This is a genomic window from Vallicoccus soli (genome assembly GCF_003594885.1).
GTDB classification, from domain to species: Bacteria; Actinomycetota; Actinomycetes; order Motilibacterales; family Motilibacteraceae; genus Vallicoccus; species Vallicoccus soli.
Window position 1 is genome coordinate 112,626 of the sequence record NZ_QZEZ01000005.1, and the last position, 57,671, is coordinate 170,296.

The window sequence follows — 57,671 nt, forward strand, 5'->3', positions numbered from 1 at the left end:
CCCGCCGACGCCGGGGCCTGGGCGGAACGCCTGGAAGCCGAAGGGCTTGGTGCTCGCGCACCGGATGACGTCCCAGAGGTCGATGCCCAGCTCGTCGCAGAAGCGCGCCATCTCGTTGACGAGCGCGATGTTGACGTGCCGGTACGTGTTCTCCAGCAGCTTGGACATCTCGGCCTCGCGCAGGCCCTTGGCGACGACGACCTGCTCGACGAGCCGGCCGTAGAAGGCGGCGGCGCGCTCGGTGCACGCCGGCGTCGCCCCGCCCACGACCTTCGGGGTGTTGTGGAAGCCCCACGTCGGGTTGCCGGGGTCGATGCGCTCGGGGGAGAAGGCGAGGTGCACGTCGACGCCGACCCGCAGGCCCGCGGCCTCCAGGCGCGGGCGCAGCACCTCGTCCGTCGTGCCGGGGTAGGTCGTCGACTCGAGCACGACGAGCGTGCCGGGGCGCACGGCCGCGGCGACCGCGTCGGCCGCGGCGACCACCGCCCCGAGGTCGGGCCCGCCGTCGTCGGACAGCGGGGTCGGCACGCAGACCACGACCGTCGAGGCCTCCGCGGCGACGGCGTGGTCGGTCCCCACGGCGAAGCCGGCGTCGAGCATGGCGCGCACGTCGTCGTCGGACAGGTCGTCGACGTGGGAGCGGCCCGCCGCCAGGCCCTCGACCACCGCCGGCGACACGTCGACGCCGGCCACGGCCAGGCCCTCGCGCACCGCCTGGCGGGCCAGCGGCAGGCCCACGTAGCCGAGCCCGACGACCAGCACGTCGTAGGGCACGTGCACCTCCAGGGCGGGTCGGGCGCCGTTCGGCGTGCGGGCAGGTCGGGCTGCCACGAGCCGCCGTGCGGCGCCCCGCGGGACGCCCATCCTCGCACGCGGGCCGCCGCGACCCGTCGCACCGCGCGCCCCGGCGGGCCGCCCGGCGGGCCGGGCGCGGCCTCCTAGACTGCCCGGCGAGCGGCGCCCGAGGGGCCCGCGCGGAGCGCTGAGGGGGTTCGCCGTGGTGGGCGTCGCGAGGGTGCCCGCGCGCCGTTCGGCGTGCGGGCAGGTCGGGCTGCCACGGGCCGCCGTGCGGCGCCCCGCGGGACGCCCATCCTCGCACGCGGGCCGCCGCGACCCGTCGCACCGCGCGCCCCGGCGGGCCGCCCGGCGGGCCGGGCGCGGCCTCCTAGACTGCCCGGCGAGCGGCGCCCGAGGGGCCCGCGCGGAGCGCTGAGGGGGTTCGCCGTGGTGGGCGTCGCGAGGGTGCCCGCGCGCCGTTCGGCGTGCGGGCAGGTCGGGCTGCCACGGGCCGCCGTGCGGCGCCCCGCGGGACGCCCATCCTCGCACGCGGGCCGCCGCGACCCGTCGCACCGCGCGCCCCGGCGGGCCGCCCCGCGGGCCGGGCCCGGCCTCCTAGACTGCCCGGCGAGCGGCGCCCGAGGGGCCCGCGCGGAGCGCTGAGGGGGTTCGCCGTGGTGGGCGTCGCGAGGGTGCCCGCCGCCGCCCGGCTCGTGGCGCGCACGTCCCTCGCGGTGCCCGAGGTCGTCGGCAGCCTCCTCTTCGACGAGGGGTGGTACGCCGCGCAGTCCGGCCTGCGCCTGCCCACCCGCGCCGCCGCCGCCGCGCACTGGCTGGCCCGCGGCCGCCACGCGGGGCACGCGCCGCACCCGCTGCTCGAGCCGCAGTGGTGGGACCCGCGGCCCGGCGCGTCGCGGCGGCGCGACCCCGTGACCGCGTACCGCAGGGCCCGGACCCTGCGCTCGCCGCACCCGTTCTTCGACACGGTCCGGTGGGTGCAGGAGCACCCGTCGGCGACCGCGCACCCCGACGGCCCGCTGGGGCACTGGCTCGCGGCGGCCGGCCCCGGCACCCCGCTCCCGACCCCCGCCCTCGGCGGCGAGCGCGCCGAGATCACCTGGGCGGCGGCGCGCGAGCGCCTCGCCGCCCTGCTCGCCGAGCACCGGGCGCTCGAGGCGGTGCGGCGGGCGCCGCGGGTGTCCGCCGCGTACGACCACGCGGCCGAGCGCCGCGCCCTGGCCGCCCTCGCCGCGGCCCCGCTGCCCCCCGCCGAGCCCGGCCGTCCCCTGGTCAGCGTGGTCATGCCGGTCCGCGACCGCGCCGGGACGGTCGGGGCGGCCGTCGCGTCGGTGCTCGCCCAGACCCTGCGCGACTGGGAGCTGGTCGTCGTCGACGACGGGTCGACCGACGGCTCGGCGCACGCGGCCGGGCGGGCGGCCGCCGGCGACGGGCGGGTCCGCGTCGTGCGCCGCGCCGCCGGCGGGGTCGGGGCCGCCCGGAACGCCGGGCTGGCGCTGTGCCGCGGCACCTGGGTCGCCTGGCTCGACTCGGACAACGCCTGGCGCCCCGAGCACCTGCGGGCCTGCCTCGCCGCGCTGGTGGCGACGGGCGCGCGGGCGGCGTACGACGACCTGGCCCAGCACGACGGCGGGCGCACCACGTACCGCGCCCTCGACGCGGGGCTGGACCACCTCCTCGCCCAGAACCACGTCGACCTCAACGTGCTCGTCGCCGAGCGCGCCCTCGTCGAGGAGGTCGGCGGCTTCGACACGTCGCTGCGCCGCGCCGTGGACTACGACCTGGTGCTCCACCTGGCCCGGCGCGCCCGCATCGTCCACGTGCCGGTCGTCGGGGCGGACTACGAGGCGGGGGAGGGGCAGGGCGCGGCCCGCCTGACCCGCACCGAGCTGCCCACGTGGTCCGCCGTGGTCCGCCGCCGGCACCTCGTGGACGCCGACGCCCTGCGCGCCGGGCTCGCGGGGCGCGACCCCGGCGTGCTCAGCGCGGTCGTCCCCGCCCGCGACGAGCCGCGGGCCGTGCACGCGAGCGTCGAGGCGGCCCTCGACGCCGCCGCCCGCCCCGGCGAGGTCGAGGTCGTGGTGGTCGACGCCGGCTCGCGCCGCGGCCCGGCGATGGCGACCCGGGCGCTCGCGGCCCTCTCGCCGCGGGTGCGGGTGCTGCCCTGGTCGGTGCCGATGACGCCCGGCCTCGCCGTGGCGCACGCGCTCGCGGGCACCGCGGGGGCGACGGTCGCGCTGCTCGCACCGGGCGACCGCCCCCACCACGGCTGGGCGACCGCGCTGCGCGAGCGCCTCGGCGCGGGCGGCCCCGCCCGGGCCGCGGCGCCCGTCGTGCTCGGCCCCGACGGCACGGTGGCCGCGGCCGGGCTCGAGGCGCTGCCCGGGGGTGCCCTCGCGCCGGCGCTGCGCGGCCTGCCCCCCGACGACGCGACCCGGGCCGGCTCCGCGCCGCTCGCCGCGGCCGGTGCGAGCGGCCTCGCGCTGCGCGCCGGCGACCTCGTGCCGCCGGACGGCGTCGACCCGCTGCACCTCGACCTCGACGCCGCCGCGGTGGCGCTGACCACGGGCCTCGCGGCGGCCGACCCCGGCGCGGTCGTCCTGGAGCCCGCCGCGCTCGTGACCCGGGCCGAGCCGCCGGCCGAGGACCCCGCGGCGCCCGTGCCGGGCGCGGGGGCGCCCCCCGGGCGCCCGGAGGCGCCCCCGCCCGCGCGGGCCGGCGCCGGCGCGGTGCGCGCGGGCACCGCCGCCGCCCGGGCCGGCCTGCGGGTGGTCGGGCACCGCCGGGGCGCCGACGGCGGGCCGGAGCCGGTGCACGCGCACGCGGAGCGCGACCCGGCCCGGCTGCGCTGGGCGGTGAAGACCGGCGCACCGGCCGGTCCCGCGTCCCGGCGGTGGGGTGACGTGCACTTCGCCCGCTCGCTCGGCGCGGCCCTGGAGCGGCTCGGCCAGCAGGTCGTCGTCGACGGGCGGCACGCGGCCGAGCGCCCGAGCGCGTACCTCGACGACGTGGTGCTCGTCCTGCGCGGGCTGACCCGGGTCCGGCCCCCGGTCGACGGCGTGTCGCTGCTGTGGGTCATCAGCCACCCCGACCTCGTCGAGGACGACGAGCTGCGCGAGCACGACGCCGTCTTCGCCGCCAGCGCCGGCTGGGCGCGCCGCGCCGGGGAGCGGGCCGGCCGGGAGGTCGGGGTGCTGCTTCAGGCCACCGACCCGGCGCGCTTCCACCCCGGCGCCGGCAGCCCCGGCACGGGCGACAGCGTCCTCTTCGTCGGCAACTCCCGCGGCGTGCGGCGCCCCGTCGTGCAGGCGCTCGTCGACGCCGGCGTCGACGTCGCCGTGCACGGCGCGGGCTGGGACCGGTTCCTGCCGCCCGGCAGGGTGCGCTCGGGGCACGTCGCCAACGACCGCCTCGCCGGGCTCTACCGCTCCAGCGGCGTCGTCCTCAACGACCACTGGCCCGACATGCGCCGCGAGGGCTTCCTGTCCAACCGCCTCTTCGACGCCGCGGCGTCCGGCGCGCGGGTGGTCACCGACGAGGTGGAGGGGACCGAGGTGTTCGGCGGGCTCGTCGTGCCCGTCGACCCCGAGCGCGAGCCGGAGCGGCTGCGGGCCCTCGTGGCCGACCGCGCCGCCTTCCCGGACGACGCGGAGCGGGCCGAGGCCGGGCGCCGGCTCGGGCGGGAGCACTCCTTCGACGCCCGCGCGCGGGTGCTCCTCGACGCGGCGCTGGCGGCCCGCGCCGCCCGTGCGGCGGGAGCCGGGCCCGGGGCCCCTCGCTAGGGTGGTGCGCTGCCGACCGGGGTGACCGACCCGCCCGCGCCGGCCGGCCCGCCCGACCCGCCCGACCCGGCCCCGCACCGCGGTCGCCGAGACCAGGAGACCCGTGCGCCGTCCCCTCCGCCGCATCGTCCACGGCATCGCCCCGCTCGTGGGCAGGGAGCAGGAGGTCGAGCTCCGCCGGGCCGTGGACCGCGTGCTCACCTCGCCCCTCTTCGACGACGCGTGGTACGCCTGGCAGGCGCCCCGCGTCGAGGGCGGGCGCGAGGCCCTGGTGCGGCACTACCTCACGCGGGGGAGGTTCGACGGGCTGACGCCCCACCCCCTCTTCTGGCCGCACTACGTCGACCGCAAGCGCGCCGGGGACCCGTCCCTCGGCCCCGCCGCCGACCCGCTGCTGCGCTACCTGCGCGTGCGCTCGGCGCGCTACCGCTCCACCCACACGCTGTTCCACGCGGCGACGTACCTCGAGCAGCACCCCGAGGCGCTGGAGCACCGGCACGGCCCGCTCGGGCACTTCCTCGAGCGCGCCGACGACGCCTCGCCGCTGCCCGCGCTGCCGCTCGACCCGCAGGCGCCCACCCCGCTCGTCACGTGGGGCGAGGCGCGCGAGCTGCTGCACGCGACCGCGCGCACCTGGGTCGAGCAGGAGGCGCTGCGCACCCGCCCCCGGCGCACCGACCGGTTCGACCGCGAGCGCGAGGCCGCGCTCGTCGCCGAGCACGCCGCGGCGCCGCTGCCCGGCGCCGAGGACGGGGACGGCGCGCCGCTCGTGAGCGTCGTCATGCCGGTGTGGAACCGCGAGCGGCTCGTGGGCCGGGCGATCGCCTCCGTGCAGGAGCAGACGCTCGGGGCCTGGGAGCTCCTCGTGGTCGACGACGGCTCGACCGACGGCACGCCCGAGGTCGTGGCCCGGGCCGCCGAGCAGGACCCGCGGGTGCGCCTGGTGCGCTCGGAGCACGTGGGCGTCAGCCGGGCGCGCAACGTCGGCGCCGAGCACGCCCGCGGGCGGTGGGTCGCCTGGCTCGACTCCGACAACGCGTGGACCCCGCACTTCCTGCGGACGATGGTCGGTGCCCTCGCGGCGGGCGGGCACCGTGCCGGGCACGCGGTCCTCGAGATGCACGCGAGCGGGGCCACCGCCTACCGCGCGATGCAGGGCGGGCGGCCCGAGCTCGAGGTCATCAACCACATCGACCTCAACGTCCTCGTCGTGGAGCGCGCGCTGCTCGACGAGGTCGGCGGCTTCGACACGAGCCTGCGCCGGGCCGTGGACTACGACCTCGTGCTGCGCCTCGCGCAGGTCACCGCGCTGCCGCTCGTCCCCGTCGTCGGCGCCGTCTACAACGCCCGCGACGAGGACGCCGACCGCATCACGGTCTCCGAGGGCAGCGCCTGGGGCGAGGTCGTGAAGAACGGCCGGCTCGTCGACTGGGACGCCGCCGCGGCCGTCGAGCGGGTCGCGGCGCTCACGACCGTCGTCGTCCCCGTGGGCGACGACTGGCGCCAGGCGGACCTGAGCGTCGAGAGCGTGCTCACCGCCACCGGCGGGCACCCCGTCGAGGTGGCCGTGGTGGGCAACCAGACCTCCGCCGCCACCACCCTGCTGTACGCGGCGATGGCCCTGCGCGACCGGCGGGTCTCGTTCCGCCGGTCCCCGGTCGACGTGCGCCGCGCCCTGGCGTCGAACGTCGCCGCGGCCGGGGCCCAGGGGTCGGTCGTCGTGCTGCTCGACGGGCCCGTGCAGGTGCTCGGCGACGGCGTCGGCGCCCTCGTGGAGGAGCTGGCGGACAGCGGCGCGCGGGCCGTCGAGCTGGTCGCGCTGGACCAGGACGGCGCGGTGCACGCGGCGGGCGCCGAGGTGCCCGGCGGGCTGGACCTGCCGGTGCCCCTGCGGCACGGGCTCGCCCTCGACGACGCCCGGCCCGCGCACGACGTGCCGCTGCTGCACGGCACCGCCCTCGCGGTGCGCACCGCGGACCTCGTCGCGGCCCGCGGCCTCGACCCGATCTACACCAACGGCTTCGAGGGGCCCGACCTCGGCCTGCGCCTCGCCGAGCACGCGGGCGGCGCCCTGCGCGTGGCCGGCGCCGGGGCCGCGGTCGTGGCGCCCGCCGTCGACGCGCCGGTGCACGCCGGCGACCGGAGCCTGCGCACCTGGCGCGAGCGCTGGTCCGCCACCGAGCTCGCCGGCACCGCGCTCTACACCGCGTCGGGCCTCACGCCCGCCCACTACGAGCCGACCGGGCGCCGGCGCACCCCGCTCGTGCCCGTCCTCGTGCGCAGCGGCGAGCGCGCGCCGGGCCGGCTCCGCTGGTCGCTCAAGATCGCCCAGCCGGTCCGCTCGCGCGACGACTGGGGCGACCTCTACTTCGCCCGCTCGCTGGCCGCGGCCCTGCGCCGCCTCGACCAGGAGGTCGTCGTCGACCTGCGCGAGGCGGCGGTGCGGCCCACCTCGTACCTCGACGACGTCGTGCTCGTCATCCGCGGCCTGTGGCCGGTGGAGGCGCAGCCGGGGCGCACCAACCTGCTGTGGGTCATCAGCCACCCCGAGGACGTGACCCCCGCCGAGCTGCGCGAGGCCGACGCCGCCTTCGCCGCGAGCGTGCCGTGGGCGCAGCGCGCCCGCAGCGCGTACGGCGTCGCGGTCGAGCCGCTCCTGCAGTGCACCGACAGCGCCCGCTTCGCCCCGCCGCCGGAGGGCGAGCCGCTGGGGCAGGGCCCGCGGGTGCTCTTCGTCGGGAACTCGCGCAACGTCTACCGCGAGATCGTCCGCGACGCCGTCGAGGTGGGCGCCCGGCCCACCGTGTACGGCACCCGCTGGGAGCAGTTCGTCGACCCGTCGCTCGTCGCGGGGACCCGCGTGGACAACGCCGAGCTCGGCCGGCTCTACGCCTCGGCCGGCGTGGTGCTCAACGACCACTGGGAGGACATGCGCGAGCACGGCTTCCTGTCCAACCGGCTCTTCGACGCCACCGCCGCCGGGGCCCGCGTGGTGTCCGACGCCGTCGCCGGCATCGAGCTGTTCGCCGGCTCGGTCCGCGGCTACCGCGACCAGGAGGAGCTGCGCGGCCTGCTCACCCGCCCCTTCGAGGAGACCTTCCCCGACGAGGCCGCCCGCCGCGCCACCGCCGCCCGGGTCCGCCGCGAGCACACCTTCGACGCCCGCGCCCGCACCCTGCTCGACCGGGTCCGCGAGCTGCGCGGCTGACCCCCGCCACCCCGGCCGCGATCATGCGCCGCCCCGGCCGTGATCATGCGATAGTTCGGCCGTGATCATGCGGTACCCCGGCGGCGGGTCGTGCGCGGACCGCGGCCGCGCGCGACCCGGTCGAGCTGCAGGCCGTCCGTAGCGCCGGAGCTGCATGATCACCGGCCGGGCGGTTGCATGATCACGGCCGGGCGGTTGCATGATCACGGCCGGGGGAGCGGTCAGGCGCCGAGGAGGCCCCGGTCGCGCAGGAGGTCGCGCACGGCGTCGGGGAGGGGGCGGCCGAGGCCCTGGGGGTCGGCGGGCTCGTGCCGCTCGAGGCCGGCGGCGCGGCGCCAGGCCTCGGCGAGGCCGTCGGCGAGGGCGCGGGGCTCGGGGTCGGCGAGGACGAGGCCGGGCTGCCAGGCGCTGCGGTACGAGCCGAGGGTGTTGGTCACCGTGGGCACGCCCGCGCCGGCGAGCTCCAGCGGCAGGTGGCTGGGGTGCGGGCTGTGCATGAGCGCGAGGCCGACGTCGACCCGCGAGAGCATCGCGTAGTACTCCTGCAGCGACACCTTGCCGACGCCCTGCAGGAGCAGGCCGTTGCCGAGGTCGACCGGCTCGACGTCGTCGCCGGCGGCGACGACCTGCGGGCGCACCCCGTCGCGGGCGAGGCGGTCGACCCAGATGCGCAGCGCCTCCAGGCCGATCCGGTAGAGGTTCCGCGGGTGCCGGGGGCGGGCGTAGAAGAGGACCCGCGGCGCGGCCGGGTCGCCCGGGCGCCAGGCGGCGGCGGCGGCCCGTACGGGCTCGAGGTCGACGTCGGGGGCGAAGACGTGCCGCTCGTCGACGGGCTGCTCGAGCTGCGCGGCCAGGTAGCGCGACAGCGGCTGCGAGTTGACGAGGTGGGCGAAGCCCTGGCGGTACGTGCTCGCGGCGAGCGCGTACCGGTCGCCCCAGGGGTTGAACGCGGGCTCGAAGTCCTGGACGAGGTAGACGACGCGCTGCCGGTCGACGAGGCCGGTGTGCACGCCGTCGGCGACGGCGAGGGCCGTGGTCCAGTACGTCGGCACCCAGACGTCCTCGGGGTGCGGCGGGTCCTCGGCGAGCCGACCGGCCGCGACGAGGGAGACCCGCGCCGCGAGGGCGTCGCCGTCCTGGACGTTGGTGCGCAGCCAGGCCCCGAGCTGCTCGGCCGAGCTGCCGGCGGCCGGCTCGACGAGCGGCACGACGCGCAGCGGGCGGCCGAGGGCGGCGGCCACGTGCCCGGCCGCGGTGATGGCGGTCTTGACCCCCGCGTAGATCCGCGCCGTGTCGACCTCGGGCAGCACGAGCGTCACCGAGGGCGACGTCCCCGTCGCGCGCACGCCGCGCAGCACGTGCTGGCCCTTGACGAGCTCGGCGCCGTACCTGGGGGCTCGCGGAGCATCCCTTTGCACGGACGAAACCTTCGGCTCCTCCCGGGACGGCATGATCTGCCCCGGCCAGCTGCCCTTGCGGGCGTAGTGCTGCACCCCGCGCCGGAGCTGCTCGTCCCTCGACAGGCGGGCCGCGAGGCGCAGGGCGCTCACGGCGCGTCGGGGCAGCGAGCTGGCAGCGGGAGGCATGTCACGTCCTGTGCTCGTGGGGGGGTCTACGTGCGCTGGTGCACGGCGGAGGGGCTCAAGGAGGTGGCCCGACGCTGCCGATGCACCAGTGACGCACGCTATCCGATGCACCGAGAGGCAGACCCCCATGCCGCTGTCCGAGGTCCGCACCCCTGCCGCGCCCGCGCGCGGCCGGACCCCCGCCCGCTCACCCCTCGCCACCCTGCTCGGCGTGCTCGCCGCGGTCGTCGCCCTCGCCGCGCCGCTGCTGGGCGCGGCGGCGCCCGCGTCCGCGGCGCCGCGCACGATCACGCTCGCCCCCGGTCCGCACGTGCGGGTCGAGTTCCGCGACGCCGTCGAGGCGCTGCGCCCCGGCGACACGCTCCAGCTCGCCCCGGGCACGTACGAGATCGGCTACCTCTGGCTCAAGGTCGCCCGCGGCCTCGCCAGCGCCCCGATCGTCGTCAAGGCGCAGGACTGGCGCCGCCCGCCGCTGCTGCGCGGCGGGCTCAACCTCACCGACGCCGACCACTGGACGCTGCACCGGCTGCGCGTCGAGGCCACCGCCCCCAACGGCCCCGCGCTGCACATGACCGGCGGCACGGGCTGGCGGGTCACCTCGAGCGAGTTCTTCGGCGCGAGGAACACCGACGCCTACGCGAACGTCGCCATCGACGGCGGGGGCGGCTACCCGCGCGGCTTCGTCTTCTCGCAGAACTGCGTGCACGACGCCGGGCGCAGCGAGCGCTGGAAGACCGACCACAACATCTACGTGAAGTTCCGCGGCGCCCCCGGCTCCGGCGGCACGATCTCGAAGAACACGATCTACAACCACCAGAACGGCGCGGGCATCAAGCTCGGCGACGGCGGGCTGCCCGGTGCGCCCGGCCCCTGGGGCGTGAAGGTCGAGCAGAACACCATCGCCCAGGGCGGGCGCCAGGTCCTGCTGAGCCACGACGTGCGCGGCAACGTCGTCGTCGGCAACCTGCTCTACGGCTCGACCGAGCCGTTCACCACCGCCGACCGGCGCACCACCGGCATCTACGCGCTCATGGTGTCGGGCACGGGCAACAAGGTCGCCGACAACTACGTGGCGCGGGCGAGCATGGCGCTGCGCGACCCGTACGGCAAGGTCGGCGTCAGCGGGGTCACGGCCGTGCGGCCCGACCCGGGGTTCCGCGGCACCGGCTCCTGCGCCGCGCTGGACCCGACGTACTGGAAGGCCCGCTACTACGGGCGCACCAGCACCGGCGTCTACCGCAGCTGACGCCCGCGCGGCTCAGCCACCGGCCCCCTCCCCGCCCGCGGGGAGGGGGTCGTTGCGCAGGGCCAGGTCGATGCGGCGCCCCAGCTCGGTCGTGAGGGACCGGCTGAAGGTGTCGGTGAAGTGGCTGTTGTCGACGTACATGATCACGCCGTTGTCGGCCACGACCGGGCAGCGCGCGCCCGGGCACAGCACGTCGGTCATGTCGAGGAAGCCGAGCGGCGCGCCCGTGCGCCGGGCCGCGGTGCGCTCGGCGACCGCGAGGTCCTCGTCGAGGTAGGTGCCGGTCTCGCGGTCGAAGGAGCAGCCCTCCCAGTCCGCCGGGTCGCGCGCGGAGAGGCAGGTCGGCACGTCCTCGGGGGCCCAGGGGTTGTCGCGCACCACGAGGACCCGGTCGGCGACCGCGCCGAGGCGCGGCAGCGTGCGCTCGGCCGCCTCCTGCCAGGCCGCGCCGACCGCGTCCCCCGGCAGCACCTCGTCGCCCTCGCCGAGGGTGGCCCGCACGTAGCCCATGGAGCGGGCCACGAGGAGCAGGTCCATCCGCGGGCCCTGCTCGAGCTGCTGCAACACGCCCTCGCGCCAGACGCCGCAGGCGTCGTACTCCGTCGCGTACTTGTCGACCCACACGCGCACGTCGATGCTGGGGCACGCGGTCTTCGCCCACATGTGCAGGCGCCAGCCGCGCTCGCGGGCCAGGGCGTCGAGCGCCGGGTACCAGTGCATGGCGTGGCTGTCGCCGATCATCGCCACGTCGACGGTGCCCTCGGGGTCGCCGAAGACGCACTCGGCCGGCGGGCGGGTGCCGCTGTAGGAGACGAAGCAGTCCGGCGGCCGCTCGGTGTCGGCGCGGGCCTGCTCCGGTGTGAGCACCGGCACCGCCGGCGCCTGCGCGGGGGCCTCGACGTCGCCCTGCACCTGCGGGACCTGCTCGGCGAGCTGGTCCGGCACCTCGACCGGGCCGCGGGCCGGACCGAGGACGAGCGCGGCGGCGACGCCCGCCGCGGTGAGCAGGGCCCCGGCGGCGAGGCTGCGCACCGGGCGCAGCGACAGCCACCGCGAGCGCCGGGCCGGCTCCTCGACGAGGACGTTGCTGAGCGCCGAGGCGGCGAAGGAGAGCACCACCGCGGCCACGACGACGAGGGCGGGGTCCCAGCCGCGCTCGGTGCCGAGCTGGCGCCCGAGCACGAGGAACGGCCAGTGCCACAGGTACCAGGCGTAGGAGATGCGCCCGACGTAGCGGGGCACCGGGTGGGAGAGCACCCGCGAGGCGCTGCCCCGGACCGCGGCGCCGCCCACCCCCGCGCCGGCCGCCACGAGCGCCGCCGTGCCGAGGACGGGCCCGAGGGCGGCGCTGCCGGGGAAGGCGGTGCTGCCGTCGATGAGCACGGCGGACGCGACGACCGCGGCCACCCCGGCCCAGCCGAGCAGCACCGCCGCCGGGCGCGGCAGGCGCGACAGCGGGCCGGGCGCCGCGAGGGCGAGGGCCAGCCCGCCGCCGACGGCGAGCTCCCAGGCGCGGGTGTGCAGGCCGTAGTAGGCCCAGCCGCCGGTCGTGGGGCTGAGGACCACCGAGGCCGCGAACGAGGCGCCGCCGACGAGGGCCAGCGCCACGGCGGCGCGGCGGACCACCGCAGCGCGGGGGAGCGGGCCCCGGGCGCGCCGCCGGCGCACCAGCAGCGCGCCGGTGGCGAGCAGCAGGAGCAGCGGCCAGACGACGTAGAACTGCTCCTCGACCCCGAGGGACCAGAAGTGCAGGACCGGGCTCTTGTCGACGTCGGCGCCCATGTACTCGGTCGAGGTGCCCGCGAAGCGCCAGTTCGCCGCGTAGAGCGCCGCGGCGAGGACGTCGCCGCCCACCCGCGGGTGGTCGACGGGCGGGACGACCGCCCAGCTGACCAGCGCGGTCACCGCCAGCACGAGCACGGCGAGGGGCAGCAGCCGGCGCACCCGGCGCGCGTAGAAGCCGCGGATCGAGATGGTCCCGGTGCGGGCCAGCTCCTCGACGAGCAGGCCGGTGATGAGGAAGCCCGACAGCACGAAGAACACGTCCACGCCGACGAAGCCGCCGGGCAGCGCCGCCACGCCGGCGTGGAACAGCACGACGAGGCCCACGGCCACGGCGCGCAGCCCCTCCACGTCGGGGCGGAACGCCCGGGCGGGAGCGGCGGCGGCGGTGGCCGGGCCGTCGTGCGGGGCGGTCCGGGTACCGTCGAGCATCCCTCCAGTGTGGCCGACGCGCGGCGGACCATGCGCCGCAGCCGTGGTGACGTGCACCTCCGGTACCATCCGGCCCGATGAGCCGACCGTCAGCGCCCGCGCCCGACGGGGCGCTCGACGTGACCGTCGTGCTGCCCTGCTACAACGAGCAGGACCACGTGGTGGCCGAGCTCGAGCGGATCACCGGCGCGCTCGACGCGAGCGGGCTGACGTACGAGCTCCTGGCCATCGACGACGCCTCCACCGACAAGACGCTGGTCCTGCTGGAGGAGGCGCAGGTGCGCTTCCCACGCATGCAGGTCGTCGCCTTCCGGCGCAACGGCGGCTCGGGCACGGCCCGGCGCATCGGCACCCAGCGGGCCCGCGGCGACGTCGTCGTGTGGACCGACGCCGACATGACGTACCCCAACGAGCGGATCCCCGAGCTCGTCCAGGTGCTGCGCGAGGACCCCACGTACGACCAGGTCGTCGGCGCGCGCCTCACCGAGGAGGGCACCCACAAGGTGCTCCGGGTGCCGGCCAAGTGGGTCGTGCGCAAGATCGCCGAGCGGCTCACCAACACCCGCATCCCCGACCTCAACTCGGGCCTGCGCGCGTTCCGGCGCGAGGTGGCGCTGCCCTACCTGCGCCTGCTGCCGCCCGGGTTCTCCTGCGTCACGACGATCACGCTGTCCTTCCTGTCGAACCAGCACGACATCAAGTACGTCCCCATCGCCTACGCCAAGCGCTCGGGCACCTCGAAGTTCCACTTCGTCAAGGACGCGTACCGCTACGTCCTGCAGGTGCTGCGCATGGTGATGTACTTCAACCCGCTCAAGGTGCTCATGCCGGTGGCGCTGGGCCTGCTCGGCCTGGGGCTGGTCAAGGGCGTGGTCTGGGACTTCCCGCGGCACCCGTTCTACTTCCCGGTCAACACGGTCCTCCTCGTCCTCTGCGGGCTGATCATCGGCTCCATGGCGCTGCTGGCCGACCTCATCGTCCGATCACGCAACGACAGCTAGCGGAGGCAGCACCCCATGCGGATCCTCGTCACGGGCGGGGCCGGGTTCATCGGCTCCCACTACGTGCGCACCCTCGTGTCCGGCGGCTACCCGGCGATGGCCGACGCGGAGGTCGTCGTCCTCGACAAGCTGACGTACGCCGGCAACCTCGCCAACCTCGACCCGGTGCGCGAGAGCCCGCGGCTGCGGTTCGTCGAGGGCGACATCCTCGACCCGGTGCTGGTGCCCGAGCTCATGCAGGGCACCGACGCCGTCGTGCACTTCGCCGCGGAGTCCCACGTCGACCGGTCCATCCTCGGCGCGGCCGACTTCGTCATGACCAACGTCGTCGGCACGCAGAACCTCCTCGACGCGGCGCTGCGCGCGGGCGTGGGCCGCTTCGTGCACGTCTCGACCGACGAGGTGTACGGCTCGATCCCCGAGGGCTCCTGGACCGAGGAGCAGCCGCTCGAGCCGAACTCGCCGTACTCCGCGTCCAAGGCCGGCAGCGACCTCATCGCCCGGGCGTACGCGCGCACCCACGGGCTCGACGTGCGGGTCACCCGCTGCTCGAACAACTACGGCCCGTACCAGTTCCCCGAGAAGGTCATCCCCCTCTTCGTCACGAACCTCGTCGACGGGCTCGACGTCCCGCTGTACGGCGAGGGCCTCAACGTCCGCGACTGGCTGCACGTCGACGACCACTGCCGCGGCATCCAGCTCGTCCTCGAGGGCGGGCGCTCCGGCGAGGTCTACAACATCGGGGGCGGCACCGAGCTCACCAACAAGGAGCTCACCGGCCTGCTGCTCGAGGCGTGCGGCGCGGGCTGGGACCGGGTGCGCCGGGTCGAGGACCGCAAGGGGCACGACCTGCGCTACTCCGTCGACATCACCAAGATCTCCGACGAGCTCGGGTACGCCCCCCGGGTCCCGTTCGCGCAGGGCCTGGCCGACACCGTGCAGTGGTACCGCGACAACCGGGCCTGGTGGGAGCCGCTCAAGCAGCGCGCGGCGCTCGCCCGATGAGCGCCCTGCGCCGCGACCCCGCCGCCCGGCGCTGGCTCGTCACCGGCGCCGGCGGCATGCTCGGGCGCGACCTGCAGGCCGCGCTCGCCGGCCGCGAGGTCACCGCGCTCACCCGCGCCGACCTCGACGTCACCGACCCCGCGGCCGTCGAGGCGGCCGTCGAGGGGCACGACGTGGTCGTCAACTGCGCGGCGTGGACGGCGGTCGACGACGCGGAGGCCGCCGAGCCCGCGGCCTTCGCCGCGAACGCCGTCGGGCCGGCGCTGCTCGCCCGCGCGTGCGCGCGGGCCGGCGCCCGGCTCGTGCAGCCCTCGACCGACTACGTCTTCGCCGGCGACGCGACCACGCCCTACGCCGAGGACGCGCCGGTCGCGCCGCGCTCGGCGTACGGGCGGACCAAGGCCGCGGGGGAGTGGGCCGTGCGGGCCGAGCTCCCCGACGGGCACTACGTCGTGCGCACCGCCTGGCTCTACGGCGCCCACGGCGCGAGCTTCCCGCGGACGATGGCGCGCCTGCAGGGCCAGCGCGAGACGCTCGACGTCGTCGACGACCAGCGCGGGCAGCCGACCTGGACCCGCGACCTCGCCGAGCGGGTCGTGGCGATGGTGGACGCCGACGCGCCCGCGGGGACGTACCACGCCACCGCCTCGGGCGAGACCACGTGGCACGGGCTGGCCCAGCGGGTCTTCGCGCTGCTCGGGGCCGACCCGGAGCGGGTGCGCACGACCACCTCGGAGGCGTTCGTGCGCCCCGCGCCGCGCCCGGCCTACTCGGTGCTCGGGCACGAGGGGTGGGCGCGCGCCGGGCTGGCGCCGATGCGCGCGTGGGACGAGGCGCTCGACGAGGCCGCCCGCACCACGGACCTGCTGACCCCGGCCTGAGCCCGGCCGTCAACGGCCCCAGGGGTCGCCGGCGCGCAGCACCGGCCCGCCGCCCGCGAGCAGGCGCCCGACGAGCGCGACCACCTCGGCCGCGGTGTCGTGCGCGGCGAGCTGCGCCGCGACCCGCCGGGCGCCGTCGCGGTGGGCGCTCCGCGGAGCGAGCACCCGGTCGACCGCGCGACCGACCGCCTCGGCGGACGGCCTGCCCGTGCGCAGGTCCACGCCGGCCCCGGCGCGCGCCACCCGGGCCGCGACGGCCGGCTTGTCCAGGTCGGCCCCGGCGACCACGAGGGGCAGGGCGTGGTGCAGCGACGCGAGCACCCCGCCCCACCCCCCGTTGGTGACCACGGCGTCGCAGCGCGGGAGCAGCCGTCCGTACGGCAGCCGGTCGGCGACGAGGGTGCCCGGGGGCACCGGGAACGGCAGCCGGTCCCGCCCCTCGACCCCGGTGGTCGCGACCACGGTGACGTCGCGCTGCCCCAGCGCCTCGAGCGCCGGGCGCAGCAGGTCCTCCGGGTCGGTGCCGAACGTCCCCTGGGTCACGTGGACGACGGGTCGCGGTCCGGCCAGCACCTCCTCCCAGCCGTCGGGCAGCGGGCGGTCCCCGCCGGCCGGCGGGAAGGCCCCTACGAGGTGCACCTGCTGCGGCAGGTCGCTGCGCGGCTCCTCGAGCGCCGGCACGCCGAGGGCGAGCGCGAGGTGCGGCGACACCCACTGGTCGTCGAGGCGGACCGCGCCGGGGTCCAGCCCGAGGGCGGCCCGCGTCTCGCGCAGGGCCCGGCGCACCGGCCTCGTCGCCGCGGTGGCCGCGCCGCGCAGCAGCGCGTCCCGGGCCCGCCCGAGGCGGCCGCGGCCGGCGGCCAGCGGCAGCCCCGGCGGGGGGAGGTCGCGGCTGGGCAGCGCGAGCGGCACGACGGTGAGGGACGCCCAGGGGGCCCCGAGCCGCTCGGACGCCAGCCCGCCGCCGAGCGCCAGGCCGTCGGCGACGAGGACGTCCCACGGCCGCCGGTCCCACAGGGCGAGCAGGTCCCGGGCCTGCGCGTCGCCCGTGCGGACGAAGACGTGCTCCAGGTTGGCCAGCAGGCCCCTCGGCCCGCCGCGGCCCGTCCGCGGGAACGTGGCGCGCAGGTCGCGCTCGTCGTAGTCCGGCGCCCGCTCCCACCGCACCGGCTCGGCGCCGGCGGCACGCGCGCGCTCGGCGAACGCCGACCCGACGTACGCGCGCACCCGGTGCCCCGCCGCGACGAGCGCCCCGGCCGCCTGCAGCACGGGCACCACGTGCCCGGTGAACGGCATCGCGGTGACCACGACGTCCGCCACGTGCCGCACCTCCTCCCGCGTCCCGCCCCGGGTCAGCCCACCGGCTCCGGGCTGCGCCCGGCCTCGAGGTCGGCGAAGAGCTGCGCGGCGGCCTCGTCGTCCCACAGCACCGCGGACTGGCCCCCGACCCGGTAGTCCGGGTCGGCGACCGGCACGGTCGTCAGGCCGCCGTCGCCGCCGCTGACGGCGCGGAACGCGCGGGCGAGACCGGTCAGGTCGACGACGCCGGTGTCCTCGTCGACGGTCACCGCGTCGGTGCCGGCGGCGACGAGGCGCACCTGGCGGACGGGGTTGAGCAGCGTCCCGGGGCTGAACACCTCGGACACCAGCGCGCCGACGAACTGCTGCTGGCGCCGGATCCGCCCGAGGTCGCCGGTCGGGTCGAAGTACCGGGCGCGGACGTACGAGAGCGACGTGCCCCCGTCGAGCTCCTGGCACCCCGCGGGCAGGTCGAGCCCGCTGCGCTCGTCCTGGATCGGGTCGGGCACGCAGACCTCGACCCCGCCCACCGCGTCGACGACGTCCACGACGCCGCCGAAGCCGATCTCCACCACGTGGTCCACCGTGAGCCCGGTCGCCTGCTCGACGGTCTCGACGAGCAGCGGCGAGCCCCCGAGCGCGAAGGCCGCGTTGAGCTTGGCCTCGCCCTGCCCCGGCACGTCGACCCAGCTGTCGCGCGGGAGGCTCACGAGCGTCGGCCGGCCGCCGTCGGGCACGTGCAGCAGCATGATCGTGTCGGTGCGCCGGCCCTCGGTCCGCCCGGTGCTCAGCGCGTTCTGCTCCTCCCGGGTCAACCCCTCGCGGCTGTCCGACCCGACGACGAGCCAGGTGGTCCCGGCGGTGCCCGCGCGGCCCGACAGCGCGTCCTCGTGCCGCAGCCGGCCGTTCGCCCACAGCGCCAGCCCGCCGTAGGCCAGCACCACGACGAGCAGCAGGACGAGCAGGACGCGCCCCGGGCGCAGCCGCCGGCGCCGCCGCCCCGGTGAGCCGCCGGACCCCGCGGTCCCGGGGCGGGCGCCCGGCGGTGCCGGGGGAGCGGTCGCGGTGCCGCGGGCGCGCTCCGGGCCGCCGCCGCCCGGGCGGCCCTGGGGCCCGTACGCCTCCGCGGCGCGCTCGGCGCCCGTGCGCGCCGGCCCCGCCGGGGCGGCGCGCCGGGGGCGCCCGCCGCGCGGGTCCAGCTCCGGCGGCAGGGCCGGGCGGCGCGGGTCGAGCTCGGGGGGCAGGCCGCGCGAGCCCGCAGCGCTGCTGCCCTGCGTACGCGGTCTGTCACCGCGCGTCCAGCCGGTCGGCCAGTCACCCATCCGGCCAACGTAGCCGCCGCAGCGCCCGACCGCGCGGACCCCGCGGTGCGCGGGCAGTGGGTCGCGCCACGCCCGGCGCGGCACCGCCGCTGCGGCGGGGGCCGCCGCGAGACTGGCCGGCATGGACCGACCCCTGCCACCCCCGGCGCGGCACCGCGCCGGCGACCTCCCGAGGAGGGACCGCCGACCCGTCCAGCGGCAGGAGCCGCCCGCGGCGGGGGGACGCGCCGGCGGGCGCGGACCCCGGCCCCGCGGCGCCAGCGCCCTGCCGCTCGACGAGCCGGCGGCCCTGCGCGTGCGCCGCGCCGTCGCGCTGCTCGTCATGTCCGCGCTCGCGCCCGGCAGCGCGCAGGCGGTGCGGGGCGGCCCGGCCGCCCGCCGGCTCGGGCGCGCCGCCCTGCGCTGCTGGGTCGCGCTGCTCGCCGTGGCCGCCCTGCTCGGGCTCGGCGCCCTCGTGCTGCGCGACACCGTCCTCAGCCTCGCCGTGCGCCCGTGGGCCCTGGAGTCGCTGCGCGCCGTGCTCGTCGTCGTCGCCGCCGGCTGGGCCGTGCTGCTGCTCGACGCGCTGCGCCTCGGCCGGCCCGTGGCGCTCCCGCGCGGCGCCCGCCGCGGCGTCGCCGGGCTCACGGCCGTGATGCTCGTGGTGGGCGCGGGCCCGCTCGTGTACGGCGCGCGCTCCACCGGCATCCAGCTCGACCTCGTGACGAGCGTGTTCGCCGAGGGCGACGTCGTCACCGACGACGGGCGGATGAACGTCCTGCTCATGGGCGGCGACGCCGGGGAGTCCCGGGTGGGCCTGCGCCCGGACAGCCTCACCCTCGTCAGCGTCGACACCGCCTCCGGCGAGGCGACGATGGTGTCGCTGCCCCGCAACCTGCAGCACGCGCGCTTCCGCGACGGCAGCCCGATGGACGCGGAGTTCCCCGACGGCTTCGACGACCTGCTCAACGCCGTCTACACGTACGGCTCCGAGCACCCCGACCTCTACCCCGACGCCCGCGACCCCGGTGCCGAGGCCACCAAGGACGCCGTGGCCGGCGTGCTCGGCCTGCCGGTGCACTACTACGCCGTCGTGGACCTCAAGGGCTTCCGCAGCATGGTCGACGCGCTCGGCGGCCTGCGCATCGACGTCCAGGAGCGGGTGCCGATCGGCGGCGGCACGTCCCCGGTCACGGGGTGGATCGAGCCCGGCGAGCAGGTGCTCGACGGCTACCACGCGCTCTGGTACGCCCGCTCCCGCGAGGGCTCCAGCGACTACGCCCGGATGGGCCGCCAGCGCTGCGTGCTCTCCGCCCTGGCCGGTCAGGCCGACCCGGTGACCGTCGTGCGGCGCTTCCGCGAGGTCGCGGACTCCGCCAAGGAGCTCGTGGCCACCGACCTGCCGCGCAGCGCCCTGCCCGACCTCGTCGAGCTCGCCCTGCGCAGCCGCGCCAGCGGCAGCAGCCTGCGCAGCGTCACCCTCGCCCCGCCGCTCATCACCCCCGCCGACCCCGACTTCGAGCGCATCCACGAGCTCGCCCTCGAGGCGCTCGGGGAGGAGCCCGCTCCCGCCGAGGACGTGCAGGCCCTGCCCGCCGCCCCGCCGGCCGGCGCGGGCGGCGCGGGGGGCGCGGGCGAGGGCGGCGACGGGGGGAGCGCCGGCGCGGGTGCCGCGTCCGGCGGGACCGGCGGAGCGGACGGCGCGGCGACCGGCGAGGCGACCGGCGAGGAGCCCGACGCCCCCGCGTCCCCCTGCGGCTGACCCCCTGGGCGGGCCGCGGCCGGGGAGTCGCATGATCACGGCCGGGGGGCTGCATGACCACGGCCGGGGGGCTGCATGATCACGGCCGGGGGGCGCGACCGTGCACCTCCCCGGCGGTGGTCGTGCCGTCGCCCGGCCGGCGCGCGACGTCGGTGGCCCGCGGTCAGGCGAGGACGGTGCGGACGTCGTCGGGGACGTGGACGGGGGCGGCGGTGGCGGCGAGGACCTCGTCCACGGTGGTGCCCGGGGCGGTCTCGCGCAGCACGAGGCCCCCGTCGGTGACGTCGAGGACGGCGAGGTCGGTGAAGACCCGGTCGACGACGCCGCGCCCGGTGTAGGGGAGGGTGCACTCCTCGAGCACCTTCGGCGAGCCGTCGCGGGCGACGTGCTCCATGACGACCACGACGCGCTTGGCGCCGTGGACGAGGTCCATCGCCCCGCCCATGCCCTTGACCATCTTCCCGGGGATCATCCAGTTCGCCAGGTCGCCGCGGGCGGACACCTGCATCGCGCCGAGGATCGCCACGTCGATGTGCCCGCCGCGGATCATGCCGAAGGACAGCGCCGAGTCGAAGTACGACGCCCCAGCCCGTACGGTCACCGTCTCCTTGCCGGCGTTGATGAGGTCCGGGTCCTCCCGCCCCTCGTAGGGGTAGGGCCCGACGCCCAGCACCCCGTTCTCCGACTGCAGCACGACGTCCACGCCGGGCGGCAGGTGGTTCGGCACGAGGGTCGGCAGGCCGATGCCGAGGTTGACGTACTCGCCGTCGCGCAGCTCGCGCGCCACGCGGGCGGCCAGCTGGTCACGGGTGAGCGGCATCAGGACCCGACCTCCTCGCCGGCGCCGGCGCCCGCGGGGGCGGCGGGGCGGACCGTACGGCGCTCCACGCGCTTGTCGCGCGCCTCCTCGGCGGCGAGCGCGACGACGCGCTGGACGAAGATGCCCGGCAGGTGCACCCGGTCCGGGTCGAGCGAGCCGGCCGGCACGAGCTCCTCCACCTCGGCGACGCAGACCGCGCCGGCCATCGCGCACAGCGGGTTGAAGTTGCGGGCGGACTCGTGGAAGACGAGGTTGCCGGCGGTGTCCCCGACCGCGGCTCGCACGAGCGCGACGTCGGTGCGGATGGCCTCCTCGAGCACGTACGGGCGCGTGGTCCCGCCGACGGTGAACTCGCGGACCTCCTTCGCGGGCGAGGCGACGGCCACCGAGCCGTCGGGGGCGTACCGCCACGGCAGGCCGCCCTCGGCGACCTGGGTGCCGACCCCGGCCGGGGTGTAGAACGCGGGCACGCCGACCCCGCCGGCGCGCAGCCGCTCGGCCAGCGTCCCCTGCGGGCACAGCTCGACCTCGAGCTCCCCGGAGAGGTACTGCCGCTCGAACTCCTTGTTCTCGCCCACGTAGGACGAGGTCATCCGGGCGATGCGGTGCGCCCGCAGCAGGAGCCCCAGGCCCCAGTCGTCCACGCCGCAGTTGTTGGAGACCACGCGCAGCCCGCCGACGCCGCGCTCGAGCAGCGCCCCGATGAGGACCGAGGGTATGCCGCAGAGCCCGAAGCCCCCCACGGCCAGCGAGGCGCCCTCGCCGACGTCGGCCACCGCCTCCGCCGCGCTGCCCACGACCTTGCCCACGAGCCGCTCCCTCCGCCGTCGCCGTCGACCGCTGCTGCGGACCCTAGCGGGACGCGGCGCGCGGTGCGGCCGGCGCGGGCGGGAGCGCGGGCGTCAGGAGTAGGAGCAGACCGAGGAGAGGTCGACCGGTCCGGCCGGTGCCTCCTCGTCAGCCCCGGGAGCCGCCTGGCCGTCGGAGCCCGACGGCGCGTCGGAGCCCGCGGGCGCCTCCTCGACGGCACCGCCCCCCGCGCCGGACCCGCCGGACCCGCCGGCCGGGCCGCCGGACCCGCCGGACCCGCCGGTGCCGCGCCCGCCCGCGGCCTCGCTGTCCGCGATGGCCTTGCGGGCCAGGAAGCGGATCTGCTCGAGGTCGGGGTACGCCGTGCTCTCGATCGTCGGCGGGGTGAAGGCGACGCTGTCGATGGGCTGGCCCTTGGCGCGGTTGCCGAGCTTGATCATGTCGGCGAGCACGTTCTGGGGGACGCTCGTGGCGACGGCGGCCTCGGTGGAGCGGGCCAGCTCGCGGTAGTTCCTCAGCAGGGTCACCGGGTCCGCCTCGCGGGCGATGGCCCCGATGACGCAGCGCTGGCGGTCGACGCGGTCGTAGTCGCTGGACCCCTCGCGCGAGCGGGCGTACCAGAGCGCGTGGTAGCCGTCGAGCTCCTGCAGGCCCGGCTCGATGTAGCCGGAGACCGGCGAGGTGCCGCCGCCGATCGGGATGCGGCGGTCGACCCGCAGCGTGATGCCGCCGAGGGCGTCGATGATCTCGCGGAAGCCCCGCAGGTCGACCAGCGCCCAGTACTCCACGGGCTGGCCGAGGGTGCCGGCGACCGCGCTGGACAGCGCGGCGGCACCCGGGTCCCGCTCGCCCGGGAAGAGGTCGGCGTGGTCCGCGGCCCACGTGTAGACGGAGTTGAGCAGGCACTCCTCGCCGCCGTCGGCACCGGTGTAGCCGCAGCCGGTGTAGCCGTCGGGGAACTGCTCGGCCATGACGGTCCCGGGCGCGAAGGTGAACCGCTGCAGGTTGCGCGGCAGGCTCAGCAGCACCGTGCGACCGGTGGCCACCTCGGTGCTGGCCAGGATCATCGTGTCGGCGCGCAGCCCGACCCGGTCGTCGCCCGCGTCACCGCCGATGAGCAGGACGTTGACCCGCCCGTCGGCGAACACCGGGTCGGAGAAGTCGTCGCTCTCCGGCGCCGCCTGCCCGCCGCGCGAGGGGGCGGGCTGGAACACGTCGTCGATGAGGTCGTTCGTCGTGCCGGCGTAGCGGCTCAGGGCGGTGGCGGGCGCGGCGATGCCCACGCAGAGCGCGACCGCCAGCACGCCGGAGAGGGCGCGGGTCCCGCCGTCGCGGGTGCGCCGCAGCACCATCCACAGCGCGGAGAGCACCACGAGCACCCACAGGGCGCCGACCACGAGCACGCCGCGGTCGAACGCGGTGATCCAGTCGTCGTCCACCGCGTAGGGCACCAGGGTCTCCCACGAGCGCCACGCCACGACGCCGAGCGCGACCGCGGCCGCGACGAGGAGCAGGTACACGGCGAGGATCGACCAGCCGACGGCCCGTCGCCCGAGCATCACGTGCCCGCTGCCGGGGGCCACGGCGCTGGCGGCGACGACCCCGCAGGCCCGGCCGGGGGAGAGCGGCGCGGGGACCGCGTCGCCGGGGCCGGCCGCGTGCCGCCCGCGGTGCGCGGTGCTCGTGCTCATGCTCCTCCGTCCGTCCGGCGGGTCGCCGACCTCCCATGGTGGCACGCCGTGCGCCGCAGCCCCAGGTGCTCGCGGGGCAGAGCGGCGGGGCTCACACCGCGGGGCGCCGCGCGCGGCGCCGCCCGCCGGCGCGGCTCAGAGCGCGGCGAGCGGGCGCGACCCCTCCGGCGCGGGCCCGGACCAGCCCGGGGCGAGCGCGGTGACGCCCTCGGGCGCGAGGGCGCGCTCCAGCCCGTCGGCCCCCGCCCCCGGGCCGCCGACGACGAGCACGGCGGCGCCGGACAGGAGCCCGGCGAGGACGGGCAGCAGGGCCGCGTCCCAGCCGCCCGCGCCGTCGACGGCGACCCGCTGGCCCGGGCGCAGGCCCCAGGCGGCGCCCGCGTCCACGGCCCGCGCGGCGAGCTGCTGCCCCGTACGGGCCCGCCCGCCCTCGAGCAGCGCGGGCGCGCCCGGGTCCGGCAGCGGACCGGTCCAGGCGTCGCCGTGCGCGCGGACCTCCACGTCGTAGTCGACCGCGCCCGGGGGCACCCCCTCGCCGGGGACGGCGAGCGGGCGCAGGGCGAGCACGACCGGCTCGGCCCCGCCGAGGTCGTCCAGGTCGTCGGCGGTGGTGACGACGACGGCGCGGTCGGGGGCGTCGCGGGCGGAGCCGTCCACCACGCAGGCGCACCCGGCGGTCCACGCGGCGAGCAGCCACGCGACGCCCTGCCAGTGCACCGGCAGGCGCACGGCGACGAGCGCCCCGGGCTCCGCGCCCAGGTCGTCGACGAGGAGGTTGGCCGTCTTGGCGACCCAGTTGTCGAGCGTCGCCGCGGAGAGCTCGGTGCGCTCGCCGGTGGCGGGGTCGAGGTACGTCAGCACGGGCCGCGCGCGGTCGGCCTCGAGCGCCGTCCGCAGCGTCGGGACGAGCTGCGCCGGCAGGTCGGGCGGCAGCCCGTCGGCCGACGTGCCGGGAGGGGTGGGCGGCAGGTCCGTCACGGCCCCGAGCCTAGGCCCGCCCGCTGCTAGCCTGCGCCGGTGCTCAGCCGAGGCGCGACCGTCCCGGCGGTCCTGCTGCTGGCCTGGTGCCTGGGCACCGCGCCGCTGCTCGTGCTCGGCGGCCTCGTCCCCGCGGTCCACCCGGTGCCGGCGCTGCTCCTCTGCGCCGCGGTGGCCGTCGCCCTGCTGCGCCTCCTGCCGTCCCCGCCCCCTCCGGCCCCCGGGCGCGAGGGGCCGGCGTCGCGCTGGCCCGAGCTGGCGACGCTGGCGGTGTGCGCGGCCGCCGCCGTGGGCGCGGCGCTGCTGTCGAGCGAGAACGTGCTGGTCCGGCGCGACCCGGCGGTCTACGCGCAGACGGCGCACTGGCTCTCCGAGCACGGCCGGCTCGCCGTGCAGGGGGCGCTCGCGCCCTTCGGCGGCCCCTCCGCGGACGTCACCGCGCAGAGCCCCGGCTTCTACGCCGCGGGCGACGCGGTGGTGCCGCAGTTCCTCCACGGGACGACCTCGGTGCTCGCCGCGCTCGGCTGGGTCGCCGGGTGGCGCGGCGTGCTCGTCGGGCCCGCGCTGGCGACCGGGCTGGGGCTGCTCGCGCTGGCCGGCCTCGCCGCGCGGCTGCTCGGCCGCGGCTGGGCGCCGGTGGTCGCCGCCGTCGCAGCGGTGTCGCTGCCCGTCGCCCACGTGGCGCGCTCCACCTACAGCGAGCCCTTCGCGATGCTCCTGCTGCTCGGGGGCCTGTGCCTGCTCGTCGACGCGCTGCGGCTCGCCGGCCCGGGCGCGACGGGCCCCGCGGCCGTCCCGGCGGCCCGCGCCGCGCTCGTCGCGGGCCTCCTGGTCGGCGGCGGCACCCTCGTGCGCGTCGACAGCCCGCGCGAGACGGCGCTGCTGCTGCCGCTCGCCGGCTGGCTGCTGTGGCGCGCCCACCCGGCGGGCCGGGCCCTGGTCGCCGGGCTCGCCGCCGGCACGGCCGCGGGGTCGCTCGTCGCGCTGGTCGTCGCGCGCGACTACCTCGCGGCCAACGCCGGGTCCGTCGTCCCGCTCCTGCTGCTGCTCGCGCTCTCCGCGGGGGCCACCGCGGCGGCGCTGGCGCTGCTGCGCCGCTCCGGCGCGGACCCCGCGGCCGTCGCCCGTCGCGCCGCCGGCCCGGCCCCCGTCGCCGCGGGCCTCGTCGTCCTCGCGGGCCTCGCGCTCGCCGCGCGGCCCCTCGTCCTCGTCGTGCGCCGCGACCCGACCGCGGAGGGGGCGCCGTACGTCGGGGCGCTGCAGCAGGAGCAGGGCCTGGAGGTCGACCCGGGCCGGCTCTACGACGAGCGGACCGTGCAGTGGCTCGCCTGGTGGCTGGGCGCCCCGCTGCTGCTCGCCGCCCTCGCCGGCGCCGCGCTGCTCGCGCTGCGCCTGCTGCGGGGCCGCGAGCGCGCGTGGTGGCCGGTCTGGCTGGTCGGGGTGGGCACCACGCTGCAGGTGCTGCTGCGCTCGGGCATCACCCCGGACCACCCCTGGGCCGAGCGCCGGTTCGCCGCCGTCGTCGTGCCGGCGGTCGTGCTCCTCGCCGCGTACGCCGCCCGCGCGCTCCTCGCCGCCGCCCTGGCCCGCTGGGCCCCGCCCGGGGTGCCGCACCGGGACCGGCGCCGCGCCGCGGCCGCCGGCGCCCTCGCCGCCCTGCTCGCCGGGCCGGTCCTGCTCGGCTCGGGCCCGCTGCTGCCCGACCGCACCGAGGCGGGGCAGCTCGCCGCGCTGCGCACGGCCTGCGCCGCCTTCTCCCCCGGCGAGGTGGCCCTGCTCGTCGACGGGCGCGCGGCGCGCGAGTGGCCCCAGCCGCTGCGGGGGTGCGGCGTCCCGGCGGCCTCGGTGCCCGCCGCCGTGCAGGGGGCGCCCGGGGCGGGGGAGGCCGTGGCGCGGGCGGCGGCGGCGGCGCGGGCCGTGGGCTCGGAGCCGGTGCTCGTCGGCGCCGAGGCCCCCCCGCGCGCCCCGGGCTGGGGACCCGCGCGGCAGGTGGTGGACCGGGTGGTGCAGGAGGACGCGCGCCTGCTGGAGGAGCGGCCCGCGGGCACCGTCCCGCTCGCCGTCGACCTCTGGCTGGCCCGTCCGGCAGGCTGACCCGGGGGGCGGCCGGGCGCCGTCGGGGAGCCGTGGGGCCGCCGTCCAGCGACCGTCCAGCCACGGTCCGGAGTGTCACAGCTGGGACTCGAGTGGCGGATGATGCTGCAGGGACCACCCGTTCGGCCGTAGCCTCCCGGCGACACGCCGCGCGCCATGCGGCGCGTCACTCGTCCGGAGCAGGGTGTGGCGGACTTCGCCGGGCCGGGGGGCTCAGGAGCAGGTCCGGGCGAGCCGAAGGAGACACGTACGCCCGCCCGCCCGACGATCGGCTCACGACATGCGCATGGCGCCCGCAGCGCTGACCCTCGCCCTCGCCGTCCCCGCCCTCGCGGTCCTGCCCGTCACCAGCACCGCCGCCCCGGCCCCCGAGCCGGTGCGCACCGCGGTGACCTCGCTCCCGCTCGCGGGGGTCGACGCCGCGGCGCTCGCGGCGCAGTCCACGGCAAGCCGCAGCGCCTCCGCGGCCGCCCGCGCCGAGGCCGCCCCGCTGGAGCGCGGCGCCGCCCCGGCCGCGACCCCGGCCGTGCTCACGCCCGAGCGGCGCACCGCGCCCTTCTCGACCGTCGGCGTGAGCTGGGACCGCCCGGCCGCCGCGACCGAGCTCACCGTGCTCGTGCGCACCCACGGCGAGGACGGCTGGACCGGGTGGACGGCCCTGGAGGAGAGCGGCGAGGTCGACCCGTCCGCGCCGGACCCGGCCGCGCTGCCGGTCCTCACCGACCCGCTGTACGTCGGCCCCAGCGACGGGGTGCAGGTGCGCGTCGACGTGCGGACCGGCCGGCTGCCGCAGGGCCTGGAGGTCAGCCTCGTCGACCCGGGCGCGTCGGACTACGACGGCGTGGGCGCGGGCGCGGGGCAGCCGGCCTCGCGCGCGGCCGCCGCGGCGCCGCAGCCGGCGATCCGCAGCCGCGCCCAGTGGGGCGCCGACGAGAGCAGGCGCAAGGGCAGCCCGTCGTACATGGCGACGGTGCGGGCCGGCGCGCTGCACCACACCGCCGGCACGAACGGCTACTCCCAGAGCGAGGTCCCCGCGATCATCCGCGGCGACTACGCGTACCACCTGAGCCAGGGGTGGAGCGACATCGGCTACCACTTCCTCGTCGACCGGTTCGGCACCGTCTGGGAGGGTCGCGCGGGCGGCATCACCAAGGCGGTGCAGGGCGCGCACGCCGGCGGCTTCAACAGCGAGACGATGAGCGTCAGCGTGCTCGGCAACTACGAGACCGCGGCCTCCAACGCGGCCGTCGTCGACAGCGTCGCCAAGGTCTTCGGCTGGAAGCTGTCCCTCTTCGGGCGCGACCCGCAGGCCGACGTCACCCTCACCTCGGCCGGCGGCGGCACCTCGAAGTACCGCGCGGGGACCCGCGCGACCGTGAAGACCCTCTTCGCCCACCGCGACGTCGGCTACACGCTGTGCCCGGGCGCCAACCTCTTCAGCCAGATGGGCACCATCCGGGCCAAGGCGGCGGCGTACGCGAGGACCTCCGGCTCGGTGACCGCCCCGTCCTCGCCCGCGCCGCTGCCCCCGGGCGCGGTCGTGCGCCCGCTGGTCGGCGACTGGGACGGCGACGGGCGCGACGACGTCGGCTGGTACGCCGGCGGGCGCTGGACGCTGCGCGAGGGCGACGGCTCGCTCGCCACCTTCACCTTCGGGCGGGCGACCGACGTCCCCGTCGTCGGCGACTGGGACCGCGACGGGCGCGACGGCGTCGGCGTGTTCCGCGGCGGGCGCTGGTTCCTCAAGGACGCCTTCGTCTCCGGCCCGCACGAGACGACCTTCAGCTACGGCACCGCCGGCGACCGCCCGGTCGTGGGCGCCTGGCAGCGGCGCGGGCTGGACGGCATCGGCGTGGTCCGGGGGCGGGAGTGGCTGCTGCGCTACGTCCCGGGCCCCGGCTCGGCCGACCTGCGCTCGACCCCGTGGGGCCGCGCCAGCGACGTGCCCGTCGTCGGCGACTGGGACCGCGACGGCACCGAGACCCCGGGCCTGTTCCGCGGCGGCTGGTGGTTCCTGTCCGACGGCGCGGCCACGCCCGGGGCGCAGGTGACGACGTCGTACGGGCGCAGCTCGATGCAGCCCGCCCCCGGCGACTGGGACGGCAACGGCAGCACGACCCTCGGCGTCGCGTCGGGCAGCTCCTTCCTGCTGCGCGGCGACCTGTACGGCGGCCCGGCGACGAGCTCCGTCCGGCTGACCCGGTGACCCGCGCGCCCCGGCGCGGCCCCGTCCTCGGGGCCGCGCTCCTCGGGCTGCTCGCGGCAGCCCTGCAGGCGCCCGCCGGCGGCCCCGCGGCGGCGGCCGGCTGCACGCCGCCGGGCGGGCGGACGGTCCCCGAGGCCGCCGCCCCCGCCGGGGCCGAGGTGACCGTCCTCGGGCACGGCTGGGGGCACGGGCTGGGCATGAGCCAGTACGGCGCCCAGGGCGCCGCCCGGCTGGGCTGCGACCACGTGCGGATCCTGCAGACCTACTACACCGGCACCCGGGTGGTCCGCCGCGACGGCGACGGCAGCCCCGTGCTGCTGTCCCTGCTGCGGGGCGCCGCGCGCACGACGGTGGCGGCGGAGACCGGCACGGTCGCCTGGCAGGTGCGCGGCACGAGCGCCGCGGCGACGCAGCCGGCGGGCTCGACGTGGACCGTCGTGCGCTCGGGCGGCTCGGTCCTCGTGCGCGACGCCGGCGGCACGACCCGGCTCACGGCCGCCGACGGGCGCGAGCTGCGCGCGGTCGGGACCCTCGTGCGCCTGCGGGCGTACGGCAGCGGCAGCGCGCCCGTCACGGACCTGCGCCTGCGCGACGACTACACCACCTTCACCCGCGCCGCGGGCATCGGCACCGACGTGGTGCAGGTCTTCCAGGACGACTCGCGCACCACCGGGGTGCAGAAGTACCTGCGCGGGCTGCGCGAGGTGCCGGTGAGCTGGCCGCAGGAGGCGCTGCGGGCGCAGGCGGTGGCCGCGCGCACCTACCTGCTCAGGGCCCACGACGCCGCGGCGGGCGGCTACCGCCTCTCCGCGACGACCGCCAGCCAGGTGTACGCCGGCGCGGCGCACGAGGACGAGGACGCGCGGTGGGGCGGCGGCTGGCGCACGGCGGTCGACGCGACCGCCGGCGAGGTCGTCGTCGACGGCGCCGGCCGGCTCATCGACGCGCTCTACTCGAGCTCGGCGGGCGGCTGGACGAGCGACCGGCAGTACGTCTGGGGCTCGTACGGCACGCCGTACCTCGTCCCGGTCGACGACAGCGCCTGGGACCTGGCCTCGGACAACCCGTACCGCTCGTGGAGCCGCACCTTCACGCGCGCCGAGGTGGCGCGCGCGCTGGGCTTCGACGCGGTGCTCTCGCTCGCGCTCGCCCCGCAGGGCGACCCGGCCCGCCGCGACGGCGTGCGGGTGACCGCCGTCGACGACGGGCGCGCGGTCACCCGCAGCGTGACCGGGGACCGGCTGCGCACCGCGCTCGGCCTCCGCTCCCCGGGCGTGGAGTTCGCGGCGCCGCCCCCGCCCCCGCCGCCGCCCTCCTCGGGCGTGACGGCGCCGGTCGTCGGTGACTGGGACGGCGACGGGCGCGACGACGTGGGCTGGTACCGCTCCGGCACGTGGTCGCTGCGCGCCGGCGACGGCTCGGTGCGCCGGTTCCCCTTCGGCCGCGCCACCGACGTGCCGGTCGTGGGGGACTGGGACGGCGACGGGCGCGACGGGGTCGGCGTGTTCCGGGCCGGGCAGTGGTTCCTGCGCGACGCGCTGTCCAGGGGGCCGCACGACGTGGCGCTCAGCTTCGGCCGGGCGGGCGACCAGCCGGTCACGGGGTCCTGGACCGGGCGGCGCGGCGACGGCGTGGGCGTGGTGCGCCAGGGCCGGTGGTCGCTGCGCCAGACGCTGTCCACCGGCCCCGCCGGCGTCGAGGCCGCCTGGGGCCGCCCCGCCGACCGCGCCGTGCCGGGCGACTGGGACGGCGACGGGCGGGCCACCCCCGGGCTGCGCCGCTCGACGTGGTTCTTCCTGTCCGCGCGCAGCGACGCGCCCCGCGCGGTCGCCTCGGTGGCGTACGGCCGCTCGGCGGCCCGCGCCGTCGCCGGCGACTGGGACGGCGACGGCCGGGACACCCCGGGCGTGGTGAGCGGCACGACGTGGCAGCTGCGCGACGACCTGCGCGGCGGCACCGCCACGCGCACGGTGCGCTTCGACGGCTGAGGGCGCCCGGCGCCCCTGCGCGTCAGGCGGAGGGGGCGCCGGGGCGCAGCCCCAGCAGGGCGGCGAGCTCGGCGCCCATCGCCTCCTCGCCGTAGCGCGCCCGGGTCGCCGCCGCCTGCCGGGCGCCCTCCCCGGCGAGGGCCGCCCGGGCGGCGGGGCCCGCGACCCGCGGGAGCAGGGCGGCCCGCCACGCGGCGGCGTCCTCCGGCGGCACGAGCGTGCCGGTCTCGCCGTCCACCACGGCGTCGAGGACGCCCTCGAGGGCGGACGCGACGACCGGCGTGCCGCGCACCGCGGCCTCGACGGTCACGAGCCCGAAGCCCTCCATGTCCCCGGGGACGCGCACGTTGGGCTGCACGAAGGCGTCGGCCCCGCGCAGCAGCCGCTCGCGGGTCGCGTCGTCGACGCGCCCCAGCAGGCGCACCCGGTCGCCGACCCCGGCCCGGGCGGCGGCGTCGAGCACCGCCCCGCGCTCCTCCCCGTCGCCCGCCACGAGGTGCACGACCTGCGGCGGGAGCGCGGGGAGCACCTCCTCGACGAACCACCGGACGCCCTTGCGCCGGACCAGCCGGCCCAGGGTGAGCAGCAGGACCGCGTCGTCGCCGAGCCCGAGGTCGTCGAGCAGGGCCCGCCGGGCCGCGGCGCGGTCCTGCGGGCCGAGGTCGGGCACCTCCACCCCGAGCCGCAGCACCCGCACCCGCTCGCGGGGGACGCCCGCCGCGACGGCCGCGTCGGCGGTGGCCGCCGAGATGGCGACGACGAGCGGCGCGCGGCGCAGCCACGGCAGCACCGTCGCGCGGTAGAGCGCGCTGTCGTACGTCACGTCCAGGCCCATGACCATCGTCGCGTGCGGGACGCGCAGCGCCCGCAGCACGGGGGAGAGCGCGGCGTGCACGACCGCGTCACCGCTCAGGACGAGCCCGACCTCGCGGCGGGCGGCGAGGGCCGCCGTCGTCGCCACCGCCCGGGGCAGCCAGCGCGGCAGCGCCCGGTTCGACCCGCCGTGCGCGACGAGGCGGGCTCCCGGCACGCCGGCCCGCAGCGTCCGCCAGACGCCCGCCGCCAGCGTCTCCATCCCGCCCACCGACGGCGGGAACTTGCGGGTGACGAAGAGCGGGGGCCGGGCGCGGGCGTCGTCCTCGGGGCGGTCCACGGCGCGCGAGCCTAGGCCACCGGACCCGCTGGCTAGGCTCGCGCGGTGACCCCCGACGCCCCCGCGCCCCCGCGGCGCGGGGCGGCCCGCTGGGTGCGCCGGGCCCTCGGGCTGCTCGCCGTGGGGCTGCTGCTGGCCGCGGCCTGGTCGCAGCGCGCGGCGCTCGCGGACGCCGCCGGGCGGATCGACGCGGGCCGGCTGGTCCTGGCCGGGCTGCTCGTCCTGCTGGGGCTGTGGACCAACATGCTCAGCTGGCGCGCGGTGCTCGCCGGCCTCGGCTCCCCGCTGGCGCTGCCCGCCGCGGCCCGGGTCTACCTCGTCGCCCAGATCGGCAAGTACCTGCCCGGCAGCCTCTGGCCCGTCCTCGCGCAGGCCGAGCTGGGGCGCGAGCACGGCGTGCCGCGGGTGCGCAGCGGCGTGGCCGCCGTCGCGGCGCTCGTCGTCGGGCTCGTCGTGGGGGCCGTCCTCGCCGCCGCGGCGCTCGGCGCCACCGCGACGGGCGCGGCGCGGGAGTACTGGTGGGTCCTGCTCGCCGTGCCCGTGGGGCTCGTCGCCCTCGCCCCGCCGGTGCTGCAGCGCCTGCTCGACCTCGCGCTGCGCCTGGCCCGGCGCGACGCCGACCCGCACCGCGTGGAGGGCGCCGCGCTCCTGCGCGGCGCGTGGTGGTCGGCCGTCACCTGGGTCGTCTTCGGCGCCCACGTGGCGCTGCTCGCCGACGCCCTCGGCGCCGACGGGCGCCTGCTCCTCGTGCTCTGCACGGGGGCGTACGCCGTCGCCTGGACCGTCGGCTTCCTCGTCGTCGTCGCACCGGCGGGGGCCGGCGCCCGCGAGGGCGCGCTCGTGCTCGCCCTCGCCCCGGTGCTCGAGCGGGCCGACGCCCTCGCCGTGGCGCTGCTGAGCCGGGGGCTCATGCTCGTGGGCGACCTGCTGGCGGTGGGGCTGGCGCTGCTGGGCCACCGGGCCTCCCGCCCGCGACCCGGCCACCGCCGCACCCCGCCGTGATCATGCGCGGGTGGTGCTGACCGGCTCGGGGTCCCACGCCAGCCGGGGCCCGCGCGGCCGCTGCGGCGCCGTCGTGGCGACCCAGAGGTACGTCGGCACCACCGGCCGCAGCGCCCGCAGCGCCGGGCGCGGCAGCCGCGCGACCGCCCCGGGCACCGCGTCCCCGCCGGCGAAGGCCGCCGGGTCGGCCAGCACCGGGTACGTGTAGTCCCACACGTGCAGCCCGGCGGCCAGCCGGCGCAGCCCGGCCCGGGTGGCGAAGGCCTCGTGGTAGTGCTCGGCGCGGCCGCTCGCCCGGACGTACCGGTGGGCGAGCCGGCGCGGGAGCCAGGACAGGAACGGCAGCCGGTAGTGCGGCTCGACGACGCCGAGCCGGTTGCCCAGCCCGAGGTAGACCTGCCCGTCCGGGCGCACCACCCGGCGCATCTCCGCGAAGAGGGCCGCGGGGTCGACCACGTGCTCGTACACGTGGTTGCACACGACCACGTCGGCCACCGCGTCGCGCAGCGGCATGCGCTGGGAGTCGGCGCAGACGAACGAGGTCGTCGCGCCGAAGCGCCGCGCGGCCCTGGCGAGCCCGGGCACGTCGATGTCGAGCCCGAGGACCTCGGCGCCGCGCTCGCGCAGGGCGTCCGCGACGATTCCGCCGGAGCACCCGACGTCGACGACGCGCAGCCCCGCGAGGTCCTCGACGCCCCGGAAGTGCTGCACGACCGCGGCGACCTTCGCCGCCTTGGCCCGCCGGCTCGCCTCGTCGAGCATGAGGGCCTGGGTGTCGGAGTACGCCAGCTGGGCGCGCCGCTCGGGGACCCCCACCGGCTCAGTCCCGCCGGCCGGCCGCGACGCGCTCGGCCTCGAGGTCGGCGTCGACCATCATCCGCACGAGCTCGGTGAACCCGACGGTCGGCGCCCAGCCGAGCCGCTCGCGCGCCTTGGTCGCATCGCCGATGAGCAGGTCGACCTCGGCGGGCCGGAAGAACCGGGGGTCCTGCACCACGAGCCCGCTCCAGTCCTCGACGCCGGCGCGCGCGAAGGCCACGTCGAGCAGGTCGCGGATGGAGTGCGTGACCCCGGTGGCCACGACGTAGTCGTCGGGCTCGTCCTGCTGGAGCATGCGCCACATCGCGTCGACGTAGTCGCCGGCGAAGCCCCAGTCCCGCCGGGCGTCGAGGTTGCCGAGCGCGACCGTCTCCTGCAGGCCCAGCGCGATCCGCGCGACGGCCCGGGTCACCTTGCGCGTCACGAACTCGTGCCCGCGCCGCGGCGACTCGTGGTTGAAGAGGATCCCGGAGGAGGCGTGCGCGCCGTACGACTCGCGGTAGTTCACCGTCATGTAGTGCCCGAACGCCTTGGCGACGCCGTACGGCGAGCGGGGGTGGAACGCGGTCGCCTCGGTCTGCGGCGTCTCGCGGACCTTGCCGAACATCTCCGAGCTCGACGCCTGGTAGAAGCGCACCCGCCCCATGTCGCCGCCGGTGTGGATGCGCAGCGCCTCGAGGACGCGCAGCACCCCCATGCCGGTGATCTCGCCGGTGAGCTCGGCCTGCTTCCAGGACAGGCCGACGAAGCTGATCGCGCCGAGGTTGTAGACCTCGTCCGGCTGCGCGACCTCGAGGACGCCGATGAGGCTCGACAGGTCGCGCAGGTCGCCCTCGAGCAGCTGGATCGAGGGGACCACGCGCTCGACGAGGGCGACCTTGGGGTTGGACTGCCCGCGGACCAGCCCGAAGACCTCGTAGCCCTTGGACGCGAGCAGCTCGCCGAGGTAGAGCCCGTCCTGGCCGGTGATCCCGGTGATGAGGGCGCGCGGCATGCCCGCAACCTATCGGCAGCCCGGGTGACGCAGGGCGCCGGTAGGGTCCGCCGCGTGACCGAAGCGATCCTGCTCGTCGGGGGCCAGGGCACGCGGCTGCGCCCGCTCACCGCGACCACGGCCAAGCCCCTGCTGCCCGTCGCGGGGGTCCCGTTCCTCGCCCACCAGCTCGCCCGGCTGCGCGACGCGGGCATCGAGCACGTGGTGCTCGCCACGTCGTACCGCGCGGAGACCTTCACCGAGGCGTTCGGCGACGGCTCGGCCCTCGGCCTGCGCCTCGACTACGAGGTGGAGAGCGAGCCGCTGGGCACCGGCGGGGCGATCCGCAACGCGGGCCGGCGCCTCGAGGGCGGCCCCGACGACGCCGTGGTCATCCTCAACGGCGACGTGCTGAGCGGGCACGACCTCCCCGGGCAGGTCGCGCAGCACCTGGCCACGGGGGCGGACGTCACGCTGCACCTCGTGCGGGTCGAGGACCCCCGCGCCTTCGGCTGCGTGCCGACCGACGCCGACGGGCGGGTGACCGCGTTCTTGGAGAAGATGCCCGAGCCGGTCACGGACACCGTCAACGCCGGCTGCTACGTCTTCCGCCGCGCCGTCGTCGACGCGATCCCGCAGGAGCGGGTCGTCTCGGTCGAGCGCGAGACCTTCCCCGGCCTGCTGCGCGACGGCAGCGACGTGCGGGCGTGGACCGAGACCGCGTACTGGCTCGACCTCGGCACGCCGGCCGCGCTGGTCCGCGGCTCGTGCGACCTGGTCCTGGGGCGCATCGCGTCCTCCGCCCTGCCCGCGCCGACCGGGCAGTGGCTGGCGCTCGAGGGCGCCGACATCGCGGCCGACGCCTTCCTCTCGGCCGGCACCGCCGTCGGCGCCGGGGCGGTCGTGGGCGCCGGGGCCGTGGTCGAGGGGTCGGTGCTCTACGACGGCGCGGTCGTCGCCGCCGGGGCCCGCGTCACCGGGTCCGTGCTCGGCGAGGGCGCGCGCGTCGGCGAGGGGTGCGTGCTGTCCGGCGCCGTGCTCGGCGCGCGCGCCGAGGTCGGCGCCGGCAACCAGCTCACCGGCGCCCTGCGGGTGCAGGTCGACGGCCGGGTGGGGGACCGGGCGCTCGTCGTGCCCTGAGGCGGCGCTCGCGGCGCCGACCCCCCGGCGGGTCAGATCCCGTTCGGCTCGGGGGAGTCCGTGTAGGGGTGCGCCTCCACGAAGTCCTCGACGACGGCGCCGGACAGGTCGCCGCACGCCTGGCGGGCGCCCTGCTGGGCGCCCCAGTGCGCGAGGACGTAGCGCTTGCCCTCGGCCACCTCGGCGGTCCCCGCGTCCCAGGGCGCCACGATGAACTTCGTGCCCGCGACCTGGTCGGACATCTTCTCGCGCACGCTCGAGGCGAGGTCGGACAGCGCGCTGCGGTCGGCCTCGGCGAGCTCGGGGTCGTACCAGAGCACGGTGTAGCCGTGCTCGAGGTTGTGCACGAGCTGCTCCACCGGGGGACGGTCCTCGGGGGTGTAGAAGGAGCGCTCGAACGTCGCCGGCACGGCGTAGTGCGCGCCGAAGGCCGGCGGGTTGGCGCCGTACGTCACCGTGGTGCCGTCGGCGACGTGCTCCTGCACGCCGGTGGCCGGCTCGATGACCGGCTCGTCGCAGCTGGCCGCCGCCGCGTCGACCCCGTACGAGGCCACGGCCCGGTTGGCCGGGTCGTCGCGGTAGTCGAGGTAGGTCGGGATGCCGACCGCGGCGATGAGCCCCAGCCCGAGGACGCCGGCACCGCCGACGACCATGAGGTTCTTGCGCCGCTCGCTGCTCTTCTGCTCGCGCCGCATCGCCTCCAGCGTCGCCCGCCGGTCGCGCTGCTCGCCGTTGTTCCGCTTGTTCGCCACGGTCCGTCCTGGTCGATCGGTTCTGTGCCCCCAACTCTACGGACGGCGACCGGTGATCGTTCCCCTCCCGGGCGTGCCGCACCCCCCGGCGCGTGCAGACTGGGCCCGTGCCCGCCCCCGTACCGCCGCCGCGCAGCCCCGCGGAGCGGACCCGGACCTGGCGCCCCGGCCGGCCGCTCACCGTGGCCGCCACCCTCGCGCCGCTGCGCCGGGGCGGCGGCGACCCGGCGCACCGGCAGGAGCCGGGCGGGGCGGTCTGGCGGTGCAGCCGCACGCCGGAGGGGCCGGGCACGCTGCGCCTGGCGGTCCGCGGCGACGAGGTGCTCGCCTCGGCCTGGGGCCCGGGCGCGGACTGGCTCCTCGACGGGGTCCCCGCGCTGCTCGGCGAGGACGACGACCCGTCGGGCTTCGAGCCCCGGCACGCCGTCGTCGCCTCCGCCTGGGCGCGCCACGCCGCCTGGCGCCCGCCGCGGACGCGCCTGGTGCTCGAGTCGCTCGTGCCCGCCGTGCTGGAGCAGCGGGTCACCGGTGGCGAGGCCCGCCGCTCCTGGCGCCACCTGCTGCTGCGCTTCGGCGAGCCCGCGCCGGGCCCCGCGCCGGCGGGCATGAGGGTGCCCCTCAGCGGCGAGGGCTGGCGGCACGTGCCCTCGTGGGAGTGGCACCGGGCGGGCGTCGACGGCCAGCGGGCCTCGACCGTCGTCCGGGCGGCGCGGGTCGCCGGGCGGCTCGAGGCCACGGCGGAGTTGCCCGGGCCCGAGGCCGGGCGGGTGCTGCGCCTCGTGCCCGGCGTGGGCGTCTGGACGGCGGCGGAGGTGCGCCAGCGCGCCCACGGCGACCCCGACGCGGTGTCGGTCGGCGACTTCCACCTGGCGGCGCTCGTCGGGTGGGCGCTGGTCGGCGGACCCGTCGACGACGACGGCATGCTCGAGCTGCTGTCCTGCTACGCCGGCCACCGCTACCGGGCGGTGCGGATGGTCGAGCTGTCCGGCGTGCGCAAGCCCGGCTTCGCCCCGCGCTACAGCCCCCAGGACCTGCGCGCCCTGTGACCGGCGGGCCCGTTTCCGGCGCGGGCGGCTCGGGGACGCTCCCGGCGTACCCGACAGAGCTCCCAGCAGAGCACGGAGGACCCGTGAGCACGATCGAGCAGGGCATCGAGGTCGACGTCCCGATCCGGACCGCGTACGACCAGTGGACGCAGTTCGAGACCTTCCCGCAGTTCATGGAGGGCGTCGAGCGCATCGACCAGCTCACCGACACCCGCACCCACTGGGTGACGAAGATCGGCGGGGTCACCCGCGAGTTCGACGCGGAGATCACCGAGCAGCTCCCCGACGAGCGGGTCGCGTGGACCAGCACCGAGGAGCCCAAGCACGCCGGCGTCGTGACCTTCCACCGCCTCGCGGCGGACAAGACGAAGGTGATGCTGCAGATGGACTACGAGCCCGAGGGCCTCGTGGAGAACGTCGGCGACAAGCTCGGCATCGTCCAGCGCCGCACCAAGGGCGACCTCGAGCGCTTCAAGCAGTTCATCGAGTCCCGCGGCGGCGAGACCGGCGCCTGGCGCGGCCAGGTGGACCGCCCGCAGCCCTGACGCGACCGCGGGGCCGGTGGGAACCGCAGGAGGCGCCCTCCTGGCGATCTAGCCGCCAGGGGGGCGCCTCGTGCGGTCCCGGGTCGGCCCGGCGCGCCCGGCGGGGTCAGCGCACCAGCACCACGGCGTCCGGGTCGCGCTCCGGGCGCGGGGCGGGCGGCTGCGCGGGGTGCCCGACGGCGACCGCGCCCAGCGGCTCCCAGTCCGCGGGCAGGTCGAGCCCGGCGCGCACGACGTCCTGGCAGAACAGCGTGCTGGACACCCACGCGCTGCCCAGGCCCTCGACGGCGAGCGCGACGAGCAGGTTCTGCACGCCGGCGCCCGCGGCGACGAGGAACATCGCCCGCTCGGCCCCGGCGCGCCGCGCGTCGGGGTAGGCGTGCGCGCCCTCGGCGACGAGGCAGGGCACGACGAGGTACGGCGCGCGCCGCAGCACGTCCCCGCGCCGCAGGCGCCGGGCCACCGCGTCGTCGTCGAACCCGTCGCCGCGCAGGTCCTCGGCCCAGGCGGCGGCCATGGCGTCGAGCAGGCGGGTGCGCCGGTCGGGGTCCTCGAGCAGCACGAAGCGCCACGGCACGGTGTGGTGCGGCGCGGGAGCGGTGAGGGCGGCGGCGACGGCCCGCCGCACGGCCGCGGGGTCCACCGGGGCGTCGGTGAACGAGCGCACGGTCCGCCGGGCGGCGAGCACGTCGCGGCTGCCGAGGCGGAACATGTCGTGCTCGGCGGGCCGTACGAGCGCCCTCGCCCCCGGCCCGTCCTCCTCGCCCACCCGGGCGGCGAGCCCGCGCACCACCGCGACGGGCACCCCCGCGAGCTTGCCCTTGACGAGCTCGGCCGCCGCCGCCACCTCGTCGGCGACGGCGGTGACGGTGGCACCGAGCGGGTTGCCGTACGGGTCCCGGCGCCCCCGGTGGTCCTCGAGCGGGTCCAGGCCGGCCACGCCGATGGCGAGGTCGACGAGGCCCTCGCGCCAGGCCCGCCCCGCCGTGTCGGTGACGACGACGGCGAGCCGGCGCCTGGTGCGCCGCCCGAGCGCGGCCCGCAGGCCCCGGGCGGACGCGTCGGGGTCCTCCGGCAGCAGCAGCACGGTGCCCGCGGGCGTGTTGGAGGCGTCCACGCCGGCCGCGGCGAGCACGAGCCCGTGGCGGGTCTCGACGATCCGGGTGGCGCCGCGGCGCGCGACCACCCGCACGGTCTCCGCCTCGACCGCCGCCTCCCGGTCCGGCGCGGCGAGCACGCGGCCCTCGGCCTTGCTGACCACCTTGGAGGTCACGACGACGACGTCGCCGTCGGCGAGCTCGACCGCGTCCGCGACGAGGGCGGCGAGGTCGTCGCCGGGGCGGACCTCGGGGAGCCCGTGCACCGGCAGCACCTCGAGCCCGGTCGCGGCGGGGGCCCGGTCGCTCACGCGCGCACCTCGGCGGCCAGGTCGAGCGCGGCGCGCGCCATGGCCGCGGAGGCCTCGAGGTCGCGCATGAGCAGGGGCACCGCCCGGCAGCGGATGCCCAGCGCCTCGACCTCGGCGACGGCGTCGGCGTCGCGCTCGTCGACGAGCCAGCCGTCGAGCAGCCCGCCGGCGCCGCGCGCCCCGTAGTGCGCGGCCACCGCGGCGGCGGTGGGCTCCACCCCGATCGCCGCGAGGACCTTGTCGGCCATCCCGCGCACCGGGGCGCCGCCGACCACGGGGGACAGGCCGACGACGGGCGCGCCCGCGGCCCGCAGCGCGTCGGCGACCCCGGGGACGGCGAGCACGGTGCCGATCGACACCACCGGGTTGGACGGGGGCAGGAGCACCACGTCGGCGTCGGCGACGGCCTCGAGCACCCCGGGGCCGGGGCGGGCGGCGTCCGCGCCCACCGGCACCACGGACAGCGCCGGCGGTGCGGCGCGCAGGCGCACCCAGTACTCCTGGAAGTGCACGGCCCGCCGGCCCTGGTCGTCCTCGACGACGACGTGCGTCTCCACCGGGTCGTCGGTCATGGGCAGCAGGCGCACCCCGAGGGCGGGCAGGCCCCAGCGGGCGCAGAGGGCCTGCGTCACGGCCGAGAGGGGGTAGCCGGCCCCGAGCATCTGCGTGCGCACCACGTGGGTGGCGATGTCGCGGTCGCCGAGGCCGAACCACTGCGGCTCCACGCCGTACGCGGCGAGCTCCTCCTTGACCGCGAACGTCTCGTCGGCCCGGCCCCACCCCTGCTCCTCGTGGATCCCGCCGCCGAGCGTGTACATGACGGTGTCCAGGTCGGGGCAGACGCGCAGGCCGAAGAGGGTGATGTCGTCCCCGGTGTTGCCGATGACGTCGACGCGCGCGCCGGGGGCCGCGGCGAGCAGTCCGCGCAGGAAGCGCGCGCCGCCGATGCCGCCCGCGGGGACGACGACGCGCGGCCCGGCGGGGGAGGGGGTCGGCGCGCTCACCGGCCCATCCTGCCGGGCGGCGGCCCCGGGGCGCGGCGCCGGGCCCCGCCGGGGCACGGCGCGCGGCGCCGGCCCCGCCGGGGCACGGCGCGCGGCGCGTGGGGCTGCTGTGGCGCGAGGGGCCAGCGAGCGGCGATAGCACCCGGCACCGACACGCCCGGGGTTGACGCGCCGCGAACGCCCCTTGTGTAATTCCACCCGTGTGGTTCACCCGGTCGGTGGGCACCATCGGGGCACGCACAGTCAGGGCTAGGAGGCGCACAGTGACTGAGGACCTTCCCCTCGTCGACGGGACCGCTGAGGAGCTCAGCTGGCAGGAGCGCGCGCTCTGCGCCCAGACGGATCCGGAGGCCTTCTTCCCGGAGAAGGGCGGCTCCACGAGGGAGGCCAAGAAGGTCTGCCTCGGGTGCGACGTGCGCGCGGAGTGCCTGGAGTACGCGCTGGAGCACGACGAGCGCTTCGGCATCTGGGGCGGGCTGAGCGAGCGCGAGCGGCGGCGGCTCAAGAAGCTCGCGGTCTGAGCGGCGGTACGCCCCCCGGCGCGGCGCCCCGTCGCCGGCGGGCGTCAGTCCCGGTCGCGGTGGTCGGGGTCGACGGTCTCCGGCTCCAGGCCCAGCAGCTCGGCCACCTGCTCGACGACGACCTCGTGCACGAGCAGGGCGAGCTCGCGCTCCTCGGGCGCACGGGCCTCGACCGGGCGCCGGAAGACGACGACCCGCGCCGGGGAGCCCGCCCCCTCGGCGCCGGCGGGCACCGAGCGGCCCAGCGGCACCGGGTCGGCCGCGGGGTCGGCCGGCGCCGGCAGCCCGGCCGGCGGCACCTCCTCGACGGCGAACTCCACGTCGGCCAGCTCCCGGGACCAGTCCCGCTCGAGCCGCTCCACCGCGTCGAGCACGAGGTCGTCGAAGCGCTCGGCGCGCGAGCGCGACAGCGGCACCTCCGGCGGGCTCAGCGGCCCGCGCACCCCTCGCCCGCGCCGGTCCCGGCGGCGTCCCCTCAGCACCCGCCCAGCCTAGGCCCGCCCCCGCGCCGCCCCCGCCCGTCGGGGCGCCCCGCCCACCGGCCCGGCCCGGCCCGGCCCCGCACGGCGCGACACGGCGCGACACGACGCGCGGGAGCGGCCGGCCTGCCGGCGTCCGGGCGGCGGCGGGGTACCGTCTGCGCTCGTGAGTCCCGTCCGCCGCTGCTCGCGCACCGCGTGCGGGCGCCCCGCGGTGGCGACGCTGACCTACGTGTACGCCGACTCCACGGCGGTGCTCGGCCCGCTCGCGACGTACGCCGAGCCGCACTGCTACGACCTGTGCGCCGCCCACGCCGAGCGCCTCACGGCGCCGCGCGGCTGGGAGGTCCTGCGCCTCGCGCCCGACCCCGACGCCCTCGTGCCCAGCAGCGACGACCTCGCCGCGCTCGCCGACGCCGTGCGCGAGGCGGCCCGGCCGGCGCCGCCGGCCGCGCGCGCCGAGCCCGAGCGGCGCACCGCCGAGGTGGGGCGCCGCGGGCACCTGCGGGTGCTGCGCAGCCCCGAGCGCTGACGCGCCCCGCAGCGCACCGCCCCGGGCGCCACCCGCCCGGTCGCTCAAGGCCCGGGCCCGCCGTGCCGAGGAGGGGACCACCACCCCCTCCCGGACAGGAGCCGCCCGTGGCCCGCCGCACCCGTACCGTCAAGCCGGAGCAGCCCCTCGGCTCGCTGCTGCAGGCCCCCGCCGCCGAGCGCGGCAGCTGCGCCGCCTGCGGCAGCGAGAGCGTCACGCGCCTCGCGATGGACCTCACCGACGGCACGCCCGTCACCTTCGTCTCGTGCCACCGCTGCGAGCGGCGCAGCTGGACCGCCCCGGACGGCTCCGAGCTGCCGGTCGCCTCGGTGCTGGAGCGCACCCGCAAGCGCACCTGAGCGGGGCTCGGGCGCGGGGCGGGGGACCGCTAGGCTCCCGCCGTGCCCGACCTCACCCGGCCCGACCTGTCCCGGATCGTCAAGTCGTACGACGTGCGCGGCCTGGTGCCGCAGGAGCTCGACGAGGGGCTGGCCCGCGCCTTCGGCGCCGCCTTCGTGCGGGTCGTCGGCGCCTCCGGCGGGCGCGTCGTCGTGGGCCACGACATGCGCCCGTCCTCGCCGGGGCTCGTGGCGGCCTTCGTCGAGGGGGCGACCGCGCAGGGCGCGGACGTCGTGGCCATCGGCCTCGCCTCCACCGACCAGCTCTACTTCGCCAGCGGCTCGCTCGGCTGCCCCGGCGCCATGTTCACCGCGAGCCACAACCCGGCCGGCTACAACGGCATCAAGATGTGCCGGGCCGGGGCCGTGCCCCTCGGCCTCGACAGCGGGCTGGGCGAGGTGCGCCGCCTCGTCGAGGAGGGCGTGCCCGCCCACGACGGCCCGCGCGGCAGCGTCGAGGAGCGCGACCTGCTCGGCGCGTACGGCGAGCACCTGCGCTCCCTCGTCGACCTCAGCGGCAACCGCCGCCTGACGGTCGTCGTCGACGCCGGCAACGGGATGGCCGGGCACACGGTGCCCGGCGTGCTCACCGGGCTGCCGCTCGACGTGGTGCCGATGTACTTCGAGCTCGACGGCACGTTCCCGAACCACGAGGCCAACCCGATCGAGCCGCACAACCTGGTCGACCTGCAGGCGGCGGTGCGCCGCGAGGGCGCCGACGTGGGCCTGGCCTTCGACGGCGACGCCGACCGCTGCTTCCTCGTCGACGAGCGCGGCGAGGTCGTGCCTCCCTCGGCGCTCACGGCGCTCATCGCGGTGCGCGAGCTCGTCAAGGCGCCCGGCAGCGCGGTGATCCACAACCTCATCACCTCGCGCGCGGTGCCCGAGATCGTCGCGGAGCACGGCGGCACCCCGGTGCGCGAGCGCGTCGGGCACTCGTTCATCAAGGCGCGGATGGCGCAGACCGACGCCGTCTTCGGCGGCGAGCACTCGGGGCACTTCTACTTCCGCGACTTCTGGCGCGCCGACTCCGGCATGCTCGCGGCGCTGCACGCGCTCGCCGCCCTCGGCGAGCAGGAGCGCCCGCTGTCCGCGCTGGTGGCGCAGTACGACCGCTACGCCACCTCCGGCGAGGTCAACAGCACCGTCGCCGACCAGCGGGCGTCGATGGAGCAGGTGCGCACCCTGCTCGCCGGGCGCCCCGGCGTCGTCGTCGACGAGCTCGACGGCGTCACCTTCACCACCCCCGACTGGTGGGTGAACGTGCGACCCTCGGGGACCGAGCCGCTGCTGCGGCTCAACGTCGAGGCGCGCGACGCGGCGACGATGGCCGCGCTGCGCGACGAGGTCCTGGCCGTCATCCGCGAGGAGGGAGCCGCGTGAACCTGTCGCCCGGCCTGCTGGACGTGCTCGCCTGCCCCGTCTGCCACAGCCCGCTGCGCGCCGACGACGCGGCGTCCGAGCTCGTGTGCACGGCGCCGCCCATCACGTGCGGGCGCGCCTACCCGGTGCGCGACGACATCCCGGTGCTGCTCGTGGACGAGGCCCGCCTCCCGGACCCGTCGTGAGCGTCGACGAGTCGCTCCTCGACGACCCGGGCGCGGTCCTCGCGGCCGACCGCTCCGAGCTGCTGCGCTTCGTGGCGACGTCGGGGGCCCAGGTCCGCGAGGCGATGACGCGCGCCGACGAGGCGGGCGTGGCCCGCCTCGCCGAGGACGGCCGGCCCCGCTCGGTGGTCGTCGCGGCCGCGGGCGCCTCGCGCCACGTGGGGTCGGTGCTCGAGGCCGTCGCCGGGGCGAGCTGCCCCGTGCCGGTGCTGCGGGCCGACGGCTTCGCGCTGCCCGGCTGGGTGGGTCCGCTCGACCTCGTCGTGGCGGTCGGCGGCGCGACGCCGCCGGAGGAGACCTGGGCGCTCGCCGACGAGTCGGCGCGCCGCGGCTGCCGCCTGCTCGTCGTCGCGCCCCCGGAGGGGCCGCTCGCCGAGGCGGCCCGCCGCGCCCGCGGCGTGCACGTGCCCGTGCACCGCAGCGGCCGCCCCAGCCGGGCGGACCTGTGGGCCCGGGCCGTCCCGCTGCTGCTCGCCGCCGACGCCCTCGGCCTGGCCTCGGTGCCGATGGACGCCCTCGAGCGCGCCGCCGACCGGCTGGACCGCACCGCGGAGCGCTGCGGCCCGGCGGTGGACCCGCTGGACAACCCCGCCAAGTCGCTGGCCCTGCAGCTCATCGACGCGCTGCCGCTGCTGTGGGCGAGCGGCGACGTCGCGGCCATGCCCGCGCGCCGCTTCGCCGACCGCATCGCCGTCGACGCCGGGCTGCCCGCCGTCGCCGACGAGCTACCGGCGGCCGGGCACGCCGCCGCGGCGCTGCTCGACGGGTCGCTGCGCCCCGACGAGGACGACTTCTTCCGCGACCGGGTCGAGGAGGGTGGCGTCGGCCGGCCCCGGGTCGTCGTCGTGCGCGACGCGGAGGAGGACCCCCGGGTCGCCCTGCGCCGCGAGCAGCTCGCGCAGATCGCGGCGGACGGCGGGGTCGCCTGGAGCGAGGTCGTCGCCACTCCGGGGCACCCGGTGGAGCGGCTCGCCGAGCTCGTCTCGGTGACCGACTTCGCCGCGACGTACCTCGCGCTCGTCCACGGCACGGACCCCTCGCGCCGCTCCACGGTCAACGAGCTCGACGACCGCACCCGGCGCCGGTAGGGCGCGCCGGACGGGTCCCGGCCGGGCCGGTCCGGCGCGCCGCTGCCTCAGCGGCGGCCGAGCCGCCGCTCGCCGGTGGCGCCGGGCACGTACGCCAGGCCGTAGTGCTCGAACACGGCCGGCTCGAGGTCGGCGGTGAGCTCGCCGTCGGTGTCGATCGACGGCGCCTCCTTGACGAGCTTCTTGTCGGCCATCACCTTGAGGTGCCCCGGCGCGACGAGGGCGCCGGCCAGCGGCACGAAGACGAGCTTCTTCGACACCACGCCGACCTTCACCGAGGCGAACGCGGGCTCCTGGGTCGCGGTGTCGTAGTACACCGACTCCAGGGACCCCACCTTGGCCCCCTCCGCGTCGACCACGTCGTGGCCGAGCCAGTCCCGCACGTCCTCCGCCTCGAACACGCTGCGCCTCCTCGTCGGTGCCCTGGCGCGGGCTGCGCCGGTCGCGGTCGACCGGTCCGGGCGCAGCATGCCCCGGCGCGTCGCGCGCTACGCAGCGGGCGCGCCGCGCCGGGCCGGGGGAGGCTGGGGGCGGGCGGGCGCGGGTGGACGGGGCCGCCGGCGGGGAGGAGCAGCGGGTGGTGCAGTGGCTCGACCGCTACCAGCGGCGCCGGCGGTGGCTCGGCTTCCCGCTCGCCGTCGTCTACAAGTACGTCGACGACCAGGGCGGCTACCTGTCCGCGCTCATCACCTACTACGCCTTCCTGTCGCTGTTCCCGCTGCTGCTGCTCTCCTCGACGGTCCTCGGCTTCGTCCTGTCCGGGAACCCCGACCTGCAGCAGCAGATCCTCGACACCGCGGTCGGGCAGATCCCCGTCATCGGCGACCAGCTCGCCGACCCGGACGCGCTGTCCGGCAGCGGGCTGGGCCTGCTCGTCGGCGTGCTCGGCACCCTCTACGCGGGCCTCGGGGTCGGCCAGGCCACGCAGAACGCCATGAACATCTGCTGGGCGGTGCCGCGCAACGAGCGCCCGAACCCGATCACCTCCCGCGGGCGCAGCCTGGTCCTGCTGCTCACGGTGGGGCTCGCGGTGCTCGGCACCACCGTGCTCTCGGCGATCGCCACGCGCGGCTCGGCGTTCGGCCTCGACGTGGGCCGCGACCTGCGCATCGCGACGACGGCCCTGGCCGTGCTCCTCAACGTCACCGTCTTCGTCGTCACCTTCCGGGTCGCCACGGCCCTGGCGCTGCCGCTGCGGCACGTCCTGCCCGGCGCCCTGCTCGCCGCGGTCGTGTGGCAGCTGCTGCAGACGTTCGGCGCGGCGTACGTCTCCCACGTCGTCAGCACCGCCACCGCCGTGAACGGCGTCTTCGCCCTCGTGCTGGGGCTCGTCGCGTTCATCTACCTCGAGGCCGTGGCCGTCGTCATGGGCGCCGAGGTGAACGTCGTCCGCGCCCGGCGCCTGTACCCGCGGGCCCTGCTGACCCCCTTCACCGACGCCGTCGAGCTGACCCCCGCCGACGAGCGGGCGTACGCGGGCTACGCCGGCGCCCAGCGGCACAAGGGCTTCGAGCAGGTGCAGGTGCGCTTCCGCAAGGACGGCGGCGGCGACGGCGACGGCGACGGCGGTGGTGACGGCGGCGGGGGCGCCACCGCGTCACCGCCGGCCGACGCCACCGACCCGTCCGACCCCGCCCCGCACCGGGCCCCCGACCCCGCGCCCGACCCCGACCCCCTCAGCCCCCGCTGAGCGCCGCGAGGTGCGCAGGCGGCGGGCGGCCCTGCGTACGCTGGTCCGGCGATGACGGCACCCACCACCTCCCGGCCGGACCGGGCCGAGCGCGAGCGCGTCCAGGCGCTCACCGAGCGCCTCGCCGGGCTCCAGGTCCGCGACGAGCACCGGCTCGGCCGGCGCCTGGAGGGGCTGCGCCGCCAGCGCGACCCGGGGGCGCGGGCGCGCACGCTCGACGCGGTCGAGGCCGAGGTGGCGGCGGCCGAGCAGCGGGTGGAGCGCCGTCGGGCGGCGGTGCCGCGGATCGCGTACCCGGAGCAACTGCCGGTGAGCCAGCGCCGCGAGGACATCCTCGCGGCGATCAGGGACCACCAGGTCGTCATCGTCGCGGGCGAGACCGGGTCGGGGAAGACGACGCAGCTGCCGAAGCTGTGCCTCGAGCTCGGCCGGGGCGTGCGGGGGCTCGTGGGGCACACCCAGCCGCGGCGCATCGCCGCGCGCACCGTCGCCGAGCGCATCGCCGAGGAGCTCGGGACGCCGCTCGGGTCGACCGTCGGCTACCAGGTCCGCTTCACCGACCGGGCGGGCGACGACACCCTCGTCAAGCTCATGACCGACGGCATCCTGCTGGCCGAGATCCAGCGCGACCGGCTGCTGTCCCGCTACGACACGATCATCGTCGACGAGGCCCACGAGCGGAGCCTCAACATCGACTTCATCCTCGGCTACCTCAAGCAGCTCCTGCCGCGCCGGCCGGACCTCAAGGTCGTCATCACCTCGGCGACCATCGACCCGCAGCGCTTCAGCGAGCACTTCGACGGCGCACCCGTGGTCGAGGTGAGCGGGCGGACGTACCCGGTGGAGGTCCGCTACCGCCCGCTCGTCGAGGACCTGGCGACCGGGGGCGACGAGGAGGAGGACGGGGACGGCGACGCCGAGCCCGTCGTGCGGGACCAGACCCAGGCCATCTGCGACGCGGTGCAGGAGCTGCAGCGCGAGGGGGACGGCGACGTGCTCGTCTTCCTCTCCGGGGAGCGCGAGATCCGCGACACCGCCGACGCCCTGCGGCGCCTGGACCTGCGGCACACCGAGGTCGTGCCGCTCTACGCCCGGCTGTCCGCCGGCGAGCAGCACCGCGTCTTCCAGCCGCACACCGGGCGCCGCGTCGTCCTCGCCACCAACGTGGCCGAGACCTCCCTGACCGTCCCCGGCATCCGGTACGTCGTCGACCCCGGCACCGCGCGCATCTCGCGCTACAGCTCGCGCCTGAAGGTGCAGCGCCTGCCGATCGAGCCGGTCTCGCAGGCGTCGGCGAACCAGCGCACGGGCCGCTGCGGTCGTGTCGCCGAGGGCATCTGCATCCGGCTCTACAGCGAGGAGGACTTCCTCGGCCGGCCGGAGTTCACCGATCCGGAGATCCTGCGCACCAGCCTGGCAAGCGTCATCCTGCAGATGACGGCGCTGGGCCTCGGCGACATCGTCCGCTTCCCGTTCGTCGAGCCGCCGGACCGCCGGCAGGTCAAGGACGGCCTCGACCTGCTGCACGAGCTCGGCGCGATCGACCCGGGGGAGCAGGACCCGCGCAAGCGGCTCACCGAGACGGGGCGCCAGCTCGCGCAGCTGCCGCTCGACCCGCGCCTGGCGCGGATGGTGCTCGAGGGCCAGCGCAACGGCTGCGCCCGCGAGGTCATGGTCGTCGCGGCCGCGCTGTCCATCCAGGACCCGCGCGAGCGCCCGGTCGAGGCGCAGCAGGCCGCCGACGAGAAGCACCGGCGGTTCCAGGAGCCGGACAGCGACTTCCTCGCGTGGCTCAAGCTCTGGGACTACCTGCAGGAGCAGCAGGAAGCGCTCTCGAGCGGGCAGTTCCGGCGGCTGTGCAAGCGCGAGTTCCTCCACTACCTGCGCGTGCGCGAGTGGCAGGACGTCTTCGGCCAGCTCCGCCAGATGGCCAGGGCCGTCGGCGTCACCGCTGACGGGCCGCCCGCGGACCCGCAGCGGCTGCACGCGTCGCTGCTCGCCGGCCTGCTGAGCCACATCGGCCTCAAGGACCCGGAGAAGCAGGACTACGTGGGCGCCCGCGGCGCCCGGTTCGCCCTCTGGCCGGGCAGCGGCGTCGCGAGGAAGCGCCCGCGCTGGGTGATGGCCGCCGAGCTCGTCGAGACGTCCCGGCTGTGGGGCCGCACCGTCGCCCGGATCGAGCCCGAGTGGGTCGAGCCCCTCGCCCAGCACCTGGTGAAGCGCTCGTACAGCGAGCCGCACTGGGAGAAGGACCGGGCGAGCGTCGTCGCGTACGAGAAGGTCACCCTCTACGGCGTCCCGCTCGTCGCCGCCCGCAAGGTCGGGTACGGCCGCGTCGACCCGGCCCTGTCCCGCGAGCTCTTCATCCGCCACGCCCTCGTCGAGGGCGACTGGCGCACGCACCACGCGTTCTTCGAGGCCAACCGGCGCCTGCTCGAGGACGTCGAGGACCTCGAGCACCGCGCCCGCCGCCGCGACCTCGTCGTCGACGACGAGGCGCTCTTCGCGTTCTACGACGCGCGCGTGCCCGAGAGCGTCGTGTCCGGGCGGCACTTCGACAGCTGGTGGAAGAAGGCGCGGCGCACGCAGCCCGAGCTGCTGACCTTCACCCGCGAGCTGCTGCTCGAGGAGCGGGCGCAGGAGGTGACCGAGGAGGCGTACCCCCTGACGTGGCGCCAGGGGGACCTCGAGCTGCCGCTGACCTACCAGTTCGAGCCGGGCAGCGCCGCCGACGGCGTCACCGTGCACGTCCCGGTGCAGGTGCTCAACCGCCTGTCCGCGGAGGGCTTCGACTGGCAGGTGCCGGGGCTGCGCCACGAGCTCGTCACCGCGCTCATCCGGAGCCTGCCCAAGCCGGTGCGGGTGCGCTTCGTCCCCGCGCCCGACCACGCCCGGGCGGCGCTGGAGCGCATCCGCCCCGAGGACGGGCCGCTGCTCGACGTGCTCACCGAGGAGCTGCACCGGGCGTCGGGGGCGCCGGTGCCGTGGGACGCGTGGGACCTCGACAAGGTCCCGGCGCACCTGCGGATGACGTTCCGGGTGGAGGGCCGGCGCGGGGAGGTCCTCGGCGAGGGGAAGGACCTCGACGAGCTGGTGCGCGCGCTGCAGCCGACCGTGCGCCGGGCCGTCTCCCGCGTGGTGTCCGGCGTGGAGCGGGCCGGGCTCACGGCCTGGCCCGACGGGGACCTGCCGCGGCGCGTGCAGCAGCAGCGCGAGGGGCACCTCGTCGAGGGCTTCCCGGCGCTGGCCGACGAGGGGGCCACCGTCGCCGTACGGGTCATGGCGACCCCCTCCGAGCAGGAGGCCGCCCACGCGGCCGGCACCCGGCGGCTGCTGCTGCTCACCACCCCGTCGCCGGTCAAGGGCGTGGTGCAGGGTCTGTCGAACCGCGCGAAGCTCGCCCTGAGCGACAACCCGCACGGCGGCGTCCTGCCGCTGCTCGAGGACTGCCTGGCCGCCGCGGTCGACGGCGTCGTGGCCGACCAGGGCGGACCGGCGTGGGACGCGGGCGGGTTCGCCCGGCTCCGCGACGCGGTGCGGGCGGAGTCCCACGACCGGCTCGAGCAGGTGCTCGCCCAGGTGGAGCAGGTGCTGGCGACCGCGTCCTCGGTGCGCCGGCGCATCACGGGCACGACGGTGATGAGCCTGCTGCCGGCGCTCACCGACGCCCGCGCCCAGCTCGACGGGCTCGTGCACCCCGGCTTCGTCGCCGAGGCGGGGACCCGGCGGCTGCCCGACCTCGTCCGCTACCTGCGCGCGCTCGACCAGCGGCTCCAGCGGCTGCCCGACGATCCCCACCGAGACCGCGCCGCCATGGTGCAGGTGCAGCGGGCGCAGGAGGCGTACGAGGAGACCCTCGCCGCGCTGGCGCCGGCGCGGCGGGCCACGCAGGAGGTCCGGGCGGTGCGGTGGATGCTCGAGGAGCTGCGCGTCAGCCTCTTCGCCCAGACCCTCGGCACCGCGCACCCGGTGTCGGAGAAGCGCATCCTCAAGGCGCTCGCGGCGCTGTAGCGGGGGCGGCGGGGGCGCTGCGCGGTGCGAAGGCGCCGGACAGCGCGAGGATCGTCAGCGTCGCTACGGGCACCACGAGCAGCGCGGCGCGCAGGCTGGTCGCGTCGGCGAGCGAGCCCACGAGCGGCGGAGCCAGGAGGAACCCGGCGCGGGCGACCCACGACACCACCGCGAGCCCGTGCCCCGGCGGCAGGCCCGGCATGACGTCCGCGGCGTGGTAGGCGGCGGGGAACAGGGTCGCCACGCCGAGCCCCGCGCAGGCGAACCCCACGATGGCCGGGACCGGCTCGGCGACGCCGAGGGTGAGGCCCATCCCCGCGGTGGCGAGCAGCGTGCCGGCCCGGGCGACGGCGCGCTCGCCGTACCGCGTGACGACCCGGTCGGCGAGCAGGCGGCCGGTGGTCATGGCGGTCTGCAGCGCCACGAAGCCGAGGCCGGCGACGGCGGGGGCGGCGCCCAGGCCGGTGAGGTAGAGCGTCCCCCAGGTGGCGCCGGCGTCCTCGACGAGCCCGGCGAGGGCGGCGAGCAGCCCCAGGACGACGAGCGCGGGCAGGGCGGCCCGGCGCGCCCCGGCGGCCCGACCGGCGGCCGGCGGCGCCTGCACGCCCGGCCCGGGCGAGGCGCCCGCCCCGACGGCCTGCGCCGCGTCGACGCCCGGCACCGGCTCGTCCCGCCCGGGCAGCAGGTGCGGCAGCGTGGCGAGGACCGCGAGGGCGAGCACCGCGCCCGCACCGAGCAGGTGCGCCTCGACGGGCACGCCGAGGCCGGCCATCACCGAGCCGGTCACCCCGCCCGCCACGGCGCCGATGCTCCAGAGCGCGTGCAGGCCGTTGATGATCGAGCGCCCGTAGCGGCGCTGCACCCGCAGCCCGTGCGCGTTCATCGCGACGTCCATGACCGCGTCGAGCCCGCCCATGAGCAGGAAGGCGCCCGCGAGCAGGCCCCAGGCCGGGGCGAGGCCGACGAGCGGCACGACGAGCGCCAGCAGCACGCCGGAGGCGGTGGCCGCGAGACGGCTGCCGTACCGCTCGACGAGGACGCCCGCCGCGAGCCCGGCCACGAGCGCGCCGACCGGCCCGGCGGCGATGGCGGTGCCCAGGGCGGTGTTCGACAGGTCGAGGTCCGCCTTGATCGCCGGCATGCGCGGGACGAGGTTCGCCATGCCGGCGCCGTTGACGAAGAAGAGGGCGGCGACGGCGACGCGGGCCCGGCGCGGGTCCGCCGTCACGGCCGCACCACCGTCACGCCGACGGGGGCGCCGGACGACATCGCCGCCAGCTCCGCGGGGGCGTCGTCGAGCCCGACCCGGCGGGTGACGAGCAGGTCCGGCCGCAGCCGGCCCGCGGCCACCAGGCCGAGCAGCGCCGGGTAGGCGTGCGCCGGCATCCCGTGGCTGCCCACGACCTCGAGCTCGAGCGCCACGACGCGGTCCATCGGCAGGCCCGCCCAGTCGGCGCCGGGCGCCAGCAGGCCGACCTGCACGTGCCGGCCCCGCCGGCGCAACGAGCGCAGGGAGGCGGCGACCGTCCGCGGCGAGCCCAGCGCGTCGAGGGAGAGGTGCGCCCCGCCGCCGGTGAGGGCCAGCACCTGCTCCGCCGGGTCGCCGGCCGACGCGTCGACGGCGACCTCCGCGCCGAGCGAGCGGGCGAGGTCCAGCGCCGCCGGGGCGACGTCCACCGCGGCGACGCGGGCGCCGGACGCCACGGCCACCTGGACCGCCGAGAGCCCGACGCCGCCGCAGCCGTGGACCGCGACCCACTGCCCGGGCGCCACCCGCCCCTGGGCGACGACGGCGCGGAAGGCGGTGGCGTAGCGGCAGCCGAGCGCGGCGGCGGTGCCGGCGTCGAGGCCCTCGGGCAGGCGCACGAGGTTGGTGTCGGCGTGGTCGAGCGCGACGAGCCCGGCGAAGGAGCCCCAGTGCGTGAAGCCGGGCTGGGTCTGCCGCTCGCACACCTGCTGGTCGCCCGCCCGGCAGGACGGGCACGTCCCGCAGGCGCCGACGAACGGCACGGTCACCCGGTCGCCCGGGCGCCAGTCCCGCACCCGCGCGCCGACGGCGGCGACGGTGCCCGCCAGCTCGTGCCCGGGCACGTGCGGCAGGCGCACCCCGTCGTCGTGGCCCTGCCAGGCGTGCCAGTCGCTGCGGCAGACCCCGGTGGCCTCGACCGCCACGACGACGCCGTCCGGCGCGGGCGCCGGGTCGGGCACCTCCCGCACGGCGAGCGGCCCGCGGAACTCCTCGTAGACGACGGCGCGCACCCGCCGAGGCTAGTGGGCCGCGCGGGGGCCGCCCCTCACAGGCGCGGCAGCAGCCGGTCGGGGTGCTCGTCGGTCTCGAACACCTGCGCCGCCGGGCCGACGACGAGCGGGTCCGGCGCGCCGACGACCTCGTCGTCCCGGCCCTCGTACGGGAAGCGGGACAGGACGTGCCGCAGCGTCTCGAGCCGGGCCCGCTTCTTGTCGTTGCTCTTGACGACCGTCCACGGGGCGTCGGCGGTGTCCGTGTAGAAGAACATCGCCTCCTTGGCCTCCGTGTAGTCGTCCCACTTGTCGAGGCTGGCGAGGTCCATCGGGCTCAGCTTCCACTGGCGCACCGGGTCGACCTGGCGGATGAGGAAGCGGGTGCGCTGCTCCGAGCGCGACACCGAGAACCACAGCTTGACCAGCCGGATGCCCGAGCGGACGAGCATCCGCTCGAGCTCCGGCGCCTGGCGCATGAACTCGAGGTACTCCTGCGCCGTGCAGAACCCCATGACCCGCTCGACGCCCGCGCGGTTGTACCAGGAGCGGTCGAAGAGCACGATCTCCCCGGCCGCCGGCAGGTGCGCGACGTAGCGCTGGAAGTACCACTGGGTGGACTCGCGCTCGCTCGGCTTCTCCAGCGCCACGACCCGCGCGCCCCGGGGGTTGAGGTGCTCGGTGAACCGCTTGATCGTGCCGCCCTTGCCCGCGGCGTCGCGCCCCTCGAAGAGGATGACGAGCTTCTCGCCCCGGTCCTTGATCCAGCTCTGCAGCTTGAGCAGCTCGATCTGCAGCAGCCGCTTCTGCCGGTCGTACTCGCGGCGGGTCATCCGCTCGTCGTACGGGTAGCCCTCGCGCCAGGTGTCGACGACCCGGCCGTCGGGGCGCAGCAGCACCGGCTCTCCCTCGGGGTCCACGTCCACGCGCAGCCGCTGCAGCTCCTCGTCGAGCTCGGGCAGGTCGACCTTCTTGCGGACCGACGGCGGGACGACGTCGACGGCGCGCGGCGCCTCGGCCGCGGCGGCGGTCTGCTCGGGCCCGTCGAGGGCCGTCTCCTCGGCGGCCCGGTCGGCCGCCTGCTCCTCGGTGCGCACGTCGCTCATGACCGGGGCCGTACCCAGCCCGGCCGGGCTCAGGCCGCCGAGCCCTCGTCCCGGGCCGCGGCGAGCAGCTCCGCGTGCAGCGCGGCGCAGGAGGGCGGGACCGGCGCGGCGGGGGAGCGGTGCAGCGCGCCGTCGACGAAGGAGCGGTCCACCGCGGCGCCCAGCGCCTCCTCGAGGGCGGGCAGCGCGGACCCGTCGAGGACGGCGGCGTGGTGCAGGACGAGCCAGTCGCCCCGCCCGAGGTGGTGCTCCAGCACGTACCGGTTCACCGCCTCCCAGACCCGCAGCGCGCCGGGCAGGCCGAGCCCGAGGGTGCCGTTCGCGGCGTGGTCGACCATGCTGCGCGCGGCCTCGCCGGGGTGCCGCACGACGAGCACGCGCAGCGCGTCGCCGAGGACCGGCTCCCAGGCCCGCAGGGTGTACGAGAACCGCGGGTCCTTGAGGCACCAGGGCCCCGGCGGCACGAGGGCGCGGGCCCGGTCGACGTCGAGGTGGCCCACCTCGGCGTCCGCCGGCAGGGCGGCGAGCCACCGCTCGCCCTCGCGCAGCGGGCGGGCGTACGTCCCCCCGCCGGTCCCCAGCCGTTCGGTGAGGGGCGCGAGGAGCCGCTCGTTGAGCGCGTTCACCGCCGGGTCCTCGAAGAAGCCGCGCGGGTTGGCCGGGTCGGGGGCGAGCAGCCGGGGGCCCGTGGCGCGCCCCGCGGAGGCCACGAGCCCGGTGACCAGGCTCGTGCCGCTGCGGCCGCAGCCGAGGACGACGACGTCGCGCACCTCAGACCCCGGCCAGCCGCGGGGTGAGCCGCCAGCGCTCCAGCGGCGGCACCTCCTCGTGGAGCACGTCCAGCAGCGCGTCGCGGCGGGACCGCGAGCCCGTGCCGTGCCAGCGGTTCACCAGCTCCCCCTCGCCGTGCGCGTACAGCTCGCCCACCTCGTCCTCCCGCCCCGCGTACGCCCCGCCGAGGTAGGCGGTCAGCTTGTCCTCCGGTGTGACGACCGTCGCGCTGGCGAGCAGCAGGGGGTCGTCGAGGTACTCCAGCACCACGTGGTCGCGCACCGTCCGCTCCCCGCGCCACTGCGGGAGCAGGTCGAGCCCGCCGTCCATGGCGGGCGGCACGGGCACGCCCGCGGCGGACAGGATCGTCGGTGCCAGGTCGGCGATGCCCGCCAGGCCCGGGTCGACACGTCCCGCCGGCAGACCGGCCGGCCAGCGCGCGAGGAGCGGGACGCCGCTCGCCTCCTCGTACGAGAACGGGCCCTTCATCCAGAGCCCGTGGGCGCCGCCGAGCTCGCCGTGGTCCGAGGTGAAGAGCACCAGGGTGTCCTCGGCCAGCCCGAGGTCGTCCAGGCCGGCGAGCAGGCGCCCGAGCTGCGCGTCGATCTGCTCGACCGCCCAGTGGTAGCGCCCGAGCGCCGCGCGCGCCCACGCCTCGTCGACCTCCCGGAAGTCCTGGCCGTGGTTCTGGCCCGGCATGGGCAGCGAGCCGACGAAGCCGGCCTCGCGCAGGCGCCCCTCGCGCGCGGCGCGGTAGTGCTCCGGCTTGTCGTCCAGCTCGCCCTCGAGGTGCCGGGGCACGACGACGTCCGGGCGGTCGACGTCGGCCCCGCGCGGGGCGACGAAGGGGTGGTGGGGGCCCTGGTGGTTGACGGCGAGGAAGAACGGCCGGTCGTCGTCCGCGAGCTCCTCCAGCGCGGCCAGCGCCCGCTCGGTCGCCCAGGTGCTGTCGTAGAGCTCCGCCGGCAGGTCCCAGTCGTAGGCGGCCACCTGCCCGTGGCCCGCCACCGGGTGCAGGCGGGTGCGCTCGTGCAGGTCGGCGTCGGTGAGGCCCTGCTCGTAGAGCCAGAGCCGGTAGTGCCCGTTGACGCCCCAGGACGCGTGCCCGAAGCTCAGCTCGGCCCGCTCGTAGCCCGCGTACGGCAGCGCCCCGAGCCGGGCGCGCTCGGTCGCGCCGCGCTGGCGCTCCGGGCTGCGCTCGGACTCCCAGGAGGCGAGGTGGGCCTTGCCGATGAGCCGGGTCGCGTAGCCCGCGCCGCGCAGCAGGTGCGGCAGCTGCGGGTTGCCCGGCGGCAGGTCGACGCCGACCGACCAGGCGCCGTGCGCGTGCGGGAGGCGCCCGGTGTGCAGGCTCGCCCGCGAGGGGGTGCAGGTCGGCTGCCCGTGGGCGCGCTCGACGAGCACGCCCTGCGCCGCGAGCGCGTCGGCGTGCGGCGTGGAGAGGCCGGCCCGGCCGCGGCAGGACAGGGCGTCGCGCTGGTGCTGGTCGTCGACGACGAGCAGGACGTTGGGCCGTCCGGCCACGGCTGCACCCCCATCCCTAGCAATCCACTAGGGAGAGTATGCAGGATCAGCCGGCGGGCGGGAGCCCGTTGACCTGCGCCGCCGACGCCCAGAGCGCGGCGCTGTCCTTGGGGGTCCGCTCGAGCGTGTCGTAGTCGACCCGGACGATGCCGAACCTCTTGGAGTAGCCCAGGGCCCACTCGAAGTTGTCGAGCAGGGACCAGGCGAAGTACCCGCGCAGGTCGACCCCGGCGTCGACCGCGTCGAGCGCGGCGGCCAGGTGGGCCCGCAGGTACGACACCCGCTCCGCGTCGTGCACCTTCCCCTCGACGACCTCGTCGTCGTACGCCGCGCCGTTCTCGGTGATGTAGAGCGGCGGGACGGCGTACTCGCGCTGCAGGCGGGTGAGGATCGTCGTCAGCCCGGCGGGGTCGACCTCCCAGCCCATCGCCGTGCGGGGCCGGCCGAGGTCGAGCATCCGGACCCCGTGGCTCCCGACGTACGGCCCCCGCCCCTGCGGTCCGGGCACGTGGGCCGGCCCGCCCTCCGGGGCGCCCACGACGAGCGGGTTGTAGTAGTTGAGGCCGAGGAAGTCCAGCGGCCGGGCGATCGTCTGCAGGTCGCCGTCGCGGACGTGCGCGAGGTCGGCGACGGGGGCGAGGTCGGCGACGACGTCCTCGGGGTAGGCCGCGCGGAACAGCGGGTCGAGGAAGACCCGGTTGTGCATGCCGTCGACCCGGCGGACCGCGTCGGCGTCCGCCCCGCTCGGCGTCGCCGGCTCCACGGGCTGCAGGTTGAGCACGATGCCGAAGCGGTCGTCGGGGTGCGCCGCGGAGCGCATCCGCTCGACGGCGAGGCCGTGGCCGAGCAGCAGGTGGTGCACGGCTCGCACGGCGGCGGCGTCGTCCTGCCGCCCGGGGGCGTGCACGCCCGCGCTGTAGCCGAGCAGCGAGGCGCACCACGGCTCGTTGTGCGTGGTCCACCGGTGCACCCGGTCGCCGAGCGCCCCGTGCACGATCTCCGCGTAGTCCGCGAAGCGCTCCGCCGTGCCCCGCTCCGGCCAGCCGCCCGCGTCCTCGAGCGCCTGCGGCAGGTCCCAGTGGTAGAGCGTCAGCCACGGCTCGAGGCCCCGCTCGAGCATCCCGTCCACGAGCCGGTCGTAGAACGCGAGGCCCTGCGGGTTGGCCGGCCCGCGCCCGTCGGGCTGGACCCGCGGCC

45 protein-coding genes (2 of these 45 cut by a window edge) are annotated in these 57,671 nt (G+C 77.7%); 22 read left to right on the forward strand and 23 right to left on the reverse strand.

Annotated elements, in window-relative coordinates:
* Nucleotides 1-774: the 5' portion of a nucleotide sugar dehydrogenase gene (locus D5H78_RS11845; RefSeq protein ID WP_119950852.1), read on the reverse strand. The gene continues 489 nt to the left of window position 1, outside the view; only the first 774 of its 1,263 coding nucleotides appear in the window; its start codon is at nt 772-774; its stop codon lies off the left edge, out of view.
* A gap of 680 nt (nt 775-1,454) precedes the next feature.
* Here D5H78_RS11845 and D5H78_RS11850 point away from each other — a divergent pair.
* Both D5H78_RS11850 and D5H78_RS11855 read left to right on the forward strand, forming a co-directional pair.
* Entirely contained in the window at nt 1,455-4,577 is a 3,123-nt protein-coding gene (locus D5H78_RS11850; RefSeq protein WP_133412049.1) for a glycosyltransferase family 2 protein, read from the forward strand.
* A 103-nt stretch (nt 4,578-4,680) separates the two neighbouring features.
* Nucleotides 4,681-7,785 carry a glycosyltransferase gene (locus D5H78_RS11855; protein ID WP_119950704.1) on the forward strand — a complete coding sequence of 1,035 codons (3,105 nt, stop codon included), beginning with the start codon at nt 4,681-4,683 and terminating at the stop codon, nt 7,783-7,785.
* Between the two features lie 221 nt (nt 7,786-8,006).
* Here D5H78_RS11855 and D5H78_RS11860 read toward each other — a convergent pair whose 3' ends face one another.
* Nucleotides 8,007-9,335 carry a rhamnosyltransferase WsaF family glycosyltransferase gene (locus D5H78_RS11860; RefSeq protein ID WP_119950705.1) on the reverse strand — a complete coding sequence of 443 codons (1,329 nt, stop codon included), beginning with the start codon at nt 9,333-9,335 and terminating at the stop codon, nt 8,007-8,009.
* Between the two features lie 163 nt (nt 9,336-9,498).
* Between D5H78_RS11860 and D5H78_RS11865 the strand changes: the two genes are divergently transcribed.
* Complete coding sequence (locus D5H78_RS11865; protein WP_119950706.1) at nt 9,499-10,617, forward strand: right-handed parallel beta-helix repeat-containing protein; 1,119 nt, start codon at nt 9,499-9,501, stop codon at nt 10,615-10,617.
* A gap of 12 nt (nt 10,618-10,629) precedes the next feature.
* On the opposite strand, the gene D5H78_RS11870 is transcribed toward D5H78_RS11865, so the two are convergent.
* Entirely contained in the window at nt 10,630-12,831 is a 2,202-nt protein-coding gene (locus D5H78_RS11870) for an acyltransferase family protein (protein WP_165865714.1), read from the reverse strand.
* A gap of 77 nt (nt 12,832-12,908) precedes the next feature.
* On the opposite strand from D5H78_RS11870, the gene D5H78_RS11875 reads away from it, so the two are divergent.
* Genes D5H78_RS11875 through rfbD form a run of 3 tightly spaced genes read left to right on the forward strand, consistent with a single transcriptional unit; the run spans nt 12,909 to nt 15,718 of the window.
* Nucleotides 12,909-13,832 (forward strand): glycosyltransferase family 2 protein, encoded by a 924-nt coding sequence (locus D5H78_RS11875; protein ID WP_119950708.1) that lies wholly within the window; start codon nt 12,909-12,911, stop codon nt 13,830-13,832.
* A 15-nt stretch (nt 13,833-13,847) separates the two neighbouring features.
* Nucleotides 13,848-14,837 (forward strand): dTDP-glucose 4,6-dehydratase, encoded by a 990-nt coding sequence (rfbB, locus tag D5H78_RS11880; protein WP_119950709.1) that lies wholly within the window; start codon nt 13,848-13,850, stop codon nt 14,835-14,837.
* Nucleotides 14,834-15,718 carry a dTDP-4-dehydrorhamnose reductase gene (gene rfbD / locus D5H78_RS11885; protein WP_119950710.1) on the forward strand — a complete coding sequence of 295 codons (885 nt, stop codon included), beginning with the start codon at nt 14,834-14,836 and terminating at the stop codon, nt 15,716-15,718. The genes rfbB and rfbD overlap by 4 nt, the downstream gene beginning before the upstream one ends.
* Nucleotides 15,719-15,727: 9 nt before the next feature.
* On the opposite strand, the gene D5H78_RS11890 is transcribed toward rfbD, so the two are convergent.
* The gene (locus tag D5H78_RS11890; protein WP_119950711.1) at nt 15,728-17,038 is read right to left on the reverse strand and encodes a glycosyltransferase; all 1,311 of its coding nucleotides are present in this window, start codon (nt 17,036-17,038) and stop codon (nt 15,728-15,730) included.
* Nucleotides 17,039-17,070: 32 nt separating this feature from the next.
* Nucleotides 17,071-18,339 (reverse strand): LCP family protein, encoded by a 1,269-nt coding sequence (locus D5H78_RS11895; RefSeq protein WP_119950712.1) that lies wholly within the window; start codon nt 18,337-18,339, stop codon nt 17,071-17,073.
* Between the two features lie 121 nt (nt 18,340-18,460).
* Here D5H78_RS11895 and D5H78_RS11900 point away from each other — a divergent pair, with 121 nt between their 5' ends.
* Nucleotides 18,461-20,080: an LCP family protein gene (locus tag D5H78_RS11900; protein WP_119950713.1), complete on the forward strand. Its 1,620-nt coding sequence runs from the start codon at nt 18,461-18,463 to the stop codon at nt 20,078-20,080.
* 163 nt (nt 20,081-20,243) lie between these two features.
* Here the strand turns inward: D5H78_RS11900 and D5H78_RS11905 are convergent, their stop codons facing one another.
* The 4 genes from D5H78_RS11905 to D5H78_RS19355 form a co-directional block, all read right to left on the reverse strand.
* Entirely contained in the window at nt 20,244-20,900 is a 657-nt protein-coding gene (locus D5H78_RS11905; RefSeq protein WP_119950714.1) for a CoA transferase subunit B, read from the reverse strand.
* Nucleotides 20,900-21,709, reverse strand: coding sequence for a CoA transferase subunit A (locus D5H78_RS11910; protein WP_119950715.1), 810 nt, complete (start codon nt 21,707-21,709; stop codon nt 20,900-20,902). Before D5H78_RS11910 ends, D5H78_RS11905 begins: the two co-directional genes overlap by 1 nt.
* A gap of 93 nt (nt 21,710-21,802) precedes the next feature.
* On the reverse strand, nt 21,803-23,401 hold the full coding sequence (locus tag D5H78_RS20300; RefSeq protein ID WP_119950716.1) for an LCP family protein: 1,599 nt from the start codon (nt 23,399-23,401) through the stop codon (nt 21,803-21,805).
* Between the two features lie 135 nt (nt 23,402-23,536).
* The gene (locus tag D5H78_RS19355; protein ID WP_165865715.1) at nt 23,537-24,379 is read right to left on the reverse strand and encodes a TIGR03089 family protein; all 843 of its coding nucleotides are present in this window, start codon (nt 24,377-24,379) and stop codon (nt 23,537-23,539) included.
* Nucleotides 24,380-24,418: 39 nt separating this feature from the next.
* Here D5H78_RS19355 and D5H78_RS19100 point away from each other — a divergent pair, with 39 nt between their 5' ends.
* The 3 genes from D5H78_RS19100 (at nt 24,419) to D5H78_RS11930 (ending at nt 30,667) form a co-directional block, all read left to right on the forward strand.
* The gene (locus tag D5H78_RS19100; protein ID WP_165865716.1) at nt 24,419-26,473 is read left to right on the forward strand and encodes a hypothetical protein; all 2,055 of its coding nucleotides are present in this window, start codon (nt 24,419-24,421) and stop codon (nt 26,471-26,473) included.
* A 286-nt stretch (nt 26,474-26,759) separates the two neighbouring features.
* Nucleotides 26,760-28,679, forward strand: a complete 1,920-nt coding sequence (locus D5H78_RS11925; protein WP_133412052.1) for an N-acetylmuramoyl-L-alanine amidase — start codon at nt 26,760-26,762, stop codon at nt 28,677-28,679.
* A complete protein-coding gene (locus tag D5H78_RS11930; RefSeq protein ID WP_119950719.1) occupies nt 28,676-30,667 on the forward strand; it encodes a SpoIID/LytB domain-containing protein in 1,992 nt (663 codons plus the stop codon). The genes D5H78_RS11925 and D5H78_RS11930 overlap by 4 nt, the downstream gene beginning before the upstream one ends.
* 22 nt (nt 30,668-30,689) lie before the next feature.
* Here the strand turns inward: D5H78_RS11930 and D5H78_RS11935 are convergent, their stop codons facing one another.
* Entirely contained in the window at nt 30,690-31,820 is a 1,131-nt protein-coding gene (locus D5H78_RS11935; RefSeq protein WP_119950720.1) for a glycosyltransferase family 4 protein, read from the reverse strand.
* A gap of 45 nt (nt 31,821-31,865) precedes the next feature.
* Between D5H78_RS11935 and D5H78_RS11940 the strand changes: the two genes are divergently transcribed.
* Nucleotides 31,866-32,822, forward strand: a complete 957-nt coding sequence (locus D5H78_RS11940; RefSeq protein ID WP_119950721.1) for a lysylphosphatidylglycerol synthase domain-containing protein — start codon at nt 31,866-31,868, stop codon at nt 32,820-32,822.
* Here the strand turns inward: D5H78_RS11940 and D5H78_RS11945 are convergent, their stop codons facing one another.
* Nucleotides 32,823-33,638 carry a class I SAM-dependent methyltransferase gene (locus tag D5H78_RS11945; RefSeq protein WP_218566533.1) on the reverse strand — a complete coding sequence of 272 codons (816 nt, stop codon included), beginning with the start codon at nt 33,636-33,638 and terminating at the stop codon, nt 32,823-32,825.
* A gap of 4 nt (nt 33,639-33,642) precedes the next feature.
* The gene (locus D5H78_RS11950; RefSeq protein WP_119950722.1) at nt 33,643-34,635 is read right to left on the reverse strand and encodes a GDP-mannose 4,6-dehydratase; all 993 of its coding nucleotides are present in this window, start codon (nt 34,633-34,635) and stop codon (nt 33,643-33,645) included.
* A 54-nt stretch (nt 34,636-34,689) separates the two neighbouring features.
* Here D5H78_RS11950 and manB point away from each other — a divergent pair, with 54 nt between their 5' ends.
* Nucleotides 34,690-35,754 (forward strand): mannose-1-phosphate guanylyltransferase, encoded by a 1,065-nt coding sequence (gene manB / locus D5H78_RS11955; protein WP_119950723.1) that lies wholly within the window; start codon nt 34,690-34,692, stop codon nt 35,752-35,754.
* A 32-nt stretch (nt 35,755-35,786) separates the two neighbouring features.
* Here the strand turns inward: manB and D5H78_RS11960 are convergent, their stop codons facing one another.
* Nucleotides 35,787-36,506 (reverse strand): thioredoxin-like domain-containing protein, encoded by a 720-nt coding sequence (locus tag D5H78_RS11960; protein ID WP_119950724.1) that lies wholly within the window; start codon nt 36,504-36,506, stop codon nt 35,787-35,789.
* Nucleotides 36,507-36,613: 107 nt separating this feature from the next.
* Here D5H78_RS11960 and D5H78_RS11965 point away from each other — a divergent pair, with 107 nt between their 5' ends.
* Together D5H78_RS11965 and D5H78_RS11970 are read left to right on the forward strand one after the other, a co-directional pair.
* Complete coding sequence (locus tag D5H78_RS11965) at nt 36,614-37,552, forward strand: DNA-3-methyladenine glycosylase family protein (RefSeq protein WP_218566534.1); 939 nt, start codon at nt 36,614-36,616, stop codon at nt 37,550-37,552.
* Nucleotides 37,553-37,635: 83 nt separating this feature from the next.
* A complete protein-coding gene (locus D5H78_RS11970) occupies nt 37,636-38,097 on the forward strand; it encodes an SRPBCC family protein (RefSeq protein ID WP_119950725.1) in 462 nt (153 codons plus the stop codon).
* Between the two features lie 106 nt (nt 38,098-38,203).
* On the opposite strand, the gene D5H78_RS11975 is transcribed toward D5H78_RS11970, so the two are convergent.
* Together D5H78_RS11975 and cofD are read right to left on the reverse strand one after the other, a co-directional pair.
* Entirely contained in the window at nt 38,204-39,505 is a 1,302-nt protein-coding gene (locus D5H78_RS11975; RefSeq protein WP_119950726.1) for a coenzyme F420-0:L-glutamate ligase, read from the reverse strand.
* A complete protein-coding gene (cofD, locus tag D5H78_RS11980; RefSeq protein WP_119950727.1) occupies nt 39,502-40,509 on the reverse strand; it encodes a 2-phospho-L-lactate transferase in 1,008 nt (335 codons plus the stop codon). Before cofD ends, D5H78_RS11975 begins: the two co-directional genes overlap by 4 nt.
* Before the next feature lie 263 nt (nt 40,510-40,772).
* Between cofD and D5H78_RS11985 the strand changes: the two genes are divergently transcribed.
* Entirely contained in the window at nt 40,773-41,030 is a 258-nt protein-coding gene (locus D5H78_RS11985; protein ID WP_119950728.1) for a WhiB family transcriptional regulator, read from the forward strand.
* Between the two features lie 44 nt (nt 41,031-41,074).
* Here the strand turns inward: D5H78_RS11985 and D5H78_RS11990 are convergent, their stop codons facing one another.
* Complete coding sequence (locus tag D5H78_RS11990) at nt 41,075-41,512, reverse strand: metallopeptidase family protein (RefSeq protein ID WP_245941653.1); 438 nt, start codon at nt 41,510-41,512, stop codon at nt 41,075-41,077.
* A gap of 163 nt (nt 41,513-41,675) precedes the next feature.
* On the opposite strand from D5H78_RS11990, the gene D5H78_RS11995 reads away from it, so the two are divergent.
* The 5 genes from D5H78_RS11995 to D5H78_RS12015 all read left to right on the forward strand — a co-directional run bounded on the left by D5H78_RS11995 (nt 41,676) and on the right by D5H78_RS12015 (nt 45,134).
* Nucleotides 41,676-42,041, forward strand: a complete 366-nt coding sequence (locus D5H78_RS11995; RefSeq protein WP_119950729.1) for a DUF3499 domain-containing protein — start codon at nt 41,676-41,678, stop codon at nt 42,039-42,041.
* A gap of 107 nt (nt 42,042-42,148) precedes the next feature.
* Complete coding sequence (locus D5H78_RS12000; RefSeq protein WP_119950730.1) at nt 42,149-42,400, forward strand: hypothetical protein; 252 nt, start codon at nt 42,149-42,151, stop codon at nt 42,398-42,400.
* Between the two features lie 42 nt (nt 42,401-42,442).
* On the forward strand, nt 42,443-43,822 hold the full coding sequence (locus D5H78_RS12005; protein ID WP_119950731.1) for a phosphomannomutase/phosphoglucomutase: 1,380 nt from the start codon (nt 42,443-42,445) through the stop codon (nt 43,820-43,822).
* Nucleotides 43,819-44,007 (forward strand): Trm112 family protein, encoded by a 189-nt coding sequence (locus tag D5H78_RS12010; RefSeq protein WP_119950732.1) that lies wholly within the window; start codon nt 43,819-43,821, stop codon nt 44,005-44,007. The genes D5H78_RS12005 and D5H78_RS12010 overlap by 4 nt, the downstream gene beginning before the upstream one ends.
* A complete protein-coding gene (locus D5H78_RS12015) occupies nt 44,004-45,134 on the forward strand; it encodes an SIS domain-containing protein (RefSeq protein WP_119950733.1) in 1,131 nt (376 codons plus the stop codon). Before D5H78_RS12010 ends, D5H78_RS12015 begins: the two co-directional genes overlap by 4 nt.
* A 47-nt stretch (nt 45,135-45,181) precedes the next feature.
* Here D5H78_RS12015 and D5H78_RS12020 read toward each other — a convergent pair whose 3' ends face one another.
* Nucleotides 45,182-45,535, reverse strand: a complete 354-nt coding sequence (locus D5H78_RS12020) for a PRC-barrel domain-containing protein (RefSeq protein WP_119950734.1) — start codon at nt 45,533-45,535, stop codon at nt 45,182-45,184.
* A 143-nt stretch (nt 45,536-45,678) separates the two neighbouring features.
* Here D5H78_RS12020 and D5H78_RS12025 point away from each other — a divergent pair, with 143 nt between their 5' ends.
* Both D5H78_RS12025 and hrpA read left to right on the forward strand, forming a co-directional pair.
* Nucleotides 45,679-46,824, forward strand: coding sequence for a YihY/virulence factor BrkB family protein (locus D5H78_RS12025; RefSeq protein WP_218566535.1), 1,146 nt, complete (start codon nt 45,679-45,681; stop codon nt 46,822-46,824).
* 51 nt (nt 46,825-46,875) lie between these two features.
* On the forward strand, nt 46,876-50,835 hold the full coding sequence (gene hrpA, locus D5H78_RS12030; protein ID WP_119950735.1) for an ATP-dependent RNA helicase HrpA: 3,960 nt from the start codon (nt 46,876-46,878) through the stop codon (nt 50,833-50,835).
* Here hrpA and D5H78_RS12035 read toward each other — a convergent pair.
* The 6 genes in view from D5H78_RS12035 to D5H78_RS12060 are tightly spaced (at most 46 nt apart) and all read right to left on the reverse strand, a layout consistent with a single transcriptional unit that may run on beyond the window.
* Nucleotides 50,813-52,063: an MFS transporter gene (locus D5H78_RS12035; protein WP_218566536.1), complete on the reverse strand. Its 1,251-nt coding sequence runs from the start codon at nt 52,061-52,063 to the stop codon at nt 50,813-50,815. The two genes, hrpA and D5H78_RS12035, sit on opposite strands and share 23 nt — an antisense overlap.
* Complete coding sequence (locus D5H78_RS12040) at nt 52,060-53,094, reverse strand: zinc-dependent alcohol dehydrogenase family protein (protein ID WP_119950736.1); 1,035 nt, start codon at nt 53,092-53,094, stop codon at nt 52,060-52,062. The genes D5H78_RS12035 and D5H78_RS12040 overlap by 4 nt, the downstream gene beginning before the upstream one ends.
* A gap of 35 nt (nt 53,095-53,129) precedes the next feature.
* Nucleotides 53,130-54,179 carry a polyphosphate kinase 2 gene (ppk2, locus tag D5H78_RS12045; protein WP_218566537.1) on the reverse strand — a complete coding sequence of 350 codons (1,050 nt, stop codon included), beginning with the start codon at nt 54,177-54,179 and terminating at the stop codon, nt 53,130-53,132.
* 29 nt (nt 54,180-54,208) lie between these two features.
* Entirely contained in the window at nt 54,209-54,949 is a 741-nt protein-coding gene (locus tag D5H78_RS12050; RefSeq protein WP_119950737.1) for a hypothetical protein, read from the reverse strand.
* 1 nt (nt 54,950) lies between these two features.
* Complete coding sequence (locus D5H78_RS12055) at nt 54,951-56,474, reverse strand: sulfatase family protein (RefSeq protein WP_119950738.1); 1,524 nt, start codon at nt 56,472-56,474, stop codon at nt 54,951-54,953.
* 46 nt (nt 56,475-56,520) lie between these two features.
* Nucleotides 56,521-57,671 carry the 3' portion of a GH1 family beta-glucosidase gene (locus D5H78_RS12060; RefSeq protein ID WP_119950739.1) on the reverse strand. It continues 277 nt past the right edge of the window, so only the last 1,151 of its 1,428 coding nucleotides appear in the window; the start codon falls outside the window, past its right edge — the gene reads right to left on this strand; it ends in the stop codon at nt 56,521-56,523.

Excerpts from the sequence above, each read along its gene's own strand:
- rfbD (WP_119950710.1), top strand. The coding sequence starts at position 14,834 with ATGAGCGCCCTGCGCCGCGACCCCGCCGCCCGGCGCTGGCTCGTCACC.
- D5H78_RS11875 (WP_119950708.1), top strand. The coding sequence starts at position 12,909 with ATGAGCCGACCGTCAGCGCCCGCGCCCGACGGGGCGCTCGACGTGACC.
- D5H78_RS11950 (WP_119950722.1), bottom strand. The coding sequence starts at position 34,635 with ATGCCGCGCGCCCTCATCACCGGGATCACCGGCCAGGACGGGCTCTAC.
- D5H78_RS11925 (WP_133412052.1), top strand. The coding sequence starts at position 26,760 with ATGGCGCCCGCAGCGCTGACCCTCGCCCTCGCCGTCCCCGCCCTCGCG.
- D5H78_RS11870 (WP_165865714.1), bottom strand. The coding sequence starts at position 12,831 with ATGCTCGACGGTACCCGGACCGCCCCGCACGACGGCCCGGCCACCGCC.
- D5H78_RS11905 (WP_119950714.1), bottom strand. The coding sequence starts at position 20,900 with ATGCCGCTCACCCGTGACCAGCTGGCCGCCCGCGTGGCGCGCGAGCTG.
- D5H78_RS11900 (WP_119950713.1), top strand. The coding sequence starts at position 18,461 with ATGGACCGACCCCTGCCACCCCCGGCGCGGCACCGCGCCGGCGACCTC.
- D5H78_RS11865 (WP_119950706.1), top strand. The coding sequence starts at position 9,499 with ATGCCGCTGTCCGAGGTCCGCACCCCTGCCGCGCCCGCGCGCGGCCGG.
- D5H78_RS11895 (WP_119950712.1), bottom strand. The coding sequence starts at position 18,339 with ATGGGTGACTGGCCGACCGGCTGGACGCGCGGTGACAGACCGCGTACG.
- hrpA (WP_119950735.1), top strand. The coding sequence starts at position 46,876 with ATGACGGCACCCACCACCTCCCGGCCGGACCGGGCCGAGCGCGAGCGC.
- rfbB (WP_119950709.1), top strand. The coding sequence starts at position 13,848 with ATGCGGATCCTCGTCACGGGCGGGGCCGGGTTCATCGGCTCCCACTAC.
- ppk2 (WP_218566537.1), bottom strand. The coding sequence starts at position 54,179 with ATGAGCGACGTGCGCACCGAGGAGCAGGCGGCCGACCGGGCCGCCGAG.
- D5H78_RS20300 (WP_119950716.1), bottom strand. The coding sequence starts at position 23,401 with ATGAGCACGAGCACCGCGCACCGCGGGCGGCACGCGGCCGGCCCCGGC.